Source organism: Croceibacter sp., from assembly GCF_002716225.1.
GTDB lineage: Bacteria > Bacteroidota > Bacteroidia > Flavobacteriales > Flavobacteriaceae > Croceibacter > Croceibacter atlanticus.
The window spans coordinates 57672-115342 of sequence record NZ_PAZX01000004.1 but is presented as its reverse complement, the minus strand read 5'-3'; the positions used below and the strand labels follow the sequence as shown (position 1 = coordinate 115342).

Here is a 57671-nt window from a genome sequence, read left to right as displayed (position 1 = left end):
GCTATTGAAACAATCTTAAGTAGCTTTAACGGTATTGTAGTAATAGACGAAGCTTATATAGATTTTGCTGAAGCTGAAAGTTGGACGACTCGATTACAAGAATTTCAAAATCTAATTGTCACTCAAACTTTATCTAAAGCTTATGGTATGGCAGGAATTAGATTGGGTATGTGCTTTGCTTCTGAAGAAATAATTTCTATTCTTAACAAAATAAAACCACCATATAATGTTAACGTATTAACGCAGCAAGTGGCTTTAAAACGAATTTTAGAAGAAGAAAATGTTCAACTAGAAATAACAAAACTAATCTCTGAAAGAGAAAAGCTTATGAACCAATTGAACACTATTAACTTTATAAATCATAGTTATAAAACAGATGCAAATTTTATTCTGGTGAAGGTTGATGATGCTAATAAACGCTACAAGCAACTTATTGAAAACGGAATTGTAATACGTAATAGAAGTACCCAACCACTTTGTGAAAAAACATTACGATTTACGGTTGGTACAGCTTCTGAAAATGAGAAATTATTAACCGTATTAAGTAAATTAAAATAAAATTGTCAAGAAATGATAACGGTGCAAGATAGTCTCTCTACAAATTTGATTCATACTTCACTTATTATTCAAAAAGGCAATCGTTAAAAAGTTTAAATAAGCTCTAAAATAAAGTCAGAGCAAATATTTCAGAATATGAAAAAAGTACTATTCATAGACAGAGACGGCACAATCATTAAAGAAACTGTAGATGAGCAAATTGACGCGTTTGAGAAAATGATATTTTACCCTAAAGCATTTACATTTTTAGGAAAAATAGCTAAGGAACTAGATTACGAATTGGTTATGATCACTAATCAAGATGGTTTAGGAACAGATGTGTTTCCGGAAGACACCTTCTGGCCTGTCCATAATTTTATTATGACATCTTTTGAAAATGAAGGCGTCACCTTTAATAAAGTCTTTTTAGACCGTACGTTTCCGCACGAAAATAAAGATACCAGAAAACCAGGAACAGGATTACTCACTGAGTATTTTTCTGAAGACTATGATTTAGAAAACTCCTTTGTCATAGGTGATAGGCTTACAGATATGGAACTTGCTAAAAACTTAGGTTCTAAAGGTATTTTCATAAACGACGACACCAATTTAGGAACAGGCGAAATCTCAACTTCAGAAAAAGAACTGGAGCAACATATTGCTATTGAAACTAATGATTGGGAACGTATATACGAGTTTTTAAAATTAAAAAACAGAACCTATGAAATTACTAGAAACACCAACGAAACTAAGATTAACATAACACTTAATCTTGATGGAAAAGGAAATAGTAATATAGATACAGGTCTAAAGTTTTTCGATCATATGTTAGATCAATTAGCTCGACACGGTGCTATGGATTTAGATATAAAAGTAGATGGCGATTTAGAAGTAGATGAACACCATACAATTGAAGATACAGCCATTGCTTTAGGCGAAGTGTTTGCCAATGCATTAGGTAACAAAATGGGTATTGAGCGTTATGGATTCTGTTTACCTATGGATGATTGTTTGGCTCAAGTTGCCATAGATTTTGGAGGTAGAAACTGGCTTGTTTGGGATGCAGAGTTCAACAGAGAGCACGTTGGTGATATGCCATCCGAAATGTTTATACATTTCTTTAAAAGCTTTAGTGATGGTGCCAAAGCTAACCTTAACATAAAGGCAGAAGGCCAGAATGAACATCATAAAATTGAAGCTATTTTCAAGGCATTTGCAAAAAGTATTAAAATGGCAGTAAAACGTGATGTAGAAAAGATGGTGTTGCCAAGTACTAAAGGTGTTCTTTAAATTTAAAAGCTGTAAGTAAAAGGAATCTATCGAGCTTTCTGCTTTAATAGCTAATTCAATGAAAACTGCACAAACAATATAGATATACTATGTATTCAAAAATAATAACCTCAAACCTTTCACTTCATACTTCTTACTTATTATGAAACTAGTAATAATTAATTATGGCGCAGGCAATATAAAAAGCCTTCAGTTTGCATTTAAACGTCTAGGTGTTGAGGCGATTTTGTCTGATGATACCGAAACGATTAAAAAAGCCGACAAGGTTATATTTCCTGGTGTTGGTGAAGCAAGTTCTGCAATGAAGAAGCTGAAAGAAACTGGTTTGCACAAACTAATACCTACATTAAAACAACCTGTCTTGGGAATTTGTCTAGGTATGCAGTTAATGTGTAATTATACTGAAGAAGGACAAACAGAAGGTCTTGGTATTTTTGATGTTGATGTTTTAAAATTCGATTCAACCTTAGTAAAAGTGCCACAAATTGGGTGGAATACAATTACCAATTTAAAATCTGAGTTGTTTCAACAAGTTTCAGAGCATAGTTTTATGTATTTAGTACATAGCTACTACGCTCCTATTTCTACTGAAACTATTTCAACAAGCGAATATCAAATACAATATAGTTCTGCTTTACAAAAAGACAATTTTTATGGTGTACAATTTCACCCTGAAAAAAGTAGTAATGATGGAGAACAACTTTTAAAAAATTTCTTAAACCTATAACATATGCGAATTATTCCAGCAATAGATATTATAGAAGGTAAATGCGTAAGATTGAGTAAAGGCGACTACTCTACTAAGAAAATTTATAGTGAAGATCCTTTAGACATGGCAAAACGTTTTGAGGATCACGGTATTAAATATTTGCATTTGGTAGATTTAGATGGTGCAAAATCTAAGCATATTGTTAATCACAAAGTTTTAGAAAATATTGCCACAAACACTTCTTTACAGATTGATTTTGGTGGTGGTCTAAAAACCGATGACGATTTGAGAATTGCTTTTGAAAGTGGTGCAAAACAAATTACTGGAGGTAGTATTGCCGTTAAAAACCCTGAAACATTTACGTCTTGGATTAATACCTACGGTGCAGATAAAATTATTTTAGGTGCAGATGCCATGGATGAAAAGATTGCCGTTTCTGGCTGGTTAGAAGAAAGTGACAAAGCTTTAATTCCTTTTATAAATGAGTATCAAAATAAAGGTATATCCTATGTAATTTGTACAGATATATCTAAAGATGGTATGCTTGAAGGACCAGCATTTAATTTATATAAGCGTATTTTAAATGAAACCGAAAATGATCTTAAACTCATAGCGTCAGGAGGAATCTCAACATTTGATGAACTTCCAAAATTAGCCGAAATTGGTTGTGAGGGTACCATAATTGGTAAAGCAATTTATGAGAATAGAATCTCTTTAAAGCAACTTGAATCCTTCATTTTAAATTCAAATTAAGAAATTAGAAGAGGCAAATTCCTAATCCCTAAAACCTAATCCCTTGTTAACAAAACGAATAATTCCTTGCTTAGATATAAAAGATGGCCGCACTGTAAAAGGTGTTAATTTTGTTGGGCTAAGAGATGCTGGAGATCCTGTTGAGCTCGCAAAACGCTATGCTATTGAAGGTGCAGATGAATTGGTATTTCTAGATATTTCTGCAACAGAAGAAAAACGAAAAACATTGGCTAAGCTTGTCCTTCAAGTTGCAGAACAAGTAAATATACCTTTTACTGTTGGTGGTGGCATCTCAAGTGTTGAAGATGTAGATATCTTGCTTCAAAATGGCGCAGATAAAGTTTCAATTAATTCATCGGCAGTCAAAAATCCGCAATTAATAAATGACTTATCGGCTAAATTTGGGAGTCAATGTGTAACAGTAGCTATTGATGCTAAACAAGTTAATGGCGAATGGATTGTACACCTAGTTGGTGGTAAAGTACCTACAGAACTCAATTTATTTACTTGGGCTAAAGAGGTTGAACAGCGCGGTGCTGGTGAGATTTTATTTACCTCAATGAATAACGACGGTACAAAAGATGGTTTTGCTAATGAAGCGTTACGTAAGCTTTCAGAAGAATTAACTATACCTATTATTGCATCTGGTGGTGCAGGAAGTATTCAGCATTTTAAGGACACCTTTCACTTAGGGAAAAGTGATGCAGCATTAGCAGCAAGCGTATTTCACTTTAAAGAGATTGAAATTGTTGATTTAAAGAAAGCCTTACAAGCCGATAATATTGCTGTAAGACTCTAAATTTTAAAATAAAGTAAGCAAGACGATTAAAAATAGAATAAACTATGACAATTAATTTTGATAAATATACAAACGGTTTAGTTCCAGCAATTATACAAGATTCTGAAACTAAGAATGTGTTAATGCTTGGTTATATGAATGATGAAGCAGTATTAAAGACACAAGAACTAAAGCAGGTTACTTTTTTTAGCCGAAGCAAACAACGTCTTTGGACAAAAGGCGAAGAAAGTGGTAATGTTTTAGAATTAGTTTCTATTAAGGTAGATTGTGATCAAGATGCATTGTTAATTCAGGCAAAACCTAAAGGGCCAACGTGCCATAAAGGAAGTGATACCTGCTGGAATGAGAAGAATGTTCAGAATTTTGGATTTCTTTCAGAATTAGAAACTATAATAAGTGAACGTAAAGAAATTTCAGAAGTTGCTCCAGAACAACGTGGTAAAGATGCTAAGAGTTATGTGGTTTCATTATTTGATGAAGGTATAAATAAGATAGCTCAAAAAGTAGGCGAAGAAGCTGTTGAAACGGTAATTGAAGCCAAAGATGATAACGACGTCTTATTTCTAAATGAAAGTGCAGATTTATTATTTCACTATTTAATACTTTTAAAAGCTAAAGGATTTAGCTTAAAGGATATTGAGGCTGTACTAAAAGGCAGGCACTAATTTTTAAGTAAGTCTTCAAGTGCTAATTTAATGTGATGGTATTCATAAACAAAACCAGTTGAAGCTATTTTGTGATTGCTAGCCATTTGGCTGCCTAAAACTACGGTAGCCATTTCACCCAACATTAATTTTATAACAGGTTTTGGAATATTTGGTAGCCAAAGTGGTTTGTTAAGGGTTTCTGCAATATACTGTGTAATCTCCTTATTTGTCTGTGGCTTAGATGTAGCTGCATTATAAACACCATCTAAATGTTGGTCTACAACGTGTACAAACATTCTCGCTAAATCGTCTATATGAATCCAAGATTGCCACTGTTTTCCACTCCCAAGAGGAGCACCAACACCAAGTTTAACAGGCTGTGCTAATTTAGGTAATGCACCATCTTCTTCGGCTAATACTAACCCTATTCTCAGTTTTGCAACATCTATTCCTATGGTTTCAAAAGCATCAATAGCAGCTTCCCATTTAACAACAACATCTGCAATAAATGTATCATCAACTTCTTTATGCTCTTCTGTATAAAATTTGGTGAGAGAACTTGGATAAATACTTATACCACTAGCCGACACAATATGCTTAACGTTATGCTCACGTTGAGATAAAGATTTTAAAAGAAGTTCTGCAGTTTCAGTTCTACTTTTTATAATCACTTTTTTGTAAGACTCTGTCCAACGCTTTGCAATATTGGCCCCAACTAAGTTAATTATAGCGTCTACACCTTCAAAACAAGAAACATCTATTTCACCTTCCCTAGGATTCCAGTAAAATCCCTTATGATTAGGCTTATTTTCAATTTTGTCCTTATCTGTTGTAAGATAATTTACAGTATAACCACGCTCATGACAAACGGCTGTAACATGTGTTCCGATTAATCCTGTAGCGCCTGTTATTAATAGTTTCATTTGGGGTAATAAGTTTGCTATAAAATTAACTTAGATTATAATACAAACCATAATATTTAATGGCTTTAGAAAACATTTAACGCATTTAACTCAAATACAAAAAACTATCTTAAATTAATGGATAGCCTTATTGCTTAATTTAATACTTGTCTAACCAAATATACAGTTGAGTCCTTAAATTTTACAACTGAGTTATTTTAAATGTAACAATGAAAATGCAAACTATAAATTTACAGGTATAATTTAAAAAAACAACTCATGAAAACTCTTGCATTTGCTATTTTATTACTAGTATTCGGAAACATTTGTTCTGCTCAAAACGAAACTACCAATTTAGAAGTTACTATTAACAACGTTAAAAATGACAATGGTGTGGTTTTACTTGCGCTTCATAGTGAAGACACTTTTATGAAATTAAAGCCTGTAAAATCGCTTCAAGCTAAGATTGTAGATGGTCACATTAAAGCTACGTTTACTGGTATTGCTAAAGGTGAATATGCTGTTTTAGCTATTCATGATGAAAATGAAAATGGGACTATGGATTTTAATACAAACGGAATGCCTAAAGAAAGTTATGGCGCATCTAACAACGACATGTCTTTTGGTCCTCCAGTTTGGTCAGATTCTAAGTTTATTGTTGGAAGAGAGAATCAATCAATTGCGATTCGATTTTAAATTTGTTGTTATAATTGATTTATTTCTATAGAAAAACACCAATCTTAACATAGCTTTTCATAAGTATTATTGATAGCTTTCTTATTTTTGAAGTCTATAACAATCATTATGACAATTACCCAACTTAATTATGTGCTTGCTGTTGCAGAACATCAGAACTTCACAAAAGCTGCACAAAAAGTATTTGTAACGCAACCAACGTTGAGTATGCAAATACAAAAGCTTGAAGATGAACTGGATATTCAAATTTTTGACAGAGGTAAAAAACCAATCGAATTAACCGATGTGGGAAGAAAGATTGTAGCTCAAGCTAGAAATATAGTTAATGAGAGTGATCGTATTAAAGATATTGTAGACCAACAAAAAGGTTACATTGGCGGCGAATTTAAAATTGGGGTTATTCCTACAATTATGCCTACGCTATTACCTATGTTCCTTAGCAATTTTACTAAGAAATATCCTAAAGTGAAACTCTCTATTGAAGAGTTACATACAGAAGCTATAATTGAGCAATTAAAAGAAGGACATATAGATGCTGCAATAGCTGCAACACCATTAGAAGATGAAGAAATTAAGGAACGAGTTTTATACTTTGAACCATTTGTAGGTTATGTTCCTAACAACCATAGATTACAAGGAAAAATTAAAATTGATCCTACAGATTTAGATGTTGAAGATATTTTGTTATTACAAGATGGTCATTGTTTTAAGGATGGTATTTTAAACCTGTGTAAAATGGCAGATAGGTATGAGGAAGACCGTTTTAGCTTACAAAGCGGTAGTTTTGAGACGTTAATAAAACTTTCTAATGAAGGTTTGGGTATGACGTTGTTGCCTTACCTACATACTTTAGATTTAAGGGTCCAAGACAAATCTCATTTAAGAATGTTCACAGATCCTATTCCGGCTAGAGAGGTAAGTATTATATATCATAAGAGCGAACTTAAAATGCAAATAATTGAAGCATTACAATCTGTAATTGCAGGAGTTGTAAAAGGTGCAATTACATTTCAAAATGTTCAGATAATAAGTCCTATATCTAAATAAGATTTTGCTCTTTTATACAAAATAAAAAATCCCGCATAATGCGGGATTTTTTTATGGTGTAAGATAAATCAAACACTGATTTAAATTTGGATTGTCCTTGGTAAGTCCTTCTATAAATAATTTTAATTCCTCAATCTCATGAGGTAATAGCCTTTTAATTGCCTTCTGAACTTCCTTGCAGAACAACTGTACATCAAAACTAACCTTATTAAGGATTGTTTTAGTGTATTCAAACATAGCTCTCGCCATAATACATTAGTTTTTAGTTAGGTAGGTAGTGGTTTTTTATAGGCGTCTTATTTAGATTACTTAAATATAGTACAAAAAAATTACATTGTAAACGATTGTTAATAAATTGAATACTTAAAATCTGTTGTCACCATCTATCAAGTTACCTAAACCACCAAGTATACTTCCTTCTCCTTTATCTTTACCGCCACCTTGTGGTGCTGCAGCCCATACTCTACTTGCCAGCCTACTAAATGGTAAAGATTGTACATACACAGTTCCAGGACCTGTAAGTGTTGCAAAAAATAAACCTTCGCCACCAAATAATGAGTTTTTTATTCCGCCTACAAACTCTACATCGTAATTCACATCTTTAGTAAAGCCAATAATACAACCTGTATCAACCTTAAGAGTTTCTCCTGGCGCTAGTTCTTTTTGAGCAGTTGTTCCTCCTGCGTGGACAAAGGCCATACCATCACCTTCTAATTTTTGCATAATAAAACCTTCGCCACCAAAAAATCCTCTTCCTAGTTTTTTACTAAACTCCACTCCTACACTAACACCTTTAGCCGCACATAAGAATGCATCTTTCTGGCAAATAAATTTATTGCCAAAACGGCTAAGGTCTATAGGTAATATTTTTCCGGGATATGGAGATGCAAAACTTAAGCGTTTTTTTCCAGCAGTTTCTGCATGATAAAAAGCAGTCATAAAAAGACTTTCTCCAGTAAGTAGGCGCTTTCCTGCTCCCAAAATACTTTTTAAAAATCCTTTGTTTTGTTCAGAGCCATCACCGAAAATGGTATCCATTTTAATACCGCTATCCATCATCATAAAACTACCGGCTTCTGCAATTACACCTTCTTGAGGGTCTAACTCTATTTCGACATATTGCATTTCTTCACCGTAAATATGGTAGTCTATTTCATGTGCATTCATAATATGATTGTTTTTTGATTGATTACATTTATAAGTACGTAGCTTAAATAAAATGTTACAAAATATTTAGTCTCAAAGTTTTAATCTTAGTGACACTATGCTGGTTTCTAGCTTTTTCCTTCTCCTTTAAAATGCTGACTTTTATTTTTAAACAGTACATTAAACGTGGTAAGACTTCCGTAAATTCTTGTAATATATTGTTGCAAGTCTACCTTATCTTGATCATCTAAACCTTTATGGGCGTTAATCTTTTGTTCCATAACTCTCAGCCTATCTCTTAACAAGACTATTTTATGAAAGAATGTACTAATAGGAATGTCTTTTGAGGACATTGTACGGTCTTCAGGATACAAGGTCATTGTACCTTTTTTATACTTATCTGCAATAGGCACTATTTCAGAAACATCACTGTACTGTTTTAAAATAGACCTTAAGCTTCGTTCTACCTCGTAAAAACTTACAGTATCTAACTCGTCTTCTATAGCTTCAATTACTTCAAAGTTATCATCTAGCGGAATGGTCTCAACACCATCCTTTTGAAAAGTAACCCAATATTGAGATGCATCTACATTGGTAACAACACCAAAGCCTAATTCTTCGTGATTAATTCTACTACCTATTCCTAAAATTTGTTTACTCATTTGTCATTATCTTTAAGCTTCTAAAATACAGAAATTCTATAAGTCATGCGAAAATTCTTCAGTGTCTTACTCAAGTTTATAGGTATAATAATAGTCTTGCTAATTATTGGCTTTGCTATAATTTATGCGTTATACAATGAGCCACTTCCTAAGGGAAAAAGTGGAAAAGAGGCAGATGCATTAGCGTGTAAGGTTTTAAATGCTATAAATGAACCAGACTACCTGGAAGCTAGATACGTAGAGTGGAGTTTTAGAAAAACATCCTACAAACTTGACAAAAGAGCACAGTTAGCAATATGCACTTGGGAAGATTATAAAGTAAATCTCAATTTAATAGACACATCACAAAGTAATGTTTTTAAAGATGGCCTCACCATACAAGGTGAAAAGCGTGAGAGTGCTATAAATAGAGCACTAAAACACTTTAATAACGATTCGTTTTGGGTATTGGCACCTTTTAAAATATTTGATGAAGGAACAAGCAGACAGGTTATTACATTAGATAACGGCAACAAAGCACTTTTAGTTACTTACACTTCTGGAGGTACAACACCTGGCGACAGCTATCTTTGGATTTTAGATAATAACTACATACCTACTTCATTTAAAATGTGGGTAAGCATTATACCAATTGGTGGCTTAGAGGCAAATTGGAATAATTGGAGAACCACAAATAGCGGTGCTAAAATAGCTTCTAATCGTGAAATATTAGGATTAGAATTACCTCTTAGTGCTATAAAAATTTATAGCAATCCTGAAGATGAATTGGTGGAAACTATTACTAGTGATCTGAAACTCAATTCACAGATTAAAGATATTATTATTACAAAACAGATGCGAAAAGATGCATTGCAAAGACATTATTCTAAAAATAAATTTGAAGCTGATATTAACTTTATAAGACCTGTACTTTCTGAGAACGATATTAATCGATTTGCAGAAAATATTATGCTGTTAATGCAAACTAATGATAATGTAGAGCAATTTACATATAATGAAATCTTAAGGTTTAAGATGAGAGATTCTCTTTACTAAATTTAATATATGAATATTACCAACGTTGTAGACGCACAAAAACAGTATTTTAAAACTGGAGCAACACTTCCTATTTCCTTCAGGTTAGCTGCATTAAAGAAGTTGCGCAAAGAAATAACTGCTCAAGAAAACGCCATCTGTGAAGCGTTACACTTAGATTTTAAAAAGCCATATTTTGAAGCAGTAATTACTGAAACCTCTATCATACTAAAAGAGCTAGATGAATTTATAAGTAATTTAAAATCTTGGAGTAAAACAGAAAAGGTAACATCTTCCCTACTTAACTTTCCGTCTTCAGCTTATATTTATAAAGAGCCATATGGCAACACATTAGTTATCTCACCTTGGAATTATCCTTTTCAACTAGCCATTGCGCCATTAATTGGTGCTGTTGCTGCGGGAAACACCGTTATCTTAAAGCCTAGCGAACTTACACCACATACTGCTAATATTCTTTCTAGTATTATAGCTAAAGTGTTTGATAAAGGGCACGTAACCGTTGTACAAGGCGATAAAGATGTATCACAAGAATTACTTTCTAAAGTTTGGGATTATGTATTTTTTACTGGTAGTGTTAGAGTAGGAACTATTGTTGCTAAAGCTTGTGCAGAGCATTTAACACCTGTCACTTTAGAGTTAGGTGGTAAAAATCCCTGCATAGTTCATGAAAGTGCTAAGATAGCAACGACAGCAAGGCGATTGGTTTGGGGTAAATTTATTAACGCAGGCCAAACCTGTATTGCTCCAGACTATATATTAGTACATGCAAGTATTAAAAAAGTATTAGTTACGGCACTTAAAAAAGAAATTGAAGCGTTTTATGGCAGTGATCCAGAGCAATCTCCAGATTTTGCTAGAATTAGCCACAAAGGAAACTTTGAGCGACTTAGCAAGATGCTTAAAGACTCAAAACTAATTTGTGGTGGCACAACCAATGAAGAAGATTTATACATTAGCCCTACACTTTTAGATGAACCAGCATTAAACAGTAATGCTATGGAGACTGAAATTTTTGGGCCTATACTTCCTATTATATCTTATACTACAGAAGAAGATATACACAAGTATGTATCTCATTACCACAAACCCTTATCGTTTTATGTCTTTGCAGAACAAAAAGCTTTTGCTGATAAATTATTAAAAAAATATAGTTTTGGCGGTGGTGTTAAAAATGACAGCATTGTTCACTTTGTAAATAAAAATTTGCCCTTTGGAGGCGTTGGTCAAAGTGGTATGGGAGCTTATCACGGCAAGCGTTCTTTTGAAACATTTTCTCACAAAAAATCTGTAGTTAAAAGAGGAACTTGGATAGACATCCCTTTAAAATACGCACCTTACAAGAATAAATTAAAATGGATTAAAAGTGTATTAAAATGGACATAGGTAAGTTAAAAGTCTACAATTTGAAACTTTATCTTACTACCTAAGGGCTTTTGAGCTAAGCAATTTAATCCATCTTCAGATACTTGCAATACTCTAGCGTAACCACCAGTAGTTTGACAATCTCACATTAACACAATTAGTTTTCCACTTGGTGTAAGCTGCACTGTTCCCGGTAAAACAGGTCCTGTTAAAATATCTGAAACAGAACATTGTATTGTTTCATCAAATTGATATGCCATTCTGTTACTTGTAGCACTTATAGTTAATTGATTTACTAACTGCACTTTAACACTATCTGTAAGCAAATCAAACTCTACACCTTTATAAACGTTTATAGTTGTTTCAGACAAATAAGATTCTTGAAACTTAACAGAAGATTGTTGCACAGTCTCCTGAGTGGTATAATCGTTATACTCTAACTCATCATTGTCACTTAACGTTGAAAATTCACTAACAGGTTTATAAAAACTACGACTGCCTAAAAACTCTTTTGTTTTGAAACCATCTGTAATAGCTAAGTAAGTTCTAAACCCCAATGTACATTTGCCAATTTTTAAGACATCATTCTTTTTTACTGAAATTACTTGATCTTGATCAAAACTCTTATCATTTACTTTAACGGTTGTTCTTGCTCCTGAAATTACAATTTGAGTTGGTGCGTTAAATGAAAAAGTAGCACCAGAAAAGGTTATTTCGATTACAGCATCTGTTGCTGTATTACCTAAAAGTAAGTTTGCAAATTGAGAAGAATATGTATCTAAAACACCACTTATTGGGACGCCTAAATGTGTAAAATTATAACGTCCTAAATCTTGAACAGAACTATAAATACCAGATGAAATAACACTTAGTTTAGCCAACTTTTTCTTTTTTAAGATTAAAATTATGCGTCTCAAAATCGTGTTTTATTTGATGATATTCATCTAAACTTACACTGTAAAACTGTAATTTATCACCGATAGAAAACGGAGAGTAATTTTGCCAATAATTCCCAAATATACTTATTGGGCAGTTCCCTATAATTTGCCAACCACCAGGAGATTCTTGTGGATAAATTCCGGTTTGTTGTCCTGCAATTCCTACTGAACCCTTTAATACGTTTTGCCTAGGAGAAGATTTTCTAGGGCAATATAAAGAGCTGCCTAAATTTAGTAAGTAAGGAAAGCCTGGTAAAAAACCTAAAAAGTAAATCAAATACTCAGTAGAAGAATGTCGCTTAACAATTTCCTTAGGTGACAAATTTGTGTGTTCTGAAAGCTCTTCTAAATCTAGTCCAAAACTCTCATCATAACATACTGGCAACAAAATCTTATGTTGTTGTGAGACACCACTAAGCTTAGCTTCACTTATTAACTCTAAAAGCGTATTTTTAAGATCATAGAACTTATCTATAGTTGATACGTAATTTATTAATAATGAGTTATATCCTAAATTTATATAAAGTATAGATTTAAAATATTTTTCATTGATAATTTGCCTACATCTAACAAGCTTTTTAAGCAGGTTTTCATCTGCAGGTTGTTCAAAAGTAAGTAATATTGAACGTTGAGAATACTGTTTTATAAGAATATTTTCAATGTCCATAAGGTTCAATTTTAATTGAATTTTCTATTAGAAATTTATACAAATCATCAAGTAACTTAACTGAGTTTTCAGTATCACTATGCATACAAAGCGTTTCAATTGTAATTGGAATAAATGAATCTTTTGACACTTCTACTCTATTGTATTTTACAATTTGCAATACATGACGCAACACCTCTTCTTTCAATTTTAAAACTGCACCATCTAATTTTCTTGATTTTAAAGTATAATCTGTATTATAAGATCTATCTGCGAAACCTTCTGTAATCATATCAATTTTTCCCTTACCTATTTTTGATATGATAGATTCTGGTGAAACAAAAATTGGAATTTCAGAGTTAAACTTTTGGACTGTTTCAATAATTAATTTTGCTATTGGCTCATCCACATTAGCATCATTGTAAAGTGCTCCGTGAGGCTTTATATGAGTTAATGGATAGTTATGAAAATTAGCAATATCATTTAATGTTTGGAGCTGATTTAGGAGAGAGTCTTTAAGGTCTTGTTTTGGCATGTCTTTAAATGATACCCGACCAAAATTTTGGTGATCCGGATAAGAAGGATGTGCTCCAATTTTAACCTGATGTTGCTTGGCCAAAACTACAGCAGAGTTCATAGTATCTATATTACCAAAATGACCTCCACATGCAATACTGCAAGACGTAATTAATGGCATAAGTTTATGATCATACAAACCACCTTCTCCCAAGTCACAATTAATATCTATTGTTATCATAACACCTCAATAACTTTAAGTATAGACTTAACTCCCAAAACAACAGTTAATCCTACTATTAATACCCCTAAAATATTCTGTAAAGTATTATTTCTATAAGATCCCAATAAAGATTTATTATTTACCAACCATAATAAGAGAATGGCTACCAACGGAAGCACTATACCATTGGTTATTTGTGCAAACTTTATAATTTCGATAGGATTTATCTTTAATGACGAACAAAATATACCTGTAAGCAGAATAAACATCCAAACCAATCTAAACTTATAGGACGTTTGTGCTTTTTCCCAACCAAAACAACCTTTTGCTACGTAGGCTGCCGCAAGCGGTGCAGTAATTGCAGATGTTATACCTGCAGCAATTAAACCAATATTTACAACTAACGATGCAAAGCTAGAAAATAAAGGCGCTAGGCCTTCTGCTAAATCTGTCACTGCATTTACCTTTGTTAGTCCTGAAGATGCTGCGCAAATTAATATAGACATAGAAACCACGCCACCAACCAAGACGGCTACAATTAATTCTTTTCTAGCCCAAGAAAGCGATGTTGTGTCTTTCCATTTTTCTGAAACTAAAGCAGTGTGTAAAAAAATATTATAAGGCACTACAGTGGTGCCCAACAAAGCGACAACAGTTAAAATATTGTCTGAAGTTAAATTTGGCACTAAAAGCCCTTTTAAAACATCAATAAGATTAGGTCCTGTAATTACCATAGCGATAATAAATGAAATACTCATAATTACCACCAACGCTATTAAGGTGCGCTCCAACAGCTTATTGTTTCCGAAATAAAGCAATACAAAAGCTATTATACCTATAAGTAAAGCTCCTTTATTATAGCTATCTGAAACTAACGAAGGAAAAATACCTTGTAACCCTAGTGAAGCACCACTAATATTACCAGCCTCATAAGCTGCATTTCCTATTACTATTGCAGAAAAAATGAGGACTATAACAGGCCATTTTACATAAGGAGACTTGAGTTGATCTTTTATTACATCAGATAAACCACGTTGCGTAACTATTCCTAACCGTGTAGTCATACCTTGTAGTATAATACACGTGAAAATTGCTATTAACAAAGCCCATAATAATGAAAATCCAAAATTAACACCAGCCAATGTACATACTGTAATTGTACCAGGACCAATAAATGCAGCGGTTAATACAACTGAAGGACCTATGTTATCTAGGAATTTTTTCATTCCATTTTCGAAGTATTCAAAGCATATATAGCAAAGCTTCCTAACCAATGACCACCTTCGTAAGAATCTCCCACTAAGTTAGGGTACGAATGATTTACATGTTGATTAGCTAAAGCTCTTAAATGCCCAAATTTTTGTGGGTATTGCTTTGCTAAACCATACAACACCCAAGCTCTACTAAAGTTTAAACCGTCTAAATGCACAAGTTTACCATCCATACGGTCTGAAACCTCGCCAACAGCCAAAGTAAAATCCTTATTTAATAATTGCGGCATAAAGTCTTGCATCCAAAGCAAAAAAGCTTCTTTTGGCAGTACTCGCCTCATAACATCTATTTCCTCAAGACAAGGCGATAAAAAATCATAGCCGCTAGGCTCCCAAGTTATAGGACAAGAGTTATCATTTAGATAAAAATCTTTAGACCTTACTTTCAGGAGCTTTGCAAACTCTTCATTTTCGGTTGCTTTAGCATAATCTAATGCAAATGAAATACCAAAAGCCGAGTTTGTATGTTCACCAACTCTAATAGGGTAATTTAACTTTGGTAAAAACTCCTTATAGCGCTCAATAATTAAATTAGTAAGCGGTTTTAGATTTTCTTCTAACTCCTTTGCCATAGGAGATTCCCAAGTGTGTAATTCTTCAGAGAGCTTTAAAACCCAAGCCCATCCATATGTACGCTCATAAGATTTATTGTGTTCTTTTTTAAAATACTCTACCTCAGCTATAATATTCTCCTTAGATAAGTTACTCTGAAGCGTCTCTTTTATAGCTTCCGCTTTTTTTAAGTCTGGGAATTGTTTTAACAAAGATACCATAGACCAATGCGCATGTACAGATGAATGCCAATCAAAACAACCATAAAATGCTGGGTGAAGCTCATTAGGTTGCGCTATATCTGCTTTACTTGCCAAGGTTTGCCCTAATTTATTTGGATATTCTGTATTAACACAAGACAATGGTAATTTAGCAAGATTGTTAGCTTGCTCCAACGTTAGCACTACAGGCTCATCCTCTAGAGTACCAGCAACATCATCTATAATAGAGGTTGTATCTGTTTCGGAAGTTGAATTATTTAAATCTGTAGTAGACTTCTTACAGCTAAAAATTACAAGTAATAATGCTAGTGAACAAAGATGCTTCATAGTTGTGTATAAATTACGTTCTAAAAATAAGAAATAATAGCTAGCCTAACCAACCTTCACGATCAAGACTTCTGTATTGTATGGCTTCTGAAATATGTGTACCTGTAACCTCGTCTGAAGCTTCTAGGTCTGCAATAGTTCTTGCAACTTTAAGAATACGATCGTACGCCCTTGCAGATAGGTTTAAACGCTCCATTGCAGATTTTAACAACTGCATCGAGGCTTCATCTAGTTTGCAATACTCTCTAATTTGACGTACTCCCATTTGGGCATTATAATGTATAGTTTCTAAATCTTTAAAACGCTCAGTTTGCACTTCTCTAGCTTTGGTTACACGTTTTCTTATTTCAACACTACTTTCTGCTTTTCTAGCATCTGTTAGTTTTTCAAAAGGCACAGGTGTAACTTCAATATGAATATCTATTCTATCTAATAATGGTCCGGAAATTTTACTTAAGTAACGCTGCATTTCTGCCGGAGAAGAACTTACCGGCGCATCTGGATCATTAAAATAACCGCCAGGACTAGGATTCATACTGGCAACCAACATAAAACTTGATGGGTAGGTTACTGTAAATTTAGCTCTCGAGATAGTAACTTCCCTATCTTCAAGAGGCTGCCTCATTACTTCTAAAACACTTCGTTTAAATTCTGGTAACTCATCTAAAAACAATACACCATTATGAGATAAAGAAATTTCTCCTGGTTGCGGGTACGCACCACCACCTACAAGAGCAACATCACTAATAGTATGATGTGGACTTCTAAATGGTCGCTCTGCCATTAAACCAGAATGCTCTCTCATTCTACCAGAAACACTATGAATTTTAGTTGTTTCCAAAGCTTCTTTTAAAGACATTGGCGGCAAGATAGATGGCAAACGTTTTGATAGCATGGTTTTTCCAGAACCTGGCGGACCTATAAGAATTATATTATGACCACCAGCAGCTGCAATTTCCATACAGCGTTTAATTGATTCTTGTCCCTTTACATCGGCAAAATCGAATTCTGGATGATCCAATGTTTTGTAAAATTCTTTTCGCGTATCAATAATAGTCTGCTCAAGTTTAATGTCTTTATCAAAAAAGTCGATTACCTGAGATATGTTATCCACACCATACACTTTTAGGCCATCTACAATAGCAGCTTCTTTTGCATTTTGACTAGGTAATATAAAACCTTCAAAGCCTTCTTCCCTAGCTTTTATAGCAATAGGTAATGCGCCTTTTATGGGTTGTAAAGAGCCATCTAACGAAAGCTCTCCCATAATTATATACTTTGCTATTTGTTCTGCTTTTATTTGAGACGATGCAATTAAGATTCCTAATGCTAAGGTTAGGTCGTACGCAGATCCTTCCTTTCTCATATCTGCAGGAGCCATATTTAAGGTGATTTTTTTACCTGGAAGTTTGTAGCCTACATTTTTTAATGCTGCTGCTATACGATAACTACTTTCTTGAATTGCTTTATCTGGAAGACCTACTAAATGATAACCAATGCCTTTGTCAACATTAACCTCTACGGTGATAGTTGTAGCCTCTACGCCAAAGACTGCACTACCAAATACTTTTATGAGCATGTGTGCTTGTTTTCTTTAAAAGTAGTGAAAATAAAAAAAGAATGCTCCGAGTGGCTATTGTAACGTGTTTATGTTGGTTAATACATCACGTATTATATACTCTAAAGTATATAAATCTTTACAGGTTAAGTGCGGTCAACAACTTGAGGCCTGTTAGAATTTGGAGCATTCTATTTTTTCTTAAAATTGGTACTTCAAAATTTAGTTGAAATCTACAGTAGCTATAAATACAGTAAGCTATGTTATTTCATTTAAAATACTTTTAGTTTTCAAAGAGGTAAATTTTGTTCAAAAGAGTGGAGTTAAATCCTAATTTGGGGCAAAATAAATTTCCTATTTCGAACATTGTTTAACCAATGTGCTTAGTTGGATTTATTCTCCACTCTATTTAAACTTCATCTATAAATAGACTCTAACAATTAATCTGATGTAAAAATACGAGGATGTTGAGTGTTAAGAGTGATTTTACCCTTAACATAGTTATGGCTGAACCATACTATTTAATTTTTTAATTAAAATTTTAAAGAAAACCCTGTTCTTTAGCTTTTTGGATAAGAGAAACATCGTTCCTTGTGCTAATATCAAACAGTTTTCGTAAAGATTTCTTTCGCTTTTCTATTGCATTAATAGAAAGTGAAACATATTCTGGTAAGTCTTTTGTTTGAACACCTTTAGAAAGATGAAATAATATTTTTCTATCCAGCTCATCTATAACATTTCTATTTGTCATGTCATTTCTTATAAACTGCTTAACAGATTTACTATAATATGGAGGATCGTTATTTATTGTATCAAAAGCCTTTACCAACTCAGATGAGTTTACATCACTCTTTACTAAGAAGCCGTCTGGGTTCACATTTTTAAGAATACTATGAATACGGTAATTATCATTAAACATAGTTAAGAACACAAGCTTAGAAGACGGTGATAACCTGTTTGCTCGTAATCCTAAATCTTCGCCAGATAATATTCTGCCATCTTTAGATGGAGGCAGCTGTATATCTAAAAATATAATATCGTATGGTGTGCCGGTTGTAGAGTTTTGAATCTTCTCCATACCTTCATCACAATCTTGAGCAGATTCTATGATAAGTTCATAATCATCTGATGACATATCTTGGAGAGCATTCTTATAGCCCTCGATAATCATAGGATGATCATCTACAATAAGGAGTTTAAGCCGTTTTTTTGTCAAAATAATTGGTTTTAGGGACTGTAACCTCTATTAAAGTTCCTTTAGAAAGTTCTGAAGTGATTTTTATTGTTCCCTGCAAATCCTTAACTCTTGATGTCATATTTGACAAACCAATTCCTTGTGATTTTTTCTGAACATTAAAACCTACACCATCATCCTCAATAGTAACTTTAATGTGATTTTGATTGGCATTAAAGGTAAGCAAAACTTCGGTAGCATCTGCATATTTATTTATGTTCTGTATGGCTTCCTGTAGTATTCTGTAAATGTTAATTTTAACCTTACCATCTACCATATCCCAATCTAAATCGGTTTGAGTTTGTATAGCATAATTAAAGTTTCCGGCTTTAGATTGTATTTCCAAAAGCTCTTCAATTAAAGAAGTAAAAACCTGTTCCTCTTTTAACACCTTACTTTGTAGGTTATGAGAAATACTTCGTATCTCCTCTTCTATTTCCTTTAACCTATCTATATAGTTTTGCCTGTTATTAATTGCACTTTCATCATGCTTTGTATTTAAACTCCCTAAGCTTAAACGAGTACCAAATAAACTTCCCAAAACACCATCATGGAGTTCTTTAGAAATTCTCTGTTTTTCACGTTTTCTTCCTTCTGAGATTTTATTTTGCTGATCTATCATTAAATTATAAATCTGCTCATTTGCTAACTGTTGTTCGCGTTCTAACTTAAGTTGATTGTTTTTAGATAATTGACTCTTTATAACGAATAGTAACCCAAAAACCACCAAAGCAATTAATAAGCTTATAGTAATATTTCTAACTCGCTCGCTTAACGCATTGTTCTTATCTATATACTCATCTGTCTCATACCTAATTCTCGCAAATTTATTTTGCATTAAACGTTCTTGAGCTTGCAAACTGTCTGATAAAACTATATACCTATTTGCATAAGCTCTAGCATTAAGCGTATCTAATTTAGACAACTTGAGTAAGGATGCTAGTATATCATCTGTATAGTTTGATTCTTCTGAAAGTTTTTTTGCTTCTTTGGCATAACTTAACGCCTTATCATAATCTCCTTCTCCCAAAAAGTAATCAGATAAATTTAACCTGCTTTCTATCATACCAGGATCAAACTTTATACTATCTCTTATTTGTTTTGCTTTGTAAAAAAGGTATGGGATCTCTGCATTATTACCGCTCTTAAAGTTAGAGAAGGCAATATTATCTAATAGCGCAGAGTAAAGAATTGTATTTTTATAGAATAAGCTATCAACCGTTAAGGCTTGATTAAATGATGTAATTGCATCATCATAACTACCCTTATTTTTATAAACAACACCAATATTATTAAGAGACACAGCCTTTAAAGTAGGATCACTTTCAAACCTATCTAATGTTTTTAAAGCTTTACGGTGATAGTATAATGCATCTTGATATTCTTCCAACTCATTATTAATGATACCAATATTGTTATAACAGCTATATAAATACTGTTGCTTACCTAAAGGTTCAAATTTATTTATGGCTGTAATCGTTGTATTCTCACTACCTATGTAATCCCTTACATTAGTTTGAATGATTGCCATGTTAAGTAACATTTTAGCAGCATTATAATCATTCCCTAAATCTTCGAATATAGATTTGGCTTTAAAATAACGTTCGTAAGCTTCTTTGTTTTTGAGTTGTTTATCTCTATAATAAGTTGCAGCATCCCATAATAAAATTGCTAGCGTTGTGGAATCATTTATTTTTTCAGAAAGCTCAACCCCTTTATTGTTTACATTTAAAAAGTTGGAAGTATCACCTAATTTATAAAACTGATATGAAATTCTTTTGTAGTAATTATTTTTTAATGAATCTGAATTTATTTGTTCAGCAAATTTAAAAGCTTTTAACAGTATATTGTTTTTCTGTTGGTCAGTTAAATCTTGTCTTTTGTATTCATCAATATAAAATTTAAGGCTATCATTTACTGCTAAATTCTTTTCATGAAAATCAAATCCCTCAGAACAAGAGAGTAAAAAGAATAAAATTAGATATATGTAATATTTATATTTCATACAGAGTTCAAATATATCTAAAACCAATAAAAAAGCCTTTGAAAATTATTCAAAGGCTTTTTTATTTTTTTAAATGTAAAAACTATTATAGTCCTTCATCTTCTCTGTCTGCAGGTACTTGTACCTGATCTCCTACACCGTTGTCAACGTCTTGTGGTAATTCATCTGCTTCACAAGCTGCGAATGAGAATGCGAATACTGTAAGAGCGAAAGTGTAAAGTAATTTTTTCATAATAATGATATTTGTTAGAGTTATATTGTATTAAATTGTAATCAAATTAACTAAATAAGATTCTTATTTTAAATCTTACACTACAAAAATATATACAAACTGTTACATACCAACATTTTAAACCCTATCATATGTATGGTTGAACCATACAATTGGTATGGCTATTTATTTGCTGGCTATCCAAGCTTCTACTTTTTGAGTTAGAATATCTAACGGTAATGCACCGTCTTTAAGTATAATATCATGAAACTCTTTAATATCAAAATTGCTTCCTAGCTTTTCCTCAGATAAGTTCCTTAATTCTAATATTTTATTCATTCCAACTTTGTAAGCGGTTGCTTGGCCAGGCATTACTATATGACGTTCAACCATTTTTATACAGTCGCTTTCTGCATTTGGTGTATTCTTTTTATAATACTCGATACCTTCTTCACGTGTCCATTTCTTAGCGTGTATACCCGTATCTACAACTAAACGGCAAGAGCGCCACAATTCCATGGCTAAACGACCAAAATCTGAATAAGGATCTTTATAATACCCTACTTCTTTGGGTATATATTCTGAATATAATGCCCAACCTTCTACATAAGCTGTGTAAAAACTATGCTTTCTAAAAGCTGGTATGTTTTCTAGTTCTTGAGATATTGCAATTTGCATGTGGTGACCAGGTATGCCTTCGTGGTATGCTAAAGCTTCCATTTGGTAGGTAGGCATAGCACTCATATCATAAAGGTTAACATAATAAGTGCCAGGTCTAGATCCATCTATAGCTGGCTGTTGGTAAAAGGCTTTACCTGCACTTTTTTCTCTAAATGGCTCCACTGCCTTTACTACGAGTTCTGCTTTAGGCTTTGTATTAAACAATTTATCCAAAGTACCTTTCATGGTATTGATGATTGCTGTAGCCTTATCTTTATAAGCTTGCTTATCTTCTACCGTATTTTTATAGTAAAACTTTTCATCTTCACGCATAAACTTAAAGAAGTCCTGCAATGTACCGTTAAAACCTACATCTTGCATAATTTGCTCCATTTCCTTGTGTATACGAGCAACTTCATTTAATCCAATCTCATGTATTTCATTTGCTGTGAGACTAGTAGTGGTAGTTCTTTTAAGTGCTAAATTATAAAATTGATCTCCTTTAGGGAATTTCCATACACCATTTTCAACTGTAGCTCTTTGTTGTTGGTCCTGCATTGTAGAAATTAAACCCTCAAAAGCTGGTCTTACTTGTTCTGTAAGTGCTTTTTCTGCTTTATTTAATAAATCCTCTTTTTCATCCTTAGATATTGAAAGTGTATTTACTTTGGTCGTAAAATCTTCCATTAACGCACTTACTTCGTTACTCTTTTCAAAAGGTCTTCCTTTAATTAGATTCTTACTATCTCCTATAACTTTCTCGAAAACAAACTTTGGAGGCATTATTCCATTAGTTTCACGAATTCCTAAGTTTTCAGAAACGTCTGCATATACTTTTTCTAAACCTTTTAACCTAGAAATATAAGCCTCTGCATCTTCAACAGAGTTTATACTATGCATATTGATAAGGAATGCAGGAATTTCGGCATGCATACCGTGCATTTGATTAACAGGATAATTGTATAATCTAAACGCATAATCTTCAATAGTATGCTCTAAATCTTGTTTGTATAATGTGTAGCTAAGTGCAGTTTCCTTATTTAAAGCGTTTACATTTAGGCTGTCATTTAAATAAGCCAACCTGTTTTTTGCTCTCTCAAGTTCTTTTGCTTCTGCTTGGTTAGAAAAATCATCCCATTCTCCATAATTAGTTTTTACTCCTAATTGTGTTTGAAGCATAGGGCTAATTGAAACATCTTCTTTAAATGAGGCTTCAAAAAAATCATTTGCCTTTTTACTTTCTGTTGCTATTGTTTCTTCAGAAATAGGTTCTGAATTTTGTTTGCAAGAGAAAAGCGCAACGACTAGCGTTGCGCCTATTATATATTTATTCATAAATTAATTTAATATTGAAAACTCAATTGCACTATCTCCAAAAACAGAATGTGTTTGTGTCTTAAAGTCTGAAGCTTTCGCCTCAAAAATATTGTCTACGTAAGTCTGCGGATTTAAATCAATATAAGGGAACCACGTGCTCTGTACCTGTATTTGTAGTTTATGACCTTTCTTTATGGTATGGTGTACATCTTGTAGCTTTATAGTAACTGGAGTTTTTTGGTTTGGCACAAACGGTTCCGGTTGCTCAAAACTGTTTCTAAACCTACCTCTTAACACTTCACTTCTAACCATCATATGGTAATTACTCATCTTAAGGTGGTCTTGTGTTTCTTCTGTATCCTTAGCATCTGCCGGATAAACATCTATAACTTTTACAACCCAATCTGCAGCAGTACCTGTTGTTGCCACTTGTAGCTTAGCTAAAATATCTCCTGCAAGTGTCATATCTTCTGTCATTACTGGTGTTTCAAATATCAAGACATCTGGTCTTCGCGCTGCAAAGCGCTGATCATCTGTCATATATTTTCTAGGTGTAAATACCATTTTAATATCTTCAGAATAAGGTACTGGCTTATTTACATCACTAATAAACTTAGTTTCCTGAGTTGCTTCTGGCAAGCTGTTTAACTTTTGCGAGCTGCCTAAATACATTGTTTTTTTAGTAGCATTTTCTGGAGGCCAAGAATCATAAGATTTCCATTCTTTAGTTCCAGAATCATATATTCTCGCTTCACTTAAATTTACGTCGCCTTTACCATCATTCTTAAGGAAGTGCTCAAAGAATGGTGTTTCTAAATCCTTTTGGTAGTAGTCTGAAATATTATCTCCAAAATATACATTACCTATTGCTTGGCGTTCTTTGTTACGCGCCCAATCACCATGACTCCAAGGTCCGAAAACCATTATGTTGAAGTTATCACTCTTGGCTTCAATATTTTTATAGGTTTCATAAGGACCATAAAGATCTTCTGCATCAAACAAACCACCTACTGTCATTACAGCTGGTTTAATATCTTTTAAGTGCTGTATGATACCACGAGATTTCCAGAACTCATCATAATTAGGATGTTCCTTTAACTGTGTCCAAAACTCATTATCTTCTTTATAGTACTCATCTAAATTACTTAGTGGACCGTTATCTAAAAAGAACTGATATTGATCTTGGGTATCTAGTTGTGGGAAATCATACCAAGACTCTGTAGTAGGTTCTGTCTGGTATCCGAATACAGCTGTTGCTCTCCAGTAACTTAATAAATAAGCACCGTTATGATGAAAATCATCAAAAAAGAAATCACCTATACAGGCTTGAGGAGAAACCGCTTTTAAAGCTGGATGCGAGTCTAACAATGAATATGTAGCATAAAAGCCTGGATAAGAAATTCCCCAAGTTCCTACATTACCGTTATTATTGTCTACATTTTTAACTAACCAATCAATCGTATCATAGGTATCACTTGCTTCGTCTACTTGACCTTTTTTCTTATTAGGTATATAAGCACGCATATTATCATAATCTCCTTCACTCATCCAACGACCACGCACATCTTGGTATACAACTATGTAACCATCTTTCATCATATATTCGTTTGGTCCAATTTTAGATTTAAATTGGCCTTCACCATAAGGTCTTGAACTATATGGTGTACGTTGCATAATCATTGGATACTTTTTAGAGGTATCCTTTGGAGAATAAATTGTGGTATGCAGTGTTACACCATCGCGCATAGGTATATCTACCTCTTGCTTGTTGTAATGTTCAGAAACATCATAAACTGGTTCTGCGCTATCTTGTGCGCAGCTAATTTGAAAGCACGCAAAGCATACTAAAATAAGGGTAACGTAATTTTGAATTTTCATTTGGATAATTTTATCTGCTAAAGATAGAAATTAGCATTACCCTAAACAATTAATGAAACGTTAACATATTAAAGTAGTTTTTAAGATTCCATCCACTTATCCAGCTGTCGTCTTAAGGAGTTTTTAATTCTTGTTGAAGATTTTCTTAAAGCTTGTCTAACTTTAGTTTTAGGTTCAGGTTGTAATTCATGTACGTAGTCATCTGAAACTAATTTGTACATGCCATTAATAATTTGAAGCCTTTCATTAGGTTGTTGGTAATTCATAGTAAGAGGTAGTTGGTTAAACTACCAACGAAATTAGAATACATTACACAGGAGGATCTCAAATAAATGCCAAACATTAGTTAATGAAATGTTATTGTAGCATAATCTTCAATTATAACCTGAATTACAACTTAATTATATTGGGGTTTACCGATTAAGGTATTAACAAAAAAAACGCTTCAAACTTAATTGAAGCGCTTTTCTCCTTTTCATAGCAATTTAATATCTTAAATTACCATTCTGCAATTTCCTTCTTTAATTCTTCTTTTGCTTTACCTGTCTTCTCTTGAAGACGTCCTAGCATCTCGTCGAATTTTCCGTCGGCAAAAGTGGTATCGTCATCGGTTACTTTACCATATTTTTGTTTAAAATCACCTTTTACTTGATTCCACTTACCTTCTAATTCAGTCTGATTCATAATTCAATTTTTGTGGTTCGTAATACTTCAAATTTAACGATGAAATTGACCTTTTCATCACAATGAATTCCTATTATTTCCTTAACAATATGTTATTTTTGCCAAATGAAATTTAAACAAATAGCTTTAATACTTTTAATATCAACAAGTTATTCTTGCAGTAGCTTAAAAGTAAGCAAGACACCTACCTATAAGGTTAATTATTTAGATGATTATATTTATCCTAAACAGGTGTTTATTGATGGTAATGAGATAGGTGGCCTGTCTGGAATAGATTATGATGGTACTGCGTATTATTTAATTTGTGACCAACCAAGCAAGCCAAGGTTTTATGAAGCAGATATTATATTAAAGGGCACTACAATAGATACCGTTGTTTTTTCTAAACAACATTTTATTAAAGCACCAAAAGCTATTAACTCTCAAACTTTAATGGATTTAGAATCTATAAGAAAAGTTGATAATGGATTTATAATTTCCAGTGAAGGCAGCATTACAAATAATAAAACGCCAATGGTCTTTTACACAGATAGTACTGGTGCGTTTATAAAATCTGCTTCAATACCAGAATACTTTACTTCTAAAGGTCCTCAAAAACCTAGAAACAATGGAGTATTTGAAGGGTTAACTAAAGCACATCTCGGTAAAGGATTTTGGGTAGCCACAGAGCTTCCTTTAGAATTGGATGGCCCAGAACCTAAAGTTTTTAATACAACCTCTTTAATAAGGTTTACTTTATTTAATGATAATGGTATTGCCATTAAACAATTACCATATAAGCTAGAACGCCTTCAGAAATTACCTTTATTACCATTTGGAGTAAACGGATTAACAGATATGCTACAAATATCTGAAAACCAATTTTTGGTATTGGAACGAAGCTACTCTGCTGGCTATGGTACAAACGGTAATGTGGTACAATTAATATTAGCTACTAATAATAATGCGACTAATACAATAAGTGATATTATCTTAGAAAAGAATGAACTTACTTATCTTGAAAAAGAGTTACTCTTCAATTTTAAATCTGTAAAAAAACAACTGACTAAGAAAAGTATAGATAATATTGAAGGTATTACGTTTGGTCCTAAATTGCCGAACGGAAATTTATCGTTAATTTTAGTGTCAGACAATAATTTTAATAGCTTAGGAGAGCAACTTAATCAATTTATCTTACTAGAGCTTATACCCCAATAATTATGAAATATTTACTTATACTTTTATTAGCAGTTGCTTGCAAGGGACAATCCAATCAATCTGATGATACGGTGTACTATCTTATAAGACACGCAGAAAAAGACAGAAGCAACAGTAATAATAGTAATCCACATTTAAATGCAATGGGTAAAGAGCGTGCACAAGAATGGAAAACTAGATTAGGAGACAAAGGCATTAATGCTATATATATTACAGATTTTAATAGAACAAGGGAAACTGCAGCACCTTTGGCCACATATTTAAATTTAGAACCGAAAATTTATAGTGCAACAGATTTATATTCTAAAAGTTTTAAAGCTGAAACTAAAGGACAAACAGTTTTAATAGTTGGTCATAGTAATACAACGCCAGCATTTGTAAATTCAATTTTAAACGATACTACTTATAAAGAGTTAAATGACTCTAATAATGGCGCCTTATTTAAGGTCACATTTATTGATGGAAAACCACAAGTAAGCCTACATCAATTTGAAGACGGATTTTAATTTTTCAACAAAAGTTAAAGTTTAAATAAATGTATGATTTTCTGTAATTTTTCGGACTCTTTTTCGTCTAATTATATAGAGAACCAATAAAATATATTTAACGTAAGTATTGTTAATCAACCAGTTCAATTAAAAAAATTACTCTAAAGAATATTTAGAAGCTTTGAAAAAGAAAATTAGTTGGTGTTAATATTTTGGCATCATAATTGAATTAATAATTTTGGTTGGTTAGTTAGAAAAACCTCGAATCGCTTTATAGCATTCGGGGTTTTTCGTTTTTAATAGTTTTTTTGCCCTTTAAACACTTCTACTCTAATACAATATCACATATACAACTGGTAATTAGGTTTTTACATTTTTGGCACGCTGATTGTTTATAGATTAACAACTCAGTTAAACAATTTAATTGAGATGTAACATTAAAACCCTAAGCTATGAAAAACTTAATGACATTACTTGCGGTATTCTTTATAGGATATACAGCAAGTGCAGACACAGGGAAAGATAGGAGTACCACAACATTTAACTATTATAATGGTGAGAGCTTTATTTTCACAGAAGGTAATGTAGAGTTTTCTGTTTTTCCAGATGGACAATTCGACTTTAGATATATAGGCCCACAACAAGGTACACATGTTTCAATTGGTGGCCCAAACGTAAATATTAGTTTTAACGCTGGTTACGATTATGCTCCATATATACAACGTGACGATTATGGTGCTGTAATACAGATTGAAGATGTGCCAGTGTATTATGATTACTATGGTAGGATTATTAGAGCAGGAAATATTGTATTAGATTATAACAGATTTGGACTTGCACAGGTTGGTAACTTATATATTAACTATAACAATTACGGACGTTATGTAGGTACAAGAGGTTTTATTAATGTATATAACAGACATTATGTTTACAGACCTTGGCACCAGTATTATGTAAGACCTGTATTTTCTAACTGTATAGTGTTTACAAGACCTTACAGAGCATATTACAATCCTGTAAGATATAGTTATGCTGTTCATTATAACTATTATAGAACTGGATGGTATAAGAAGCATTACAAGTCTAATTATTACAGACCAGGACAGAAAGTGCGTTCTTATAATAGAGGACAGCGTTTATCAAGACAACGTGATCTTGCACAAGTAAGAAACAGAAGCAATCAATCTTATGCAAGAACTAGTACTAGAGTAAGCAGATCTAACCGTGAAGGCTTATCTAACCAAAACTCTAGAAGTAGAACCGATAGAACCATAATTTCTAGAACAGGAAATACGAGAAGTAATAATGCTGGACGTGCTACAACGAACACTAGGGGAAACTCTAATGCAACAAGAACACGAAGCAATACAAGCTCAAGAGCTGTAACACCAAGTACGAGAACAAACTCTAGAGTAAAAGCTACTACTAGAACTACAACACCTAGAGCTACTCGTACAAATACAACAAGGTCGAGTAATAACAGTGCTAGAGTTAAAAGTAATACGAGTAGAGCGTCTAAAGCTGTAAAGAGTAATAGAACATCAAGATCTTCAGCAAAAGCAAGAACTTCTACTAACTCTCGAGTTAAAGCTAGTTCTTCAAGAGGATCTTCAAACAACAGAGCCTCTTCAACAACAACTAGACGAAGAGGAAATTAAAATTTTTGGTTGGTTAGTTTGACAAGCCCTAAAGCAAATAGCTTCCCCAAGCGAATTGCTTTGGGGCTTTTCTTTTTATCCTATCGCTTTAAATAAGTATCTATAATTTGTGAAACATCATTTGAGAGTTTCAGCTTCCAAGAAAATCCAACAAATAACAACCCGAGTATTACAGATTTTAAAGCAATATTAAGTAGTGGTTGAAAATTGAAATCCCAAAAATAAAAACTAAGTGTAAATAGAGCTATGAGACCTAATGAGACCCAAGTTCTTGATGAAAATGGATGCATCTTAAATTTTTTCCAAACCACAATTAGCTTTACTGTATTATAGGTAAAAAACGCAATAAACGTTGCATAACTAGCACCGTACACACCAAATCTTGGAATAAGTAAAATATTAAGTGCTACAGCCATAACAGCACATAGCACTCCTATTGCTAAGACTAACCTATAATAATCTGAATTAAATAAAATACTGTTATTATTCCCAATAAGATTTTCATACAACTTAACAATGCCTATTAAAATTACAATTGAGAATCCAATATGGTAATCCTGTGGTATCATCTCATACAACTCTCTAACATTACAAATTATAAGTAAGAATATAAGTCCTCCAACTATTAGCAGTGTGTTCGAGCTACGTTGGTATAAATTTTTTAACCCTGCATAATCCTTATCATTTAATAATTGTGCCGTAAGAGGATATGTAATTTGATGCATTGCTCTACTTGGGACAGCTATTACAGATGCTATATAAATTGAGATACCATATATAGCAACATTTTCAATTGGCAAATAATACTCAATCATCACTTTATCTAAGTCTAACAACATCATAGCAACACTTCCTGCTATGAAAATTAGTGCCGAATATTTTATAACACGTGATGCATTTTCCGGTAATTTAAATTGAAGTTTAGGCAAGTGCAACTTAAATGCAAATACCATCATCAATAACGTTCTTAATACATATACTGCCGTCATTATATATAAAAACAGCGGAATATCTATGACATTAATATAAAGTAACCCTAATAAGATCATAATGCAGGCTCTATGAAATACTTCTCGCATTATGTTCCCAAATGTGCTTTTTAAAAATACTTTACTCCAAGAAAAGAAGAGCTCGAAGTAAGCCATAGCAAAGGTTATTACAAAGATGAGCCAGGCATAAGGTTTTACCAATTCATTTTCTCCATTAAAATAAGACAGTACAAACGAATAGCCAAAATAACCTATTAAACCTAAGACTAAACCAACTAAGAGAGGCAATACCAAAACAAAACTAAATAGCTTCTCTTTTTCTTCCTGTTTAGAATACGAAGAGTAAAATTTAACCAATGTATTGTGAGTTCCTAAAGCCATTAATGGCCAGAACAACATACTCGCAGATAATATAAAAGATACCAAGCCATAATACTCTGGCGTCATGAAATTAGGATATAAAAACAGCACATTAATGGCACCCAACCCAAAACCTGCATAGGTACTCACTAAATTTTTAAAAGACTGTTTTAAAACAATACCCATTATGTGGTAACTTTTAAGATAACTTCTGAAAGTTGTTGCGTTAATTGTTTTCTAGAAAACTGCTCGATATTGGTAGAATTTATATAAAGCATCCCATTTTTGTAATCCTGAAATGCATTGAATATATAGTGTTTTAGAATGTCCTTTTCTTCATAATGAAAGACCTTACCAGAAGTTGTATCATTTATAATTTTAGAAACATCCCAATTTTTTGGACCTATAGCTAATATTGGTCGTTTAGCTAAAAGATACTCAAATACCTTACCTGCAATTATACCTTTAGTTTCATCAGAATCTATTTCAATTAACAACAAAAGTTGAGCGCTCTGCATTTCTTTGAACGCACTTTCATGAGTAATATAACCTAGTAAGTTTATATGGTTTTTTAAATTATAGCTTTGTATGATAGAAAGTAAATCCTCGCTAACTTTGCCTGCTAATTTAAGCTGAAATGCTTCTGAAAAATCTTTATGTTCTTCAATTAATTCCTGTAATGCCTGCCATAAAATCTGTGGATTTCTATCAGAAAGTAAAGAACCTATGTGCGCTAAAGTAAATTTAGCATCCAAAGTTACTTTTGTATTTAATTTAAAATCTGAAGCATTGTAACCATTTGTAATAACTGAAATTGGTTTTTCAGTTAGCGCTTCAAATTCTTTTTTTGTTGTAAAGCTAGTAGTTATAATATGATCTGCAGTGTTTAGGACTGAAGCTTCTAATGCCAGATGTTTACGTTTTGCCCAAGGCATTAGCTTTAGCTTTTTATGATAACCAATTGTTGTCCAAGGATCTCGAAAATCTGCAAGCCAAGTAAGATCCAGCTGTTCTTTAAGTTGCTTTCCTATAAGATGGAGACTGTGTGGAGGTCCTGTTGTTATAACAGCATTTACAGGATTGTTATTTAAGTATTCTTTTAAATAACATACCGAAGGCTTAACCCATGACTTTCGGGCATCTGGAATGAAGAAATTTCCTCGAACAAACAACAAAAACTTTTGTACTAAAGATTGTTTTTTCTCCTTAGGAATTAAGCCAGAACTTATTGAAGCTGTATCTTTTTTAGAAAAAAAATTAGCAAATCTATAAGGTTCTGAAATGGGTTGTTTTAAAACCTCAACATCTGGTATTTTAGATTGTAATGTTTCATCTAGTATTGGATAACTAGGGTTGTCCGGTAAGTATACTATTGGTTGTATATTAAAATTTGGTAAGTAATTTACAAATTGTAACCAACGTTGTACGCCAGGGCCACCAGCTGGCGGCCAATAATAAGCTATGATGAGAACTCGCTTCAATTACGTTTTATTTTTTTCCTTAAACTCATAAAAAATACCGCCTAAGATTAATAACATTAAAAGAATAGAGCTTGCTAAAACTATAGTACTACCAGTTTTAATAATTTTAGGTTCAAACCTAAATACAATTTCATGAGTTCCAGAAGGTATTTCAAGACCTCTTAACGTATAATTGACTCTTAAAATATCGACTTCTTTTTCATCTATATAAGCTTTCCAACCGTTTTCATAGTAGATCTCTGAAAAGACAGCAAATGCATCTTGAGAAGACTTACTCTCATAAATTAATTCGTTAGGTTGATAACTCTTTAAGTTTATAGTAGCCGTAGAATCTTTTTTAAATGTGTGCTGCTTTAGGTTTGAAGTAAATTCTGGAGTAATTAACGCTTTCTCTTTTGTGTTTAGGAAACTTAAATAAAGAATTACTTCATTATCAGTTCTTGTTTCTTGAATACTATCCACAAACCAAGCGTTTCCGTTAGCATACGGATTTCGTTGTGCAAATAGGTTTCCTTCATTTTTAATAATATTATACTTAACATTAAGCATATTTAAAACCGCTTGATTGCCTTCATACACATGAAATTCAAACAAGTCTTGCATACGTTTTGGCTTTGCACCGTGATATCCACCAATTGAGTTATGAAAGAATGATGCTCTAGCTGAATTTAATGGGCTTCCGCTTAAGTCTAAAACACGATAGTTTCCTTTATCTTTTAAAATTTCCTGGTCTGCACTGTTAGGTTGAAATGGCTGATCTATTAAATATTTAGACACAAAGTTATCATCATTAACGTAACGCTTATCTACACCAACTAAATCAAATAAAACTAAGATCACCAAACCTGCCACTACAAGCTTTTCATTTATTTTTTCCTTAATGTAACCAAAGATTAAAACAGCAACTAACGCAATAAGTATTAGTGTTCTTAAAGTATCTTCAGATAAGAGTGTAGCACGATCTTCACGGATGGCCTTTACAAAATCGACACCCATTTGTTCTATAAACATAGTATCATAAGGGCTTTCGAAATTGAAAAGTGTGTTTTTAAAGGCTAAAATTATTAGTGTTATTCCGCCAAGTATAATACTAGTCCATTTTAAAGCATTTAACTTTTCTTCTTTACGTACTATGCTATTAAATAGTTGAGTTAGTCCAAACACAGCTAAAATAGGTATACACAACCTTAAAATAACCTGAGTTGTAGATACAGCTCTAAACTTATCATACATTGGTACATAATCTATAAAGAAACGTGTGAGAAACTCTAGATTTTTTCCCCAACTTAAAAACAGAGATAATACAATACCTGCTACTACCCAATATTTTAATCTGCCATTTACCATAAACAAGGCAAACACAAATAAAAATATAATAGTAGCTCCTACATATGCTGGTGCTCCAACAAAGGTTTGGTCTCCCCAATACATTGGGACTTGTTGTACAAATTGATTAGCTTGTTGTGGTGAAGCTCCTAATTTAATAACTTCCTCAACTGTTTTAGAGTCCTCAGGAAGCGACTCTAAAGAAGAGCCACCCATAAATCTTGGAATAAATAAATTTAAGGTTTCTAAAATACCATAGCTGTATTCAGTAATATAATCAAAACTTAAACCATCTTGTTTTTCTGAAATGGAGCCATCTGTATTAACTGTAATAGCAGATTCTCCTCTTGTACTAAATGCTGTATATTCTTTAGTTGCTAAAAGACTGGTAGCGTTTGTGGCTATACCTATAACCACAGCAACTATCATAATACCTATACATTTAAAAAAGTGCGGCAGTTGTTTTTTCTTAATAGCATCTATTAAATAAACTATACCAATAATCACTACTAATAACAATAGGTAATATGTCATTTGAAAATGGTTAGCCATTATTTCCAAACTCATACTAACAGCCAATAAGAGAAATCCCCAAATATGACGCCCTTTAAATATGAGTAAAATTCCTGCTAGTACTAAAGGCATATATGCAATAGCATGAGCTTTTGCATTGTGGCCGGCACTTAATATATCTAACATATTGGTAGATAACCCAAATGCCAAAGATGCTATTATAGCTAACTTCCAGTCTACTTTTAAAATAATTAACAGTATATAAATACCAATAAAAAACAAGAACATATAATCTGCTGGTCTAGGCAGAAAACGTAATGTTCTATCTAACATTTTATTAAAACTATAAGGGTATTGCGCGCCTAATTGATAGGTAGGCATACCACCAAAAGCTGCATTTGTCCAATAGGGTTCTTCACCAGTAGCATCTCTAAAATCTGTTTGCTCTTTAGACATCCCTTTATACTGAGCTATATCACTTTGATTAAGTTTTTTGCCCTCTAACAATGGACTGAAGTAAGCCATTGAGACTATTATAAAGCCTATTATTACAAGTATGTGAGGAATTAGTTTTTTAATGCTTGGATTCATGTGTTGGTTTTATCTATCCATTAGTGAGTTTAAAAGCTCTTGTATGCAAAAAAAAGGTCAATACACTAAATGCTTCTTGACCTTTACATTTATTTTTTAGCAATACTCTCAACAACTGTCATCATGTCTTTAGCTAGTTGATCTGCTTCTTCTTGACTTTTTGCTTCGGTATAAACCCTAATTATAGGCTCTGTATTACTTTTTCTCAAGTGAACCCAATTTTCTGCAAAATCTATTTTTACACCATCAATTGTGGTAACTTCTTCATCTTTGTAATGCGCTTCAACAGCTTCTAAAATAGCATCTACATCTAACTCTGGTGTTAACTGTATTTTATTCTTGCTCATAAAATAGCTAGGGTATGTTGCCCTAAGCTCAGAAACTTTCATCTTCTTTTCTGCTAAGTGCGTTAAAAATAATGCTACTCCAACAAGGCTATCACGACCGTAATGTAATTCTGGATAAATAATACCTCCATTGCCTTCTCCACCAATTACAGCATCTGTATCTTTCATAAGCTGTACAACATTAACCTCTCCAACAGCACTTGCTTGGTAACTACCACCATGTTTCTCCGTAACATCTCTTAATGCTCTAGAAGAACTCATATTACTAACAGTGTTTCCTTTTTGCTTTCCTAAGATATAATCTGCAACAGCTACCAATGTGTATTCTTCACCAAACATTTCTCCTGTTTCATCAATAAACGCTAAGCGATCTACATCTGGATCTACAACAACACCAAAATCTGCATGTTCTTCAACTACAAGTTTACAAATATCTCCTAAGTGTTCTTTTAAGGGTTCTGGATTATGTGGAAATTGACCATTAGGTTCGCAATAAAGTTTTACTGTTTCTACACCTAGCTCATTTAAAAGCATTGGTATTGCTAAACCACCAGTACTATTAACACCATCTACCACAACCTTAAAGTTTGCTTTTCTTATTGCATCGGCATCTACCAAATCTAGGTTTAAAATTTCTTCAATATGCAAATCAAAGTACGCATCGTTCTTAGTTATTTCTCCAAGATCATCAACTTCAGCAAATGTTATATTTGCACCTTCTGCTATGTCTAATATTTTTTGTCCTTCAGCACCATTCAAAAATTCACCTTTATGGTTTAAAAGTTTAAGTGCATTCCATTGTTTGGGGTTGTGACTTGCAGTTAAAATTATACCACCATCGGCGTGCTCCATTGGCACGGCAACCTCAACAGTTGGAGTTGTAGAAAGTCCTAAATCTATAACATGAATTCCTAAACCAACTAGGGTATTCATTACTAAGTTTTGTATCATTTCTCCAGAAATACGAGCATCTCTACCTACAACAACTCTATAATTATCTTTAGTTCTTTGCTGCTTTAGCCAAGTACCATAAGCACTTGCAAATTTAACAGCATCAATTGGTGTTAAGTTATCTCCTACATTACCACCAATGGTACCGCGTATTCCTGATATAGATTTTATTAGAGTCATTCTTAAGTTTTAAATTTTGATAATTAGCTGGTTAGAAAATTAGTGATATGTAATTTAAACAACGTTAGCTTTACTTTAAAAGTCTTTTTAACCACTAAATTGTAACGATTTATGGTGTTGAAATTCTCTAAAGAGACATTCATTAATTTTCAAGAACAAATATACTATTTCAAAACCGATGTTGTAACTTCGGCCTAATGAATTACCTTGCTCATATTTACCTGTCTAAGGATGACGATTTGCTCAAAATAGGGAATTTTGCTGCAGACTCCATTAAAGGAAAGTCATTTTTAAAATATCCAGAGCGTATGCGCACAGGAATTACCTTGCACCGTGCGATAGACACCTACACAGACTCACACCCTATAGTTAGAGAAAGTGTATCTCGCCTCTTTCCCAAATACTCTCATTACAGTACCGTTATCGTAGATATTCTTTATGACCATTATTTAGCCAAAAACTGGAACGATTTTCATCCACAACCGCTATCAGAATATGTAAATGAATTTTATACACTCCTAGAAAACCAATACAGTATTTTACCCAAACGTGTACAATCATTTCTGCCAGTGATGACAGAGCATAATTGGTTATTAAGTTATGCTACTATTGATGGCATTGGAAAGATTTTATATCAAATGAACATTAGAACAAAACGCCGAAGTGATATGCATTTGGCAGTTTATGATTTACAGAAATTCTACTCAGAATTTGAAAAAGAATTTCGAACGTTTTTTGAAGATTTAGAAACTTACGTAGAAGACTTACTTCCAACATTATTATCTCATGAGAATTTACATTAGCCTCCTATTTTTATGCATTGTAGCTTTAAGTTGTAAAACTAAACCAGAGCCTAAAAAAACACCAAAATATGGACCTATTGCAGAAAACGCTATGGTAGTTTCTGCAAGAGCAGAGGCTTCTAAGATAGGTAGTGAAATTCTTGAACAAGGCGGTAATGCCTTTGATGCAATGTTTGCCACAGAAATGGCTTTAGCAGTTACCTTTCCATTTGCAGGAAATCTTGGCGGTGGTGGTTTTATGGTGTATCGATTAGAAAATGGAGAAACAGGCGCATTGGACTATCGAGAAAAAGCACCATTATTATCTAGCAAAACAATGTACCAAGATAAAAACGGTAATATAATACCAAATTTAAGCACAGTTGGTGCAAAAGCTGTTGGTGTTCCTGGTACAATTGCAGGAATTTTTGAAGCACACAGAACTTTTGGAAGTATGCCAATAGACAGTTTATTAATGCCGGTAATTAAACTTGCAGAACAAGGCTACGTTATAACTAAAAACCAAAAAGAACGCCTTGAGTATTATGCGCCAGTTTTTGATTCGGTTAATGGTAAGACAACATTGTATTCTGAAACCCTTACAGATACAGTGAAAAATATTGCACTAGCTAAAACATTAAAACGAATTGCCACTAACGGAGAAAATGAGTTTTATACAGGTGAAACTGGACAAAAATTAGTGAAGTTTCTGTCAGAAAAAGGTGGTCTTATTACTCTTGAAGATTTAAAAGCCTACGATGCTGTATGGCGTGACCCAATCACATTTACATATGACAATTTAAAAATAATAAGTATGTCTCCTCCAAGTAGTGGTGGTATTTGCTTGGCTCAAATTATGGGAATGATAGAGCCGTATGATTTGCAACAGTATAAACACAACTCTGCTAAATACATACAACTTATAACAGAAGCAGAACGTCGCGCTTACGCAGACAGAAGTCATTGGTTAGGCGATCCAGATTTTACAGCCATTCCTTTAGATTCACTAATTTCTGAAGCTTATTTAACCCAAAGAATGAAAAGTTTTAGTTGGGATAATGCCACTAAATCTTCCAATGTTTCTCACGGAAATATAATAGGCTACGAGAGTGATGAAACTACACACTATTCTATAATAGATTCTTATGGAAATGCCATTTCTGTAACCACAACACTTAATGGCGCTTATGGTTCTAAATTATATGTGGATGAATTAGGTTTCTTTCTAAATAATGAAATGGACGATTTTAGCAGTAAGCCAGGCGTCCCTAATATGTTTGGATTAATTGGCGCAGAAGCAAATAGTATAGCTCCAGAAAAACGTATGCTAAGTAGTATGACTCCAACAATTGTTGAAAAAGATGGTAAACTTTGGATGAGTGTTGGCACACCAGGCGGAAGTACCATAATTACATCTGTACTACAGACTATCTTAAATGTGCAGGAGTTTAATATGACTATGCAAGAAGCAGTTGATGCTCCTAGATTTCATCACCAATGGCTACCAGATGTTATAAGGTTTGAACCAGATGTGTTTTCTACTGAAGAGTTGATTACACTTAAAGAAAAAGGTTACTTAATAAATGAAGAGGAAAGTCCTATTATAGGAAAGGTAGATGGTATTCTCATTATGCCAGATGGCAAGCTGGAAGGTGGCGCAGATAGACGTGGAGATGATACTGCAATTGGATTTTAAGACATCTCTAAATAAATAGAGCTCTACAGGAGTTTTAATTTACAATAGATTTAGAATTAAATGTTTTAATGCATTCCAACATATATTGAAATGCATTAAACACTTAATAATTATCTAAGCTCTGCTCCTAATTGGTTTTCGAATTGATGCTGCAATTTCCCCATGATTTTATCAACCTGTTTATCTGTCAAGGTTTTATTTTCATCTTGTAAAATAAAGCTCACTGCATAACTCTTCTTCCCGTTTGGTAAATTTTTTCCTTCATAAACATCAAAAAGACTTACATCTTTAAGTAGTTTACGTTCTGTTTTTTGTGCAATGTCATCTATCTGAGAGAAATTTACATTATCATCTAATAGTAAAGCAAAATCTCTTCTCACTTTAGGATATTTAGGAATGTCATTTAACTTAAAACGTTGTTTAGAAGCCATTAGCAACACATTGTCCCAATTAAAATCTGCAAAAAGCACATCTTGATCAACATTCATCTTTTTACAAAGAGTTTTGTTTACTATACCAAAATCTACCAAGGTTGTTTTTCCTAAAGAAATACTCATACCTTCAGAAAGATCGGAATGCTTTGTAGGCGCGTAATTAAGTTTAGAAATACCTAATCTATTTAAAATCGCTTCAATTGTACCTTTGAGCAAAAAGAAGTCGCTTGGCTTTTGCACTATATTCCAAGCCTCTGTATTACGATCTCCTGTTAAATAAATAGCTAAATGTTTAGCTTCTACTCTACCACTATCATAATTGTGGTAGGTTTTACCAAATTCAAACAATTTTAAATCGGCACGCTTTCTATTTACATTAAAAGCAATGGACTCTAAGCCTGAAAACAACATATTCTGTCTCAATACACTTAAATCCTGACTTAATGGATTTAGCATTTTAACTGCGTGCTTAGGATTAGATTGTTCACTTAGTTCTGCATAACGCTCTGCTGTTAAAGAATTAGACAGCATTTCGTAAAAGCCTTGAGACGTAAGTTGATTTCCTACAACGTTCTGTAATTTATAATCTTCAAATCGACCAGAATTAGACATAGAAGCATTTAACTTCTTACCAACCTTAATATTATTGTATCCATATACTCTAAGTATTTCTTCAATAACATCCGATTGTCTTTGCACATCTACTCTATAGGAAGGTATTGTAAGTCCTAAGCCAGTTTCTGTAACGTTGTTCACCTTTATTTCTAAAGATGCCAATATAGATTTAATAGTTTCTGTAGGTATTTCTTCACCTATAAGTGTATTAATCTTATCGAATGTTAAAAAGACTTGAAAGTCTTCAAACTTTTTAGGGTAATAGTCTTCAGAATCCATTGTAACATCTCCACCCGCAAGTTCTTGTATTAACAAGACTGCTCGTTTTAATGCATATTCTGTACTTTCTGGATCTATTCCACGTTCAAACCTAAAAGATGCATCTGTATTTAACCCATGTCTTTTAGCTGTTTTACGTACGCTTACAGGGTTAAAATAAGCGCTCTCTAAGAAAATGCTATTTGTATGTTCTGTAACACCAGAATTTACACCTCCAAATACACCTGCAATACATAATGGTTTATTTGCATCGCAAATCATCAAATCATTTTCGTGTAACTCACGTTCTACCTCATCTAAAGTTGTGAATTTTGTTCCTGCAGGTAGCGTTTTTACATTTATAACATCACCTTCAATACGGTCTGCATCAAATGCATGTAATGGTTGTCCTAACTCATGCATAACATAGTTAGTAACATCTACCACATTGTTCTTAGGAGTTAATCCTATTGCTAACAATCTGTTCTTTAACCATTTTGGAGACTCTGCTACCTTAATACCAGTAATTGTCGTTCCGCAATACCTTGGTGCTAAATCTGTATCTTCAACATTAATAGCTATACGTCTGCTTCTATTTTCAACTTTAAATTTACTAACAGAAGGTGTATTTAAGGTAACGACATGCTCTTGCTGTATTAAACCTGCTTTTAAATCTCTAGCAACACCCCAATGACTCATGGCATCTGCTCTGTTTGGTGTTAATCCAATCTCAAATACTACATCATTCTCTATATCAAAGATATCTGCTACTGGTGTACCTACTTTAAGAGACTCATCTAATACCATAATACCATCATGGCTTTTCCCTAAGCCTAACTCGTCTTCGGCACAAATCATACCTTCACTAACCTCACCTCTTATCTTACCTTTTTTTATAACCCAAGGCTCACCATTCTCGTCATATAAAGTGCTACCTACTGTTACAACAGGTACTTTTTGACCTTTAGCTACATTAGGTGCTCCACATACAATATATAAAGGTGTTTGCTCTCCTACATTTACTGTGGTTACTTTTAATCGATCTGCATTAGGATGAGGCTCACACGTAAGCACTTCTCCTACAACAACACCTTCTAAACCACCTTTCACGCTTTGAAAGGCTTCAATACCTTCTACTTCAAGACCTAAATCTGTTAAAAGTTCACTTGTTTTTTCGGGTGCCCAGTCTATCTGGATAAACTGTTTAAGCCAGTTGTAAGAAATTTTCATTGCAATAATTTTTTCAGTGGGCAAAGATAGGATTTTCTTAGCATTCTTATTTTGAAAATTAAGTGATACCTATAGATTGTATATTCTTAAAAAAAACCACTTTCTAAGCTCTGGTTTGTATCTTTGCTACTATATTAAATCCTATCAATTTCAAGATACCATGAAACTTGTATTTGCTACACATAATAAAAATAAATTTGCTGAAGTAAAGGCATTAATGCCTGAATACATCGAGCTTTTATCTTTAACAGATATCGATTTTCATGATGATATAAGAGAAACAGAAGATACTATAGAAGGCAATGCAATATTAAAAGCAAACTATATTAAAGACAGACTTGGCTTTAATTGTTTTGCAGATGATACCGGTTTAGAGGTTGATGCGTTAGATGGTAAACCTGGTGTTTATTCTGCTAGGTATGCAGGAGAACAACGTAGTAGTGAAGACAATATGAATCTGTTACTCGATAACTTAAAAGATCAAGATAACAGAGCTGCGCAATTTAAAACCATTATTGCATTAGTTATAGATAAACAAAAGACTTTGTTTTCTGGAATATGCAGAGGTGAAATTATAAAAGAAAAAAGAGGCGAAAAAGGATTTGGTTATGATCCTATTTTTATACCGAATGCATCTAAAAAAACGTTTGCTGAAATGCCTCAAGATGAAAAGGCAAAGCACAGTCATCGTGGAAAAGCCATAAGAGAGCTTATAGATTATTTAAAAGAAGATTGATTTTCAATAGTTTACAATACATTTCTATTTAAAATTCATTACAAAATCTAATTGAATTATTATCATTAATAATCAATAAATAAACCGTACCTTTGCAAAAATTTTAACCGCCTTGAGAGTCGGTCGGCATTGGTGCAAAATTATTCTCGAGGTTTTACATACTATATGAATTTATTCGAGAAACTCGGCTTAAACGCCGAAATCGTTAACGCCGTTAACGATATGGGATTCACTGAACCTAGTGAAGTACAAGAAAAGGCCATCCCAATCCTATTAGAAAAAGACACAGATATTGTTGCGTTAGCGCAAACAGGTACTGGTAAAACTGCTGCTTTTGGTTTTCCTTTAATCCAAAAGATTGATCCTGGATACAAGAAAACTCAAGGGTTAATCCTGTCTCCAACACGTGAGCTTTGTCTTCAAATTACAAATGAGCTTCAAAATTACTCTAAATATGTAAAGGGATTAAATCCTGTTGCAGTTTATGGTGGCGCTAGCATTACAGAACAAGCTAAGCAAATAAAACGTGGTGCTCAGATTATTGTTGCTACGCCTGGTCGTATGCAAGATATGATAAGACGTGGTTTAGTTGACATTTCTGAAATACAATATTGTGTTTTAGATGAAGCAGATGAGATGTTAAATATGGGTTTCTATGATGATATCACAGAAATTCTTTCTCACTCACCAGAAGATAAATTTACTTGGTTATTTAGTGCAACAATGCCTAAAGAGGTAGCACGAATTGCTAAAGACTTTATGAATAATCCTGTTGAAATTACAGTAGGATCTAAAAATAAAGGTACAGAAAACGTATCTCACGAGTATTACCTAGTTGGTGGTCGTGACCGTTATAAAGCTTTAAAGCGTTTATGTGATGCAAACCCAGAGATTTTCTCTGTTATATTTTGCCGTACAAAACGTGATACTCAAAAAGTTGCAGAGCAATTAATACAAGATGGTTATAGCGCTGGCGCTATACACGGTGATTTAAGTCAAAACCAAAGAGATTTGGTAATGCGTAGTTTCCGTACACGCCAAATACAAATGCTTGTAGCTACAGATGTTGCTGCTCGTGGTATAGATGTAGATGATATTACTCACGTAATTCATTACACGCTTCCAGATGAGCCAGAAGTATATACGCACCGTAGTGGTCGTACTGGTCGTGCAGGAAAAAGTGGTACTTCTATGACTATTGCTACAAAAAGCGAAATGCGTAAGATTAAAGCTATTGAAAAACGCATACAACGTAACTTTGAGCGTAAAGATGTTCCTGATGGTGAAGAAATTTGCCAAGTTCAATTATTTCACCTTGCAAGCCAGATTAAGGATACAGAAATAAATCATGCAATTGATAAGTATGTACCTCAATTAGAAGAAGAGTTAGGTGATTACACTAAAGAAGAACTTATTAAAAAGTTTTTCTCTGTTGAATTTACAAGATTCCACAATTACTATAGTAAGGATAGCATAAGCCAAGTATCTGCAGACAATCGTGATTATAGTGAAGGAGACTCAGACAGTGTTCGTTACTTTATTAACGTTGGTGGTAAAGATGGTTTTGATTGGATGTCTTTAAAAGACTTCTTAAAAGAACAATTAGATTTAGATCGTGATGGCGTTTACAAAGTAGATGTTAAAAACACCTTCTCTTTCTTTAATACAGATGCAGACAAGCTTGATAAGGTTATGGAGGTTTTTGCAGATATGACTCACGAAGGTCGTAGTGTAAATGTTGAAGTGACTAAAGACAAAGGTGGCTCTGGTGGCGGCGGTGGTCGTAGATCTGGTGGTGGCGGTCGTCGTTCTGGCGGTGGTGGCTTTAAAGGAAAAGGCGGCGGTGGTCGTCGTTCTGGAGGAGACAGAAGTAAAAGCTCTAGAGATGGCGGTGGCTTTAAAGGTAAGCGCAGAAGTAGTGACAGCGATAGAGGCGACAGCGGAAGAGACAGAAAAAAATCTTCAAGACGCAGTAGCGATTCTTCTAGCAGAAGCTCAAGCCCTAAACGAGAAAGATCTTCTGAAGGCAGCGGAAGCACGAGAGCAGAAAATGTTAAAAGCTCTATAAGCAGAAGACGTTCTAGACGTAAATAATCATAAATATTAAAATGCCTTGCAACAATTACTTTGCAAGGCATTCTTTTTAATAACGACTTATTCTATATTTGATACGATTTTTTAGCACTAGAGCTTATTTACCTTATTTATGAAAACTTCATTTCCTTTACTTTTACTGTTATTACTTTTCGGTTTTACGGCACGCTCTCAAAAAACCGTAACAGGTATTGTACAAAGCGCCTCAAATGATAGGATACTTGAAAATGTAAACATTGTTAACCTTAACCAGGTTAAAGGAGCTACTACCAATGAAAAAGGTGAATTTGAAATTAGAGCAGAAGTAAATGATACCTTGTATTTTTCATATATAGGTTATAAATCTATTCAAGTAACAGTTTCTAATGACTGGCTTAAGTATGGTGATGTAAAAGTAAAAATGACAGAGGTTGGTATTGCCTTGGAAGAAGTAACTGTAAGACCTGTACAATTAACTGGTTATATAGAGATTGATGCTAAGAATATTCCTATTTACAACAACTATCGTTATTCTATTTCTGGTCTTAATACTGGCTATGAAGGTGGAGACAGACAGCCTAGTGCTGTAACTAAAGTCTTAGGCTCTATTTTTAATCCTGCAGATTTTTTATATAATGTTTTTGGTAAACGTCCAACACAAATGCGTAAGCTTAGACAGATGAAAGAAGATGATGAGATAAGAAATCTTTTGCAGACTAAGTATGATCGTGAGACACTACAAGCGCTACTACAAGTAAGCCGTGTTGATATTGATGAGATTTTAAGAAACTGCAACTACTCTAAAGATTTTATAAGCACCGCAAACGATTTACAGATACTAGATGCTATTTCTGGTTGTTATGAGGAATACAAAGTGCTGAAAAGAGATTAATTAATTATGTTAAGATGAAAATCATTAGCCTTTATCTGTTTGTAATTGGTCTTTTTATTTTTTCTTGTAAAGAAGATAAAAAATCTATTGAAACTGAACGCTCTATTACTTCTGAAACTTTAATAGATTCAACTAGCGTTAGTGATCTCAATACAACAGCTTTTGATTGGCTTTTAGGAAAATGGCAACGTACCAATGAGCAAAAAGAAAATTCTGAAACCTATGAGCATTGGGAGAAAATTAATGACTCCTACCAAGGTTTAGGATTTACTTTAAAAGGTAACGATACTATCTGGCAAGAACACATGCAATTATCTAAAGTTGATAATGCTTGGCAATTAGCTATTAAATCTCCTCAAGAAGAAGTAGCCACACTATTTAAAAACATACAACTTACTAAGGAAGAATTCACTTTTGAAAATCCAGATATCGAATTTCCTAATATTATAAATTATATTAATAAAGGGAATACATTTTACGCAAGCGTAAGTGGCAGCGAAATGAATATTAAATTTGAGTTTAAACGATTACAATAGTAACCTACTCTACAAAACATACCTACTGCCAATTATTTTTAATTATTACAGTCCACTTATGTAACCGCCGTAAATATCTTTAAAACGCATACCATTTGTCATTCTGTATTTACTAAGTTTATTATACTCTACTAATGCCCAAAGGACTAGTTCTTTTATAAAATACAGGTCATCTTCATTAACATCATCATCTATATGGTTTTCAATTAATGCTTGTAAAGGTTGAATTGAATCTAACTGAGATTTATATTCATCATTTGCAAAATTATCTAAAAGTTCAAACTTACTTTCTTCAAAAAACCATTCAACTAAATTTTGATAGGGATCTACATCATCTGCTTTCTGAAGCTTTTCAATTTTAGGAAAATATTCAATAAAGATTTGTTTTGTAGCTCTAGACAATAGTTGCATTGCCACTGCAGCAGAGCCTTCTTGCTCACCTTCATACACCAATTCAATTTTACCAGTAATACTAGGAATAACACCCATAAAATCACTGAATCTTACTGCTGTGGTGTCATCACCAGATAAAAACATTCTACGTTCTGCTGTACTTAGTAAATTTTCATAAGCAGTTATACTCATTCGGGCAGAGATGCCACTTTTTATATCTACAAACTCACTTTCCCTTGCTTGAAATGATAGTTCTTCCAATAAATTCTTAGCTATTTCAGGAACATGAACGGTGTCTTTTCTTACATCTGCCTTAGCTTCTTGCTGTGTAATGGTTTTAGCTATCTCAACAGTTTCTGGATAATGTGTTAGTATTTGAGATCCTATTCTATCTTTTAAAGGAGTTACGATACTTCCTCTATTTGTATAATCTTCAGGGTTTGCCGTAAATACAAATTGTACATCTAACGGCATGCGTAATTTAAATCCGCGAATTTGAATATCACCTTCCTGTAAAATATTGAATAATGCTACTTGTATGCGCGCTTGTAAATCTGGTAATTCATTAATTACAAAAATGCATCTGTTTGCTCGAGGAATCATTCCGAAGTGAATAACACGATCATCTGCATAACTTAGTTTTAAATTTGCTGCTTTAATAGGATCTACATCTCCAATTAAATCGGCTACTGTTACATCTGGTGTTGCTAGTTTTTCAGCAAAACGTTCATCTCTATGAAGCCACGAAACTGGCGTATCATCGCCTTTCTCAGCAATAAGCTCCACTGCAGTCCTTGAAATAGGATTAAATGGGTCGTCATTAATTTCTGAACCTTCAACAATAGGAATAAATTCATCTAACAAACCAACCATTAAACGCGCCAAACGTGTTTTTGCCTGTCCGCGTAGTCCTAATAGATTTATATTGTGTTTAGATAAAATTGCACGTTCCAATTCTGGTATTACTGTATATTCATAACCGTGAATACCTTCAAAAGAATTTTTTCCTGCTTTTATATTTTTTATTAAGTTATCGCGCAGCTCATCCTTTATTGATTTTGACTTGTAGCCTGAAGCTTTAAGCTGGCCTAATGTTGTTATATTTTCTTTACTCATAGTTTATATTCTCTTTCTGTTTAAAAACCACAGAAACTATTTTAAAATTCTCTCTTGAATGGGATTCTGAATCAAGTTCAGTATGACAAGAGCTTTCGTGTTACGTTACTTTACCCTTATCGTATGCGTTTTTTCCTATTCGCCTCATAATCGTGGAAAATCATTTCGCCTAAACCTTGCAGTCCTGTGTAAAATGCTTTCCCTTGATTTGCATCTGTAAATTCATCTACAAATTGCAGTAAATAAGGATCATTAGCTATCATAAACGTTGTAATAGGTATTCTTAGCTTTCTAGCTTGTTGTGCCATTGCATAGCACTTATTAACTATATGGGAATCTAAGCCATTACTGTTTTTGTAATATTGGCCATCTGGCAATTGTATACAACTTGGCTTTCCATCTGTTATCATGAAAATTTGTTTGTTGGAGTTTCGCAATCTGCGCAACATATCCATTGCCAACTGTAAACCAGCCACAGTATTTGTGTGGTAAGGTCCTACATTTAAATATGGTAAATCTTCAATTTTAATAGGCCAAGCATCATTACCGAACACTAAAATATCTAAGGTATCTTTTGGGTATCGTGTTGTAATTAATTCTGCTAAAGCCATAGCTACTTTTTTAGCAGGTGTAATACGGTCTTCCCCATATAATATCATTGAGTGAGAAATATCTATCATTAACACAGTGCTCATTTGTGCTTTATGCGAAGTATCTTCTACAACAAGATCATTTTCTGTTAAATGAAAATCGCCAATTCCATGATTAATTTGTGCATTACGTAAGCTTTCTGTTACCGATACGCGCTCTAAAGCATCTCCAAATTGATAATTCCTAAATTCACCCGTTTGCTCATCTCCAATGCCACTATGCTTTGTACGATGATTGCCTTGACCGGCACGACGCATTTTTCCGAAAATTTGTTCTAATGCTCGTTTTCGTAAAAGGCGTTCTGTTTTTGAAGTAATAGCCATTCCTCCTTTTTTGTCTGGCTTTACCTCTTCTCGTATGTAGCCTTTCTTTTTAAGGTCTTCAACAAAATCTTCTAAGGTATAATCTTCTGTAGTTAGCTCGTACTCGTCATCTAGTTGCTTCAGCCAATCCATAGCTTCATCAAAATCTCCAGAGGTATGTGTGATAAGCTCTTGAAACACATCAAAAAGACGCTCAAAAGGAGTTTGCTCTTCTGGGCTATGATGCGTAAAAACAATACCGTTTTTTAAATCCTTTTTCATTTTATTAAAAATACGATATTATGGAAGAAATTACCTCTCTAACAATCGTTAAGATTTATAGAAAGATAAGTGGTCATTATTTAACTCAGGTTAAGTTTAATTTATAGTTTCTGCGTTTTTTGGCGCTATAAAAATACGTTCATTTAATACCGTCTCAGAAATAGTAACATTCTTAAATGTAAGTTCTTTTCGTACTTCAAAAGGTTTACCATCTTTAGTACTATACCAAATAAGTGTTTTTGGTAAGCGCAACCCATTTATATCCTGCCATTTGTCATATTTTATATAACTATAATCGTTGGAGAGTTTATCTTCTCCATACGTAACGGTATAGGCAAGCCACTCTAATCTGTTAGTTTCTTTATCTAGATACATTATGTAATTATCTTTCTCAGACAAACCAACACCCATTGCAAAGAAAGTCTTAATACCCTTATAGGTTTTACCTTGTATTTCAATATCAGGAACATCTGTATAAGAGATTCCATTATCTCCTAAAACAAATGGCATAGCATAGAAATAGAACATAAGATTATGATAAAACTTCACTCTGCCAGAATCGAAAACTGAGTCTTCTTGAGATAGCCAATACTCATTCCCATCATAACCAAGAGCAAACTGTTCTGCTTGTATCTTTGCCTTTCTACTTTTTAAATCTGTAGTATGAGTTTCTATACCATTCTTACCATCAATTTGAAAACATAAATTATTCATGGCATCCCAAGTCGTAATGCCACCGTGAGCATTAAATATATGCTTAACAGGTTTAGGATATGGTAATTTGGGATGATTCATCATATGGTCGGAATGATCCATATGTTGATGATCACTTTGTGACATTGCATCATGATTCATTTTAGAATGATCTACTTGATCAGATTCCTTTTGGTTTTCATTGTTTTTACAACTTAATAAACAACAAGCTGCAATACATAAATAAAATAGTGTCTTCATAATACCTGTACTTTGTCTAAAAATACGAGGAATACACGTAATTTTGCAGCACGATGAATAAATTTATTTCCAGCACAAGTAATCCTACCTTAAAAAAATTACTTCAGTTACAAGAAAAATCGCGTAACCGTCGTAAGGAAGGTCTTTTTGTAGTAGAAGGTTTAAGAGAGCTTAGGCTTGCCCTTAAAGGAGGCTATAACATATCTGAAGTTTTCTTCTGCCCAGAATTGGTTTCTGAAGACACTTTAAACAATTTAATTAAAGCGCATATCAGTTATACTGAATTGTCTTTGGAAGTTTATCAAAAGGTTGCATATAGAGGCAGTACAGAAGGTGTTATTACAATTGTTAAAACAAAAGCACATCAATTAGCTGATATAAAAACCTCTGAAACACCTTTAATTCTTATAGCTGAAGCTCCTGAAAAACCTGGTAATATTGGTGCACTACTAAGAACTGCAGATGCTGCAAATGTAGATGCTGTAATAATTGCTAACCCTAAGACAGATTTATACAATCCTAATATCATAAGAAGTAGTGTTGGTTGCGTTTTCACAAATCAAGTGGCTGTAGGAACAACAACTGAAATAATCTCATTTTTAAAAAAGCAAAAAGTAAATATTTACTGTGCCGCCTTACAAGCTTCAGAACATTACCATTTACAAGATTTTACAACAGCCACTGCTATTGTAGTTGGTACAGAAGCAACAGGATTAAGTGACGAATGGCGTAAAAATGCAACCCAAAATATTATTATCCCAATGCAAGGTGAGATAGACTCAATGAATGTTTCAGTAGCTGCAGGAATTTTAATTTATGAAGCCAAACGACAACGCAAGTTTAAATAAGAGATAACTATATGACTCCTACTACCCTATTTTTTATACTAATTGCAATTATCATTATAGAGTTTGTTATAGATACAACTTTAGATGTTTTAAATGCTAAACACTATGGTGATAAACTTCCAGAACCATTACAAGATGTTTATGACACAGAGGAATATTTAAAATCTCAGGCTTATAAAAAAGAGCGTTTTAAATTTAGTATGGTCTCCAGTGTATTTTCCTTAGTATTGCTTTTAGCTTTTTTCTTCCTAGATGGCTTTGCTTTTGTTGATGAGTTAGCAAGACAATATACAGATCATCCCATTTTAATAGCGCTTATCTTTTTTGGTATTATTATGTTGGGTAGCGACATTCTTACTACACCATTTTCATATTACAGCACATTTGTTATCGAAGAAAAATATGGTTTTAATAAAACAACGCTAAAAACCTTTGTGCTTGACAAAATTAAGGGCTGGTTTATGCTCATAATAGTAGGTGGAGCACTTTTATCGCTAATAATCTGGTTTTATCAATGGGCAGGATCTTCATTCTGGTTATATGCTTGGGCAGTTATCGCTGTATTTTCTGTTGTGATGAATATGTTTTATGCAAAACTCATAGTCCCATTATTTAACAAACAAACACCTTTAGAAGATGGTTCACTAAGACAAAAAATTGAAGCATATGCAAGTAAAGTTGGGTTTAAGTTAGATAACATATTTGTAATAGATGGTTCTAAAAGAAGTACAAAAGCAAATGCCTACTTCTCAGGATTTGGTCGTGAAAAACGCATAACACTATACGATACCTTAATAAATGATTTAGAAGAAGAAGAAATAGTAGCAGTTCTTGCACATGAGGTTGGGCATTATAAGAAAAACCATATTATAATTAATTTAATCACCTCCATAGCATTAACAGGCCTTACGCTTTGGTTACTTTCTTTGTGTATTGGTAGTCCATTATTATCACAGGCATTAGGAGTAGCTACACCAAGTTTTCATATAGGCTTAATTGCATTTGGAATACTATATAGTCCAATCTCAGAAATCACGAGCTTACTTATGAATTTTATTTCAAGAGCTTTTGAATATCAAGCAGATAACTTTGCCAAAGAAACCTATGCTGGAGCGCCATTAATTTCTGGATTAAAAACACTGTCTAAAAATAGTTTAAGCAATTTAACACCACATCCTGCTTATGTTTTTATGCATTATTCACATCCAACATTATTACAGCGTTTTCGTAATATTTCTTCTACATAATTCTATATAGTTTGCTATCTTAGTCATAGCATATGATGACAGACTTACAAATAGAACAAGAGAACATTGCAATTGCGAGTGAGTATAAAAAATTACTTCGCATTAGTTATAGAATGCTCTCCAAAGAAGACAAGAAACTTATTAGGCAGGCATTTGAAGTTGCCGTAGATGCCCATAAGGAACAACGCCGAAAATCTGGCGAAGCCTATATTTTTCATCCAATAGCCGTTGCCAAAATAGTTGCATCTGAGATTGGTATGGATGCCACCTCAATTGCTGCTGCTCTTCTTCACGATGTCGTTGAAGACACTACATATACTTCAGAAGACATTGAAAAAATGTTTGGAGAAACCGTTGCTCGTATTGTAGATGGCCTAACTAAAATCTCAAGCTTAGAAAGCGAAACAGACGTTTCATTGCAAGCAGAAAATTTTAGAAAAATGCTGTTAACACTTAATGATGACGTTCGTGTGATCATTATAAAAATAGCAGACCGCTTACATAATATGCAGACTATGGAAAGTATGCGAGCGGATAAACAAGTTAAGATAGCCTCTGAAACCTTATACATTTATGCACCTTTAGCACATAGAATTGGTTTATATAAAATTAAAACTGAATTAGAAGATTTAAGTTTAAAATATACTGAACCAGATGTTTATCAAGATATTCACGATAAAATAAAAGAGACTAAAGAAGAACAGGATGATTATATTAGAGAGTTTTCAAACATTATAGAAAATTCACTTAACGCAGAAGGTTTAAATTACGAAATTAAAGGACGCCCAAAATCTATACATTCTATTAGGCTTAAAATGGAAAAGCAAAACGTAAGCTTTGATGAGGTTTACGATAAGTTTGCCGTTCGTATTATTTATAAAAGTGATTCTGCCAACGAGAAATTCTTAGCTTGGAAAATTTATTCAATAGTTACAGACCATTTTAGACCTAATCCTGTTAGACTTCGCGATTGGATCTCTTCACCAAAATCTACCGGATATGAAGCATTGCACATTACTGTAATGGGACCTAAAGGCCGTTGGGTTGAAGTTCAAATACGTAGCCAGCGTATGAATGAGATTGCAGAAAAAGGTTATGCTGCGCACTTTAAATACAAGCAAGGTGAAACAAATGAGCAAGAATTAGAGCAATGGCTTAACAAATTACAAGATGCTTTAGAAAACACCGAAAGTAATGCTGTTGATTTTGTTGAAGAGTTCAAACTTAACCTATACTCAAAAGAAATATTCGTATTTACGCCTAAAGGAGATTTAAAATCGCTCCCTAAAGGTGCAACTCCATTAGATTTTGCTTTCAGCATTCATACAGAAGTAGGTTTAAAAACAAGAGGCGCACGAGTAAATAGTAAATTAGTACCATTAAGCCATACCTTAAAAAGTGGAGACCAAGTAGATATTATAACCTCTAATAGTGCAAAACCAACCTCCAACTGGTTAGATTATGCCACTACAGCGAGAGCACGTAGTAAAATTAAAAGCGCATTAAAGGAATCTAAAAAAGAACTTGCCGAAGAAGGAAAAGCTGTTTTAACTAGAAAACTTAGAGCTCAAAAAATTCCTTTAAATGAAAGAACTATAAATGAGCTAGTTGTATTTTTTAAACTGAAAACAAGTTTAGATTTATTTTACCGAGTTGGAAATGGTAGTATAGATAATCATAGCTTAAAAGAATTTGCGGCATCGCGCAGTAATGCCTTAGTATCATTCTTTAAAAATAAAATAAAAAGACAACCTTCTTCTCAAGATATTAATAAGGATGAAATTACTACTAATTATGACCTATTAGTATTTGGAAAGGAAGAAGAGAAAATGGATTACAAAATTGCAAATTGTTGCAATCCTATTCCTGGAGATTCTGTTTTTGGGTTTATTACAGTTAGTGATGGTATAAAAGTTCATAAAAACAACTGTCCAAATGCAATTCAATTACAAAGTAATTACGCCTATAGGATAATATCTGCTAAGTGGATAGACTCAACACAAGAAGACTTTAGAGCAATTATAAAATTAACTGGTATAGATAATTTAGGTCTTGTAAACACTATCACTAAAGAAATTTCCAGAGAAATGCACGTAGACATGAAACATATAAGTTTTGATAGTGACGATGGAATTTTCTCAGGTAAAATCACGGTTGTCGTTAAAAATAAAACCATACTCAAGGCACTTATGGATAACCTTAAAAAAATTAACGGCATCGACAAAGTTACCCGTGAATAATGACTAAATTTGTGTCCTTATTATGGAAATATCAAACTCACACCAAAACGACCAAGCGGTTGTTAAAAACGTTTTTACCAAGTTCTTAGAAGACAACAGTCATCGTAAGACACCAGAGCGTTTTGCCATTCTTCAAGAAATTTACGATAGTGAAGAACATTTTGATATAGAGTCACTCTACATTAAAATGAAAAATAAAAAATATCGTGTTAGCCGTGCAACACTTTACAATACTATAGAGCTTTTAATGGCTTGTGGTTTAGTAAGAAAACACCAATTTGGCAATGGTCATGCACAATATGAAAAATCATATTTTGACAAACAGCACGATCACGTTATACTTACGGATACTGGTGAGGTCATAGAATTTTGTGATCCTAGAATTCAATCTATCAAACAAACTATCGAAGAAGTATTTGATATTTCTATAGATAAACACTCACTATACTTTTACGGAACCAAAAACCAAACTAAATAAATACTTATGGCAGTAGACTTGCTACTCGGCCTACAATGGGGCGATGAAGGAAAAGGAAAAATTGTAGATGTCCTTACAAAAGATTATGATATTATCGCTCGCTTTCAAGGTGGTCCAAATGCTGGTCATACCTTAGAGTTTGATGGCCATAAACATGTACTGCATACCATACCCTCAGGAATTTTTCATGAAACAGCAATTAACCTAGTTGGTAATGGTGTTGTGATAGATCCTGTAATATTTAAAAAAGAATTAGACAATCTTGAAAAATTTAATTTAGACTTACAATCTAAACTTTTAATTTCTAGAAAAGCTCACATAATACTGCCTACACATAGGTTATTAGATGCTGCGTCTGAAGCCTCAAAAGGAAAAGCAAAGATTGGGTCTACCCTTAAAGGAATTGGTCCAACCTATATGGATAAAACTGGAAGAAACGGTTTACGCATAGGAGATCTAGAATTAGACGGCTGGAAAGATAAATACAGAAAGTTAGCAGATAAGCATGAAGCTATGATTAACTTCTATAATGTAGATGTTCAATATGATTTAGCTGAACTAGAAACAGAATTTTTTAAAGCTGTAGAGGTTTTAAAATCATTACAGTTTATTGATTCTGAAGAATATTTGTTCCAAGCTCAAAAAGAAGGAAAATCTATATTAGCTGAAGGCGCTCAAGGCTCTTTATTAGATATTGATTTTGGAACCTATCCTTTCGTAACATCATCTAATACAACTGCCGCAGGAGCTTGCACCGGTTTAGGTATTGCACCAAACAAGATTAAAGATGTATTTGGAATTTTTAAAGCATACACTACTCGTGTAGGCTCTGGCCCGTTTCCAACTGAATTATTTGACGACTATGGCAAAACAATGGCTAAAGTAGGTAATGAATTTGGAGCTACAACAGGACGCCCAAGACGATGTGGATGGCTAGATCTTGTAGCTCTTAAATATGCAGTACAAGTAAACGGTGTAACACAATTAATGATGATGAAAGGTGATGTACTTAGCGGTTTTGATCATCTTAAAGTTTGTACAGCTTATAAATATAAAGGAGAAGAAATACAACATCTTCCATTTAATATAGAAGCAGAAAATGTAACTCCTGTTTATAAAAAAATGAAAGGCTGGAAAGCAGACTTAACAAAAATGACAGAAGCTTCACAAATGCCTGATGCATTAAATGATTATATAAACTTCTTAGAGGATGAGTTAGAAGTTCCAATTAAAATTGTTTCAGTCGGTCCAGACAGAACGCAGACAATTAAGCGATAATAATTATACATTAAATAATTTATCATAACCCTAAAGTTTTCTTTAGGGTTTATTTTTTTCGCTTATTTCTGTAAATAAAATATAAGACTACGCAAAGTATTGGTAAAACAACATATAATATTAAATCTGCTGGATTACTTAAATCTATTGCAGAATTGTTTACAGGATGCGGTACTTCTTTAGGAATTTGAATAACTGATAACATTTTTTATTTAAATGTATAAAGAAATGTTGACACCAATTATTAAATAAAAGCAAAAAACCTACGATAAAAAATATCGTAGGTTTTTAGTTGCGGAGAAAGAGGGATTCGAACCCCCGGAGGTGTGACCCTCAACAGTTTTCAAGACTGCCGCATTCGACCACTCTGCCATTTCTCCAATAGCGAGTGCAAATATAATATCTTTTTTTAATACATAAAAGCACTATTCCTTTTTTTTGAAAAAAAATATTTTACTCTATATTTTCTCTTTAAAGTATTGTTTATCTTTAATCCTATAAATTAATTTAAAAACTATGAAAAAAACATTTTTGTTATTAGGACTTGTAATTTTATCAAGTTGTGGAGGTGCTCAAAAAAGCCTTGAAAATGCAGATCCAACAAAGTATTCTGAAACTATAACACCTAATGATCTGAAAGAGCATTTATTTATTTATGCTTCAGATGAATTTGAAGGTAGAAATACAGGTGAACCAGGGCAAAAAAAAGCTATTGACTATTTAAAATCAAATTATGTAAAATTGGGCATTCCGAGTCCGTTAGGCGATAACGATTACTTTCAGGAAATTCCAGAGAGCTATTTTAGAGGAAACATTAAATCAAGTGAAAATGTAGTAGCTTTTATAAAAGGAAGCGAAAAGCCTGAAGAAATTGTTGTTTTATCTGCCCATTTAGACCACGTCGGTAAAAAAGATGGTCAAATATATAATGGCGCTGATGACGACGGTAGCGGTACTGTAGCGCTGCTAGAAATGGCTCAAGCTTTTCAAAAAGCAGTTAAGGATGGTTATACACCTAAAAGAAGTATTTTGTTCTTACACGTTACTGGAGAGGAAATTGGTCTGTATGGCTCAAAGTTTTATACAGAAAATCCTATTTTCCCTTTGAAAAACACAGTTGCCGATTTAAATGTTGACATGATTGGTAGAATTGGTGAAGGTAAAGAAGGTAATGATAATTATGTATACTTAATAGGCTCTGATAAACTTTCAACAGAATTACACGAACTAAGTGAAATGGTAAATTCTAAATATGTAAACTTAGAATTAGACTATACTTACAATGACGAAAATGATCCTAATAGATTTTACTATAGAAGTGATCATTATAATTTTGCGAAAAATAATATCCCTATTATATTTTATTTTAATGGTGTTCACGAAGATTATCATCAACCAACAGATACACCAGATAAAATTAACTATGATTTACTGGCAAAAAGAACAAAGTTAATCTTCTTAACAGCTTGGGAAGTTGCTAATAGAGATAAAAGAATTACTGTAGATAAAGCTTCTAAATAAGTATAGCTTTTTTTAATAACTTATAAAAGTCTAGAGTTTATATCTCTAGGCTTTTTTTCATGTCGTATAGATGATTTGGTATTAAAGTTTTATTAATACTCTTCATATTTAAATTATAAAACTCTAAAGTGTTTATTAAAGCTTGTTAGGTATTAAGGTTTCAACTTGCTGAAACTGCTGTAATCATTATTATTACACCCATTAGTTAAAAGTATATAACTAAACAAAAAAAAGCCTTGCAAGTTGCAAGGCTCTTTTAAATTATACTATTAAAAATAAACTACTTAAACTGTAGCATCATTTTCAAGTTCTTCCTTCTCTTTATACTTAAGATCAATACCACGTTTTTTAACTGTATCAAACATTACTGGAGTTGCAATAAATAATGAAGAATAAGTACCAACTACTACACCTATTATTAATGAGAACATAAAGCCTCTAAGTGGAGCGGCGAAAATAAATATAGCTAGTAACACTATTAACGTTGTTAAAGAGGTATTTAACGTTCTACTCAAAGTACTACTTAATGCGCTATTTATAATCTTAGACATTGGCCATTGTTCATTTTCATTAAAATACTCACGTATTCTATCAAAGACAACTACCGTATCATTTAAAGAGTAACCTATTACTGTAAGTATGGCAGCAATAAATGCCTGATCTATTTCCATATTAAAAGGCATAAACTTGTATGTTAATGAGAATATACCCAATACAATTAATACATCGTGGAATACAGCAGCAACAGCTCCTAAAGAGAACTGCCATCTTCTAAAACGTAATAAGATATAAAGGAATACTACTAACAGTGATCCTAAAACAGCCCAAACAGAAGCTTGTTTAATATCATCTGCAATTGTAGGGCTTACTTTGTAATTACTCATTAAACCAGCTTCCTTATCTGAAGATTCTTGCTTAAAGTCTTCATAAGTCATGCCTTGAGGAAGGTTTTGCTTTAGCGAGTTATAAAGCATTTCCTGTATTTCATTATCAACTTCTGTACTTGTTTCTTCTACCTTGTACTTAGTTGTAATCTTTAATTGATTATTTGCTCCTAATGTCTTAGCCTCTGCACTTTCAAAAGTTGCAATTAAGTCTTGCTCAATTTCGTTAGCATCTACATCTTTATCAAAACGTACTGTGTAAGTTCGTCCTCCAACAAAATCAACACCTTGATCTAATCCTTGTGTAAATAAAGATCC

The 57671-nt window shown here is 33.2% G+C and carries 51 protein-coding genes, 1 tRNA gene and 1 pseudogene (2 of these 53 cut by a window edge); 25 read left to right on the top strand and 28 right to left on the bottom strand.

What is annotated here, in order from left to right; all coding sequences use genetic code 11:
• The 6 genes from hisC to hisIE all read left to right on the top strand — a co-directional run.
• Positions 1-558, top strand: partial view of a histidinol-phosphate transaminase gene (gene hisC, locus CL818_RS01580; protein WP_272974255.1) — the 3' portion only. 492 nt of this gene lie to the left of the window's left edge; 558 of the gene's 1050 nt are visible here — the last part of the coding sequence; its start codon lies beyond the left edge, outside the window; the stop codon is at positions 556-558.
• Positions 559-693: 135 nt separating this feature from the next.
• Positions 694-1827, top strand: a complete 1134-nt coding sequence (gene hisB / locus CL818_RS01575; protein ID WP_272974256.1) for a bifunctional histidinol-phosphatase/imidazoleglycerol-phosphate dehydratase HisB — start codon at positions 694-696, stop codon at positions 1825-1827.
• A 142-nt stretch (positions 1828-1969) separates the two neighbouring features.
• Entirely contained in the window at positions 1970-2554 is a 585-nt protein-coding gene (gene hisH / locus CL818_RS01570; RefSeq protein WP_272974257.1) for an imidazole glycerol phosphate synthase subunit HisH, read from the top strand.
• Positions 2555-2557: 3 nt separating this feature from the next.
• Positions 2558-3289, top strand: coding sequence for a 1-(5-phosphoribosyl)-5-[(5-phosphoribosylamino)methylideneamino]imidazole-4-carboxamide isomerase (gene hisA, locus CL818_RS01565; protein WP_272974258.1), 732 nt, complete (start codon positions 2558-2560; stop codon positions 3287-3289).
• Positions 3290-3332: 43 nt separating this feature from the next.
• Complete coding sequence (gene hisF, locus CL818_RS01560) at positions 3333-4088, top strand: imidazole glycerol phosphate synthase subunit HisF (protein WP_272974259.1); 756 nt, start codon at positions 3333-3335, stop codon at positions 4086-4088.
• Between the two features lie 44 nt (positions 4089-4132).
• Positions 4133-4753, top strand: a complete 621-nt coding sequence (gene hisIE / locus CL818_RS01555) for a bifunctional phosphoribosyl-AMP cyclohydrolase/phosphoribosyl-ATP diphosphatase HisIE (protein ID WP_272974260.1) — start codon at positions 4133-4135, stop codon at positions 4751-4753.
• Here the strand turns inward: hisIE and CL818_RS01550 are convergent.
• Positions 4750-5658 (bottom strand): TIGR01777 family oxidoreductase, encoded by a 909-nt coding sequence (locus CL818_RS01550; RefSeq protein ID WP_272974261.1) that lies wholly within the window; start codon positions 5656-5658, stop codon positions 4750-4752. The genes hisIE and CL818_RS01550 overlap by 4 nt on opposite strands.
• A gap of 258 nt (positions 5659-5916) precedes the next feature.
• On the opposite strand from CL818_RS01550, the gene CL818_RS01545 reads away from it, so the two are divergent.
• A complete protein-coding gene (locus CL818_RS01545) occupies positions 5917-6333 on the top strand; it encodes a DUF2141 domain-containing protein (RefSeq protein WP_272974262.1) in 417 nt (138 codons plus the stop codon).
• 108 nt (positions 6334-6441) lie between these two features.
• Entirely contained in the window at positions 6442-7380 is a 939-nt protein-coding gene (locus CL818_RS01540) for a hydrogen peroxide-inducible genes activator (protein WP_272974263.1), read from the top strand.
• A 51-nt stretch (positions 7381-7431) separates the two neighbouring features.
• Here the strand turns inward: CL818_RS01540 and CL818_RS01535 are convergent, their stop codons facing one another.
• The 3 genes from CL818_RS01535 to CL818_RS01525 all read right to left on the bottom strand — a co-directional run bounded on the left by CL818_RS01535 (position 7432) and on the right by CL818_RS01525 (position 9188).
• Complete coding sequence (locus CL818_RS01535) at positions 7432-7629, bottom strand: hypothetical protein (RefSeq protein WP_013187536.1); 198 nt, start codon at positions 7627-7629, stop codon at positions 7432-7434.
• Positions 7630-7743: 114 nt separating this feature from the next.
• Positions 7744-8547: a TIGR00266 family protein gene (locus CL818_RS01530; RefSeq protein WP_272974264.1), complete on the bottom strand. Its 804-nt coding sequence runs from the start codon at positions 8545-8547 to the stop codon at positions 7744-7746.
• Positions 8548-8654: 107 nt separating this feature from the next.
• On the bottom strand, positions 8655-9188 hold the full coding sequence (locus CL818_RS01525; RefSeq protein ID WP_272974265.1) for a DUF8685 domain-containing protein: 534 nt from the start codon (positions 9186-9188) through the stop codon (positions 8655-8657).
• A gap of 45 nt (positions 9189-9233) precedes the next feature.
• Between CL818_RS01525 and CL818_RS01520 the strand changes: the two genes are divergently transcribed.
• Positions 9234-10223, top strand: a complete 990-nt coding sequence (locus CL818_RS01520; RefSeq protein WP_272974266.1) for a hypothetical protein — start codon at positions 9234-9236, stop codon at positions 10221-10223.
• 9 nt (positions 10224-10232) lie between these two features.
• Positions 10233-11606 (top strand): aldehyde dehydrogenase, encoded by a 1374-nt coding sequence (locus CL818_RS01515; RefSeq protein ID WP_272974267.1) that lies wholly within the window; start codon positions 10233-10235, stop codon positions 11604-11606.
• Between the two features lie 5 nt (positions 11607-11611).
• On the opposite strand, the pseudogene CL818_RS01510 reads toward CL818_RS01515, so the two are convergent.
• The 13 genes and pseudogenes from CL818_RS01510 to CL818_RS01450 form a co-directional block, all read right to left on the bottom strand.
• A pseudogene (locus CL818_RS01510) lies at positions 11612-12466 on the bottom strand (5-oxoprolinase subunit C family protein).
• Positions 12459-13190 (bottom strand): 5-oxoprolinase subunit PxpB, encoded by a 732-nt coding sequence (gene pxpB, locus CL818_RS01505; protein ID WP_272974268.1) that lies wholly within the window; start codon positions 13188-13190, stop codon positions 12459-12461. Before pxpB ends, CL818_RS01510 begins: the two are co-directional and overlap by 8 nt.
• On the bottom strand, positions 13180-13926 hold the full coding sequence (locus CL818_RS01500) for a LamB/YcsF family protein (RefSeq protein WP_272974269.1): 747 nt from the start codon (positions 13924-13926) through the stop codon (positions 13180-13182). The genes pxpB and CL818_RS01500 overlap by 11 nt, the downstream gene beginning before the upstream one ends.
• Positions 13923-15134: an Nramp family divalent metal transporter gene (locus CL818_RS01495; protein WP_272974270.1), complete on the bottom strand. Its 1212-nt coding sequence runs from the start codon at positions 15132-15134 to the stop codon at positions 13923-13925. The genes CL818_RS01500 and CL818_RS01495 overlap by 4 nt, the downstream gene beginning before the upstream one ends.
• On the bottom strand, positions 15131-16279 hold the full coding sequence (locus CL818_RS01490; protein WP_272974271.1) for a DUF2891 domain-containing protein: 1149 nt from the start codon (positions 16277-16279) through the stop codon (positions 15131-15133). The genes CL818_RS01495 and CL818_RS01490 overlap by 4 nt, the downstream gene beginning before the upstream one ends.
• Before the next feature lie 40 nt (positions 16280-16319).
• Positions 16320-17858, bottom strand: a complete 1539-nt coding sequence (locus CL818_RS01485) for a YifB family Mg chelatase-like AAA ATPase (protein ID WP_272974272.1) — start codon at positions 17856-17858, stop codon at positions 16320-16322.
• Positions 17859-18378: 520 nt separating this feature from the next.
• Positions 18379-19053: a response regulator gene (locus CL818_RS01480; RefSeq protein WP_013187525.1), complete on the bottom strand. Its 675-nt coding sequence runs from the start codon at positions 19051-19053 to the stop codon at positions 18379-18381.
• Positions 19034-21076, bottom strand: coding sequence for an ATP-binding protein (locus CL818_RS01475; RefSeq protein ID WP_272974273.1), 2043 nt, complete (start codon positions 21074-21076; stop codon positions 19034-19036). Before CL818_RS01475 ends, CL818_RS01480 begins: the two co-directional genes overlap by 20 nt.
• 85 nt (positions 21077-21161) lie before the next feature.
• Positions 21162-21308 (bottom strand): hypothetical protein, encoded by a 147-nt coding sequence (locus CL818_RS01470; protein ID WP_272974274.1) that lies wholly within the window; start codon positions 21306-21308, stop codon positions 21162-21164.
• A gap of 165 nt (positions 21309-21473) precedes the next feature.
• Positions 21474-23282: a DUF885 domain-containing protein gene (locus tag CL818_RS01465; RefSeq protein ID WP_272974275.1), complete on the bottom strand. Its 1809-nt coding sequence runs from the start codon at positions 23280-23282 to the stop codon at positions 21474-21476.
• Between the two features lie 3 nt (positions 23283-23285).
• The gene (locus CL818_RS01460; RefSeq protein ID WP_272974276.1) at positions 23286-25142 is read right to left on the bottom strand and encodes a CocE/NonD family hydrolase; all 1857 of its coding nucleotides are present in this window, start codon (positions 25140-25142) and stop codon (positions 23286-23288) included.
• Between the two features lie 80 nt (positions 25143-25222).
• Positions 25223-25408 carry a hypothetical protein gene (locus CL818_RS01455; protein WP_272974277.1) on the bottom strand — a complete coding sequence of 62 codons (186 nt, stop codon included), beginning with the start codon at positions 25406-25408 and terminating at the stop codon, positions 25223-25225.
• 232 nt (positions 25409-25640) lie between these two features.
• Positions 25641-25826: a CsbD family protein gene (locus CL818_RS01450; RefSeq protein ID WP_013187519.1), complete on the bottom strand. Its 186-nt coding sequence runs from the start codon at positions 25824-25826 to the stop codon at positions 25641-25643.
• A 105-nt stretch (positions 25827-25931) separates the two neighbouring features.
• Here CL818_RS01450 and CL818_RS01445 point away from each other — a divergent pair, with 105 nt between their 5' ends.
• From CL818_RS01445 to CL818_RS01435, 3 genes are all read left to right on the top strand, one after another.
• Positions 25932-27023, top strand: coding sequence for an esterase-like activity of phytase family protein (locus CL818_RS01445; RefSeq protein WP_272974278.1), 1092 nt, complete (start codon positions 25932-25934; stop codon positions 27021-27023).
• Between the two features lie 2 nt (positions 27024-27025).
• A complete protein-coding gene (locus tag CL818_RS01440) occupies positions 27026-27529 on the top strand; it encodes a SixA phosphatase family protein (protein WP_272974279.1) in 504 nt (167 codons plus the stop codon).
• A 434-nt stretch (positions 27530-27963) separates the two neighbouring features.
• On the top strand, positions 27964-29169 hold the full coding sequence (locus CL818_RS01435) for a hypothetical protein (protein ID WP_272974280.1): 1206 nt from the start codon (positions 27964-27966) through the stop codon (positions 29167-29169).
• A gap of 80 nt (positions 29170-29249) precedes the next feature.
• Here the strand turns inward: CL818_RS01435 and CL818_RS01430 are convergent, their stop codons facing one another.
• The 4 genes from CL818_RS01430 to glmM form a co-directional block, all read right to left on the bottom strand.
• On the bottom strand, positions 29250-30704 hold the full coding sequence (locus CL818_RS01430) for an oligosaccharide flippase family protein (RefSeq protein WP_272974281.1): 1455 nt from the start codon (positions 30702-30704) through the stop codon (positions 29250-29252).
• Positions 30704-31999, bottom strand: coding sequence for a glycosyltransferase family protein (locus CL818_RS01425; RefSeq protein ID WP_272974282.1), 1296 nt, complete (start codon positions 31997-31999; stop codon positions 30704-30706). Before CL818_RS01425 ends, CL818_RS01430 begins: the two co-directional genes overlap by 1 nt.
• Positions 32000-34429, bottom strand: coding sequence for a YfhO family protein (locus CL818_RS01420; RefSeq protein WP_272974283.1), 2430 nt, complete (start codon positions 34427-34429; stop codon positions 32000-32002). It abuts the gene before it with no gap.
• An 89-nt stretch (positions 34430-34518) separates the two neighbouring features.
• A complete protein-coding gene (gene glmM, locus CL818_RS01415) occupies positions 34519-35907 on the bottom strand; it encodes a phosphoglucosamine mutase (protein WP_013187512.1) in 1389 nt (462 codons plus the stop codon).
• A 197-nt stretch (positions 35908-36104) separates the two neighbouring features.
• Here glmM and CL818_RS01410 point away from each other — a divergent pair, with 197 nt between their 5' ends.
• Positions 36105-36710 carry an acyl carrier protein phosphodiesterase gene (locus tag CL818_RS01410; RefSeq protein ID WP_272974284.1) on the top strand — a complete coding sequence of 202 codons (606 nt, stop codon included), beginning with the start codon at positions 36105-36107 and terminating at the stop codon, positions 36708-36710.
• Positions 36694-38385, top strand: a complete 1692-nt coding sequence (gene ggt / locus CL818_RS01405; RefSeq protein ID WP_286971224.1) for a gamma-glutamyltransferase — start codon at positions 36694-36696, stop codon at positions 38383-38385. Before CL818_RS01410 ends, ggt begins: the two co-directional genes overlap by 17 nt.
• A gap of 110 nt (positions 38386-38495) precedes the next feature.
• Here the strand turns inward: ggt and pheT are convergent, their stop codons facing one another.
• Positions 38496-40946 (bottom strand): phenylalanine--tRNA ligase subunit beta, encoded by a 2451-nt coding sequence (gene pheT, locus CL818_RS01400; protein WP_339637918.1) that lies wholly within the window; start codon positions 40944-40946, stop codon positions 38496-38498.
• 136 nt (positions 40947-41082) lie between these two features.
• Between pheT and CL818_RS01395 the strand changes: the two genes are divergently transcribed.
• From CL818_RS01395 to CL818_RS01380, 4 genes are all read left to right on the top strand, one after another.
• Positions 41083-41658 (top strand): non-canonical purine NTP diphosphatase, encoded by a 576-nt coding sequence (locus tag CL818_RS01395; RefSeq protein ID WP_272974287.1) that lies wholly within the window; start codon positions 41083-41085, stop codon positions 41656-41658.
• Between the two features lie 165 nt (positions 41659-41823).
• Positions 41824-43752: a DEAD/DEAH box helicase gene (locus CL818_RS01390; protein WP_272974288.1), complete on the top strand. Its 1929-nt coding sequence runs from the start codon at positions 41824-41826 to the stop codon at positions 43750-43752.
• Positions 43753-43864: 112 nt separating this feature from the next.
• Positions 43865-44623 (top strand): carboxypeptidase-like regulatory domain-containing protein, encoded by a 759-nt coding sequence (locus CL818_RS01385; protein ID WP_272974289.1) that lies wholly within the window; start codon positions 43865-43867, stop codon positions 44621-44623.
• A 14-nt stretch (positions 44624-44637) separates the two neighbouring features.
• Positions 44638-45159 carry a DUF6265 family protein gene (locus CL818_RS01380; RefSeq protein WP_272974290.1) on the top strand — a complete coding sequence of 174 codons (522 nt, stop codon included), beginning with the start codon at positions 44638-44640 and terminating at the stop codon, positions 45157-45159.
• Between the two features lie 45 nt (positions 45160-45204).
• On the opposite strand, the gene CL818_RS01375 is transcribed toward CL818_RS01380, so the two are convergent.
• The 3 genes from CL818_RS01375 to CL818_RS01365 form a co-directional block, all read right to left on the bottom strand.
• Entirely contained in the window at positions 45205-46668 is a 1464-nt protein-coding gene (locus CL818_RS01375; protein ID WP_272974291.1) for a sigma 54-interacting transcriptional regulator, read from the bottom strand.
• Positions 46669-46784: 116 nt separating this feature from the next.
• Positions 46785-47903 (bottom strand): vWA domain-containing protein, encoded by a 1119-nt coding sequence (locus CL818_RS01370; protein ID WP_272974292.1) that lies wholly within the window; start codon positions 47901-47903, stop codon positions 46785-46787.
• Between the two features lie 96 nt (positions 47904-47999).
• The gene (locus CL818_RS01365; protein ID WP_272974293.1) at positions 48000-48857 is read right to left on the bottom strand and encodes a DUF6503 family protein; all 858 of its coding nucleotides are present in this window, start codon (positions 48855-48857) and stop codon (positions 48000-48002) included.
• 53 nt (positions 48858-48910) lie between these two features.
• Here CL818_RS01365 and CL818_RS01360 point away from each other — a divergent pair, with 53 nt between their 5' ends.
• From CL818_RS01360 to CL818_RS01340, 5 genes are read left to right on the top strand one after another with little or no spacing between them, the layout of a single operon-like run.
• Positions 48911-49705, top strand: a complete 795-nt coding sequence (locus CL818_RS01360; protein ID WP_272974294.1) for a TrmH family RNA methyltransferase — start codon at positions 48911-48913, stop codon at positions 49703-49705.
• 11 nt (positions 49706-49716) lie between these two features.
• Positions 49717-50952: a M48 family metallopeptidase gene (locus CL818_RS01355; RefSeq protein WP_272974295.1), complete on the top strand. Its 1236-nt coding sequence runs from the start codon at positions 49717-49719 to the stop codon at positions 50950-50952.
• 35 nt (positions 50953-50987) lie between these two features.
• Positions 50988-53192, top strand: a complete 2205-nt coding sequence (locus CL818_RS01350; protein ID WP_013187500.1) for a RelA/SpoT family protein — start codon at positions 50988-50990, stop codon at positions 53190-53192.
• A gap of 22 nt (positions 53193-53214) precedes the next feature.
• Positions 53215-53670, top strand: coding sequence for a Fur family transcriptional regulator (locus CL818_RS01345; RefSeq protein ID WP_013187499.1), 456 nt, complete (start codon positions 53215-53217; stop codon positions 53668-53670).
• Positions 53671-53676: 6 nt separating this feature from the next.
• Positions 53677-54948 (top strand): adenylosuccinate synthase, encoded by a 1272-nt coding sequence (locus CL818_RS01340; RefSeq protein WP_272974296.1) that lies wholly within the window; start codon positions 53677-53679, stop codon positions 54946-54948.
• A 49-nt stretch (positions 54949-54997) separates the two neighbouring features.
• On the opposite strand, the gene CL818_RS01335 is transcribed toward CL818_RS01340, so the two are convergent.
• Positions 54998-55153 carry an adenylosuccinate synthetase gene (locus CL818_RS01335; protein WP_013187497.1) on the bottom strand — a complete coding sequence of 52 codons (156 nt, stop codon included), beginning with the start codon at positions 55151-55153 and terminating at the stop codon, positions 54998-55000.
• A 90-nt stretch (positions 55154-55243) separates the two neighbouring features.
• Positions 55244-55328 (bottom strand) — tRNA-Ser (locus CL818_RS01330).
• Positions 55329-55464: 136 nt separating this feature from the next.
• On the opposite strand from CL818_RS01330, the gene CL818_RS01325 reads away from it, so the two are divergent.
• Entirely contained in the window at positions 55465-56469 is a 1005-nt protein-coding gene (locus tag CL818_RS01325; protein WP_272974297.1) for a M28 family metallopeptidase, read from the top strand.
• Between the two features lie 284 nt (positions 56470-56753).
• Here CL818_RS01325 and secDF read toward each other — a convergent pair whose 3' ends face one another.
• A protein-coding gene (gene secDF / locus CL818_RS01320; RefSeq protein ID WP_272974298.1) for a protein translocase subunit SecDF crosses the window boundary here: on the bottom strand, positions 56754-57671 show its 3' end. 2088 nt of this gene lie beyond the right edge of the window; only the last 918 of its 3006 coding nucleotides appear in the window; the start codon falls outside the window, past its right edge — the gene reads right to left on this strand; it ends in the stop codon at positions 56754-56756.

What these genes read in the sequence shown, in the direction of transcription:
- hisB (WP_272974256.1), top strand. Translation starts at nt 694, where the DNA reads ATGAAAAAAGTACTATTCATAGACAGAGACGGCACAATCATTAAAGAA.
- hisH (WP_272974257.1), top strand. Translation starts at nt 1,970, where the DNA reads ATGAAACTAGTAATAATTAATTATGGCGCAGGCAATATAAAAAGCCTT.
- hisA (WP_272974258.1), top strand. Translation starts at nt 2,558, where the DNA reads ATGCGAATTATTCCAGCAATAGATATTATAGAAGGTAAATGCGTAAGA.
- hisIE (WP_272974260.1), top strand. Translation starts at nt 4,133, where the DNA reads ATGACAATTAATTTTGATAAATATACAAACGGTTTAGTTCCAGCAATT.
- CL818_RS01550 (WP_272974261.1), bottom strand. Translation starts at nt 5,658, where the DNA reads ATGAAACTATTAATAACAGGCGCTACAGGATTAATCGGAACACATGTT.
- CL818_RS01545 (WP_272974262.1), top strand. Translation starts at nt 5,917, where the DNA reads ATGAAAACTCTTGCATTTGCTATTTTATTACTAGTATTCGGAAACATT.
- CL818_RS01540 (WP_272974263.1), top strand. Translation starts at nt 6,442, where the DNA reads ATGACAATTACCCAACTTAATTATGTGCTTGCTGTTGCAGAACATCAG.
- CL818_RS01535 (WP_013187536.1), bottom strand. Translation starts at nt 7,629, where the DNA reads ATGGCGAGAGCTATGTTTGAATACACTAAAACAATCCTTAATAAGGTT.
- CL818_RS01530 (WP_272974264.1), bottom strand. Translation starts at nt 8,547, where the DNA reads ATGAATGCACATGAAATAGACTACCATATTTACGGTGAAGAAATGCAA.
- CL818_RS01525 (WP_272974265.1), bottom strand. Translation starts at nt 9,188, where the DNA reads ATGAGTAAACAAATTTTAGGAATAGGTAGTAGAATTAATCACGAAGAA.
- CL818_RS01520 (WP_272974266.1), top strand. Translation starts at nt 9,234, where the DNA reads ATGCGAAAATTCTTCAGTGTCTTACTCAAGTTTATAGGTATAATAATA.
- CL818_RS01515 (WP_272974267.1), top strand. Translation starts at nt 10,233, where the DNA reads ATGAATATTACCAACGTTGTAGACGCACAAAAACAGTATTTTAAAACT.
- pxpB (WP_272974268.1), bottom strand. Translation starts at nt 13,190, where the DNA reads ATGGACATTGAAAATATTCTTATAAAACAGTATTCTCAACGTTCAATA.
- CL818_RS01500 (WP_272974269.1), bottom strand. Translation starts at nt 13,926, where the DNA reads ATGATAACAATAGATATTAATTGTGACTTGGGAGAAGGTGGTTTGTAT.
- CL818_RS01495 (WP_272974270.1), bottom strand. Translation starts at nt 15,134, where the DNA reads ATGAAAAAATTCCTAGATAACATAGGTCCTTCAGTTGTATTAACCGCT.
- CL818_RS01490 (WP_272974271.1), bottom strand. Translation starts at nt 16,279, where the DNA reads ATGAAGCATCTTTGTTCACTAGCATTATTACTTGTAATTTTTAGCTGT.
- CL818_RS01485 (WP_272974272.1), bottom strand. Translation starts at nt 17,858, where the DNA reads ATGCTCATAAAAGTATTTGGTAGTGCAGTCTTTGGCGTAGAGGCTACA.
- CL818_RS01475 (WP_272974273.1), bottom strand. Translation starts at nt 21,076, where the DNA reads ATGAAATATAAATATTACATATATCTAATTTTATTCTTTTTACTCTCT.
- CL818_RS01470 (WP_272974274.1), bottom strand. Translation starts at nt 21,308, where the DNA reads ATGAAAAAATTACTTTACACTTTCGCTCTTACAGTATTCGCATTCTCA.
- CL818_RS01465 (WP_272974275.1), bottom strand. Translation starts at nt 23,282, where the DNA reads ATGAATAAATATATAATAGGCGCAACGCTAGTCGTTGCGCTTTTCTCT.
- CL818_RS01460 (WP_272974276.1), bottom strand. Translation starts at nt 25,142, where the DNA reads ATGAAAATTCAAAATTACGTTACCCTTATTTTAGTATGCTTTGCGTGC.
- CL818_RS01455 (WP_272974277.1), bottom strand. Translation starts at nt 25,408, where the DNA reads ATGAATTACCAACAACCTAATGAAAGGCTTCAAATTATTAATGGCATG.
- CL818_RS01450 (WP_013187519.1), bottom strand. Translation starts at nt 25,826, where the DNA reads ATGAATCAGACTGAATTAGAAGGTAAGTGGAATCAAGTAAAAGGTGAT.
- CL818_RS01445 (WP_272974278.1), top strand. Translation starts at nt 25,932, where the DNA reads ATGAAATTTAAACAAATAGCTTTAATACTTTTAATATCAACAAGTTAT.
- CL818_RS01440 (WP_272974279.1), top strand. Translation starts at nt 27,026, where the DNA reads ATGAAATATTTACTTATACTTTTATTAGCAGTTGCTTGCAAGGGACAA.
- CL818_RS01435 (WP_272974280.1), top strand. Translation starts at nt 27,964, where the DNA reads ATGAAAAACTTAATGACATTACTTGCGGTATTCTTTATAGGATATACA.
- CL818_RS01430 (WP_272974281.1), bottom strand. Translation starts at nt 30,704, where the DNA reads ATGGGTATTGTTTTAAAACAGTCTTTTAAAAATTTAGTGAGTACCTAT.
- CL818_RS01420 (WP_272974283.1), bottom strand. Translation starts at nt 34,429, where the DNA reads ATGAATCCAAGCATTAAAAAACTAATTCCTCACATACTTGTAATAATA.
- glmM (WP_013187512.1), bottom strand. Translation starts at nt 35,907, where the DNA reads ATGACTCTAATAAAATCTATATCAGGAATACGCGGTACCATTGGTGGT.
- CL818_RS01410 (WP_272974284.1), top strand. Translation starts at nt 36,105, where the DNA reads ATGAATTACCTTGCTCATATTTACCTGTCTAAGGATGACGATTTGCTC.
- ggt (WP_286971224.1), top strand. Translation starts at nt 36,694, where the DNA reads ATGAGAATTTACATTAGCCTCCTATTTTTATGCATTGTAGCTTTAAGT.
- CL818_RS01395 (WP_272974287.1), top strand. Translation starts at nt 41,083, where the DNA reads ATGAAACTTGTATTTGCTACACATAATAAAAATAAATTTGCTGAAGTA.
- CL818_RS01390 (WP_272974288.1), top strand. Translation starts at nt 41,824, where the DNA reads ATGAATTTATTCGAGAAACTCGGCTTAAACGCCGAAATCGTTAACGCC.
- CL818_RS01385 (WP_272974289.1), top strand. Translation starts at nt 43,865, where the DNA reads ATGAAAACTTCATTTCCTTTACTTTTACTGTTATTACTTTTCGGTTTT.
- CL818_RS01380 (WP_272974290.1), top strand. Translation starts at nt 44,638, where the DNA reads ATGAAAATCATTAGCCTTTATCTGTTTGTAATTGGTCTTTTTATTTTT.
- CL818_RS01375 (WP_272974291.1), bottom strand. Translation starts at nt 46,668, where the DNA reads ATGAGTAAAGAAAATATAACAACATTAGGCCAGCTTAAAGCTTCAGGC.
- CL818_RS01370 (WP_272974292.1), bottom strand. Translation starts at nt 47,903, where the DNA reads ATGAAAAAGGATTTAAAAAACGGTATTGTTTTTACGCATCATAGCCCA.
- CL818_RS01365 (WP_272974293.1), bottom strand. Translation starts at nt 48,857, where the DNA reads ATGAAGACACTATTTTATTTATGTATTGCAGCTTGTTGTTTATTAAGT.
- CL818_RS01360 (WP_272974294.1), top strand. Translation starts at nt 48,911, where the DNA reads ATGAATAAATTTATTTCCAGCACAAGTAATCCTACCTTAAAAAAATTA.
- CL818_RS01355 (WP_272974295.1), top strand. Translation starts at nt 49,717, where the DNA reads ATGACTCCTACTACCCTATTTTTTATACTAATTGCAATTATCATTATA.
- CL818_RS01350 (WP_013187500.1), top strand. Translation starts at nt 50,988, where the DNA reads ATGACAGACTTACAAATAGAACAAGAGAACATTGCAATTGCGAGTGAG.
- CL818_RS01345 (WP_013187499.1), top strand. Translation starts at nt 53,215, where the DNA reads ATGGAAATATCAAACTCACACCAAAACGACCAAGCGGTTGTTAAAAAC.
- CL818_RS01340 (WP_272974296.1), top strand. Translation starts at nt 53,677, where the DNA reads ATGGCAGTAGACTTGCTACTCGGCCTACAATGGGGCGATGAAGGAAAA.
- CL818_RS01335 (WP_013187497.1), bottom strand. Translation starts at nt 55,153, where the DNA reads ATGTTATCAGTTATTCAAATTCCTAAAGAAGTACCGCATCCTGTAAAC.
- CL818_RS01325 (WP_272974297.1), top strand. Translation starts at nt 55,465, where the DNA reads ATGAAAAAAACATTTTTGTTATTAGGACTTGTAATTTTATCAAGTTGT.